Here is a 57,671-nt window from a genome sequence, read left to right as displayed (position 1 = left end):
ACGGGGCGGCCCGGGGTGCGGCGGTGGCCGTTCCCGACAACCGTGGCTTCCTCAACAAGCCGATCAGCCCGACCGGGCTCACCATCGTTGGCGCCCGCGCCTACGACCCGGTCATCGGACGCTTCGCCTCCGTCGACTCGCTTCAGGACACCGGCCAACCACAACAGTGGAACGGCTACTCCTACGCCAACAACACCCCGGTCACGTCCAGCGACCCCACGGGGCTCATCCCGTCGGATTGCCTGGAGTTTGACTGTCGAGGATATGATCCGCGCCCCATCAAGCCAGGTGACAAAAAGCGTGGTGCTGGCGGTTGCGTTGGTGGATGCGGAACGCGGAAGAATATCGACTGGGGAAATCGGAATGGAAGGTCCTCCACGAAGGCAGGACGCAAGAAGGTGATCAAAGCGCCGGATCTTGTGCTTGCTTTCATGGGTGGCAGTGGTGGCAATTACAGATTCACCGATGGTGACTACTTTGCGGAGCAAGTGCGTAAGGATCCCTTCCTTCAGCAGAGCATGTCAGGGGTTACGGGTCAGGTGTATTCCGGGGCGCGTCAGGGTGTGTTCGGCAAGAGTCTTGGAGATTCGGAAAACTTGCCGACGGCTGCCAAGGAGTTCTTCGTCATCGCGGAATATTTGTACTACTGCGCTCAGGCTGGCCAATGTCGTGATAGGGGATCGCAGCCTGGCAACCTGGAAGTTGCCATGCTTGGCTCCTACCGCGTCAAGTGGCAGGCGAGCAATGTGAAGCTCAACGGCGAAGCCGATGTAGAGTTGGTCATTGTCAATCATACGACCGTGGCTTCGATGACCAGGCCGCCATTTATTGGCTACACGGATACCTGGAACAAGATGACGGGCGGCGGTGGGGAGTCTCTTCCGACGCAGACTCAGACGATCGTGCTTCACGCCAAGATTCCTGCGGCCCCGCGCTCGGGTCCTCCGCCGGTCATCTGCCGGAATGCTATTTCGGGTAACGGAAGGTGCTGATTGCTCACTGATGGAAAAATGGCGAGGAGGCGGCCGATGCTTGTTCTCATCGGCACCTCCTTGCTGCTGTTGATCTGTTGTGGCACGTTCGGTCGAACCATGTGGCCGCCAGTGCAAGTCGAGGCCTTGTGCGGAACGTTCGAATCGCAATTCAACGGGTCGATCACTTTTGCCTCAGATGGTTCATTCTCGGCTTCTAACATCACATTCGGCCGGAATGCCGCTGCCGAATTGGAGAGGATTTCTGGTACTGGCGAGCTGGAGCTGGAGCGAAGCCTGACTGCCAGCACCGAGGCAACGCTGGTGATGAAGGAGGCAAGGGCTCGTGTGGGGCTGGAGGTGGAACGCGGTTGGCGGGGTGAGGTCATACTGTGGCAATACGTCGATGATCCCGACAGCGGCGAGCGGGAAACCTTCCGGCGCACGTCTTCCTGCTGACACGTTATGCGTGGGCGGTGGGAGGTGGGTACAGGGATCTACACGAGCGAGGGCTGATGCACCGTCGCGGCGGGTGGAGCAGGTGATGACCATCGGCAAGATCAGTGCCTCACTCATGTTGGTGGCTTGTTTGGCCGTGGGTGCCCTTGTCGGTGCCTGCGGCCAGGCTTCGCCGCCGATCCTGGCGGAGGAGGTGACCGGAGAATGGTGTTCGGGCAGTGGCGATCTTTTGACCGTCGAGGCCGGCGGGAAGTTCGAACTCGTCAGGTTGTCACCTGACTTCTTCGCGGTCCTGCACGAGGATGACGAGTTCGTCGACGGCTACCTCCTCGACCGGGACTATGGGGGCGTGCAACCCGAAGCAGGTAATGGCAGCTGGACCTTCGGCGAAACTGCGACGTCGCCCCGGGTCCGCCTGGAGTTCGACAAGCTTGGATCATCCGTGAACCCGCCGTCCGGTGAGCTGATCGTTCGTAGGACGGATGAAGGGGAGGTCGGGCTCTTCGGGTACGAGAGCGACCCCGACGAGGGCTATACCGTGAGGTTCCTCAAGTGCTGACATCCGGACTGTCAACGTGCGGCGTGTTCGTTCGACGCGATCGGCGGGCGTCCGGGGTGCTGTGCGCTTGATCCGGGCGGTGTTCGACACGAGCTTCTGGAGCGCCGACATCCGTGAACGCGAGCTGCGGATGTGGGCCGGTCTGGCCCTGTCGGGTATCGCGTGCGGAACGTGGTCGTTTCGATCCTGCTGATGATGGCGGCGGTGGGAACGTTCCTGCTGCTGTCCACCCTGGTCAGTCTCTATCCGGGCACCGGGACAGTGGTTCGGGGGCCGGGCGACCGGGCCGTGCAGGCCACGGGCGGGGCGTGCGCGCGGGTCGGCCCGATCAGCGGGTACGGCTTCGGGTACTGGTGGGGACTGCGATTCCATCCTGCGGGACGGTGACGGAGCAACGCGCGTGGTCCGGGTGGGTCCCTCCGTCCTGACCCCTGACGACCTGGGCCGGACTGTGGAGATCAGGGAAAGCTGCCGTGACGGCGACTGCGAGTACGGCAGGGCCACCAACCAGTGGCTGGAGGGCCTGCTGTTGGCCGTCGGCAAGCTGGGCTGGTTGCTGATGATCATCCTTGGCGGGAGCGCCGTCGTTGCCGTCGTCAGGGCTGTCCTTGGTGCGCCCAGGTACCTTCGGCTGCACGGCCGCCTGTTCCCCCGCAAGGCAGACGGGTCCGCCGGGTAGAGCGACGGATGCTCTGTGCCGTGCTCATTCTGACGATCGATGTGGGGACCGGCACCGGAGCCCGCCCCCGTACACGGAGGTGTCATCGTGGGGCGAGCGGTTGTGGCAGTCTCCTTCGGACTGCTCCTGATCGTGACGGGTCTGGCTCTCGCGGCCGACTACCGGGGCATCGCGGCCCGGCACATCGAGCTGGCCCAACGCCTCGTGCGCCCGATCGGTCTCAGCGGAAGGATGAGGCGAGCCGACGAGCGACCTCGGGATCGCTTCATCCTGTTCGACCGGGCCTTCGGGATGTTGATGGTGCTGCTGGGTGTGGTGGCCTTGACCGGCGGCGCGTACCTGCTCGCGTCGCAGGCATGAGCGTGCCCAGTCGGGGGAGGCCGTCCTCGGCGATCACCTGGCTCCTGGCGATTTTCGTCGTGATGTTCATCGACGAAGGCGAGAGCGCGCGGGCAGTCTCGGGGAAGGCGACGGGTCGACCGTCCGCCGGCGGCGGCCGGACAGGGGGACCGTGGTGAGCCGGACCTCTCCCGAGGAGACCGCGGCGATCCAGCGCGAGCAGATCGCCGCGTACGAGCGACGCGGGCCGTTCTGGGGTCGGCTGACGCAGCTCGGGGTGGCGGTCGCCTGCGCCGTGGCCATCGTCGTCTCGTGGCTGGTGTTCAACACGATGACGGGCTTCTATTCGGGCACGGGGATGGTGAAATCCACCCCGGCAGAGCGTCCGGCGCAGGCCACGGTGGGGGAGTGCCGGCGGGTCGGGCCGGTCAGCGGCGACGGCTTCGGCTACTGGTGGCAGTGCGCGGTGACCGTCCGGACCGGCGACGGGCGCGAGGTGCGGATCGTCACCCGCAACTCCGCCGTCACCCCGGCAGACCGGGGCGGGCCGGTCGACTTCCGGGAGGCGTGCTTCGGCAAGGGCAACACCGACTGCCGGTACGGCCGGCCGGTGTCCCGGGTGTGGGCGCTGGCCGTGACGATCCTGGGCATGGTGCGGGTCGCGCTGACCATCATGTTGATCCTCGGCGTCTGGTATTCCCTGCTCCGATCGGTCCTCGGCGTTCCGCGCTACTACGCCCGGCTGAACCGCCGCGAGGCGCGGCGCAACAGGGTCGTGCCGCTGCCCGTCATCCTGACGAAACGCCCCGACCCCTACCCTGGGCCGACGAGCCCGTGCCTGCGGATCACCTTCACCTGTCCCGACGGTCCCTTCGCGGAGTTGTACCGGTCGACCGGGCCGCGGCTGCTGCTCGCCGGTGTCGAGGTGTCTGTGCCCGGCTGGGGCAGCCACGAGTTCGCGGTGCCCGCCGGCCCGAGCAGCGTGCGGGTCGTCGTGCCCTTCGGCGGCACCGACGACTTCGCCGTGGCCGAGCACGAGGTCACGGTCGGCGTGGGCGAGACCGTGGAACTGGAGTACGTGGCCCCGACGGTGCTCGGCCTCTCGGGCAGGATCCGCGTGACGGGGCACACCGGGTAGCGGCCCGGGTCGAGACGAGGCCGGGCCGGCCACCCGCGGCGGGGCAACCGGAAGCACTCCTACACTTACGACGCTGCCGGCAACAGGGGTGGTTACATTGTCGAAGAGGTGGCCCTACGCGGTGGGGTTGGCGTGCCTCCTGGTTCTGGCTTGCTGTTGGGTCAGCGTGGGGCACTTCGTCTGGCCTCCTGTCGGCGAAGAGGCGCTCTGTGGTGCATGGCGTGCATCCACCGGAAGCCGGATTGACGTAAGGCGGGAAGGCTCTTTCTCGGCCGTGGATGTGCCCTTCGCGGATTCGGCGATCTCCGGCAGCGGTTCATGGGAGTTCGGGCAAGGCGCGTCGGTCGAGGGTGTGCTGACACTGCGCTTCGAGCAGGCTCGCGCCAGCCTGGAGGTCAGAACTCGTCGGGACCTGAGCGGAGCCCTGCGCCTGCTGGTGAACGATCCCGAGAGCGACGAAGAGGAGCTGCAGTATCTGAAAGAAGGTGACTGTGGACTCGAATCGCGTTGAGCCGTTCTCAGGCTGGCTTTCATCTAGGGGTGCCGTGCTAAAGCACCTTCCGTGGGTCCCCGTTGCCGTGGTCATGATGGTGGTGTCCGGCTGTCAATGGATCGTCCCGGGTGACTCGGTCTATGCTGTCGGCGTCGCGCGGATCGGTCAACGGATACATGTTCTCGCGCCGCTCTGCGAGGGCGAGCGGATCGAGGGCGTGGAGGTCTATGACAATGATGCGGCCTCGAAGCAGACGGCCGCTGCGATCGCCGAAGCTGGCTTCACGTACTGGGAGGTCGAGCAACCGCGGACCGAAGCGGTGGCGAAGGGAGCCATCATTATCGGTGTGGAGGAGGCGTTCGCACGGGTGATTGTTGCGGCGGGTAGTCGCGGTCCACTACCGGACGTCGCTGGCCTCGAACTTACCGTACGCCGGGGTGATGCCGAGCATGTCGTTTCCGATGTGTTCCGAGCGGCGGCGGTGCCGTCCTATGCGGCGGATGCGGACCCCGGCGGTGTGGAGTTCGTTTACCACCAGGGAGCCCGGTCGGAGAAGATGCTGACCCCTGCTGAGATCGTCAAGGAATCGGGGTGTGCATTCGACAAGGTGGCCTGACGATATTCTGGGGAATTGGCGGTCGCCGTGTGGAAGGTGTCGTGCAAGCGAAATGCAACGAAAGCGGAAGTTCGTTGTTGTTGGCGGCGTGGTCCTGCTGTTGATCTGCTGCGGCACGTTCGGTCGCACTGTCTGGCCGCCAGTCCAGGTCGAAGCCCTGTGCGGCACGTTCGAGTCGCAGTTGAAGGGGTCGATCAGTTTCGCGTCGGACGGTTCGTTCTCGGCTTCTAACATCACATTCGGCCGGAACGCCGCTGCCGAATTGGAGAGGATTTCTGGTACGGGCGAGCTGGAGCTGGAGCGAAGCCTGACCGCCAGCACCGAGGCAACGCTGGTGATGAAGGATGCAAGGGCCCGTGTGGGGCTGGAGGTGGAACGCGGTTGGCGGGGCGAGGTCATACTGTGGCGATACGTCGATGATCCCGACAGTGGCGAGCGGGAAACCTTCCGCCGCACATCGTCCTGCTGACGCTACTGATGCGCTGGATCAAGCCCGTTCTGGCTTGTCGGTCATTTGCGGCGATGGTCTTCGAAAGGCTTCGGAATTGGATAACGCGAACGTCCCGAGCCGGGACTGGGTGTGCAACTACTATTCTATCGGGCTGCCTCTGGGGGAAGGGCAGGGAGACGTGGCTGCGTTGCTGCGCCACGTCGCTGACTCGATCGACGCGCTGCGGGCCGACGGAAGCGTCGAAATCCTCGGCCTGAACTACAGTGCCGGCGAAGTGAACGAGTTCGGCGAGTGGCCGAGAATGGTCGTCTTCTACGCGGTCGAGGGCTGAGGCGCGGTCGGGGTCTGATCGCTCTCCCGGTGCCCGGCCGGCCGACGAGCCGATCCTGAGCATGGGTGCTGCCCACTGGCGATGGATCGGACCCCGCGACTACGGTGGACGGTGCGGCACTCTTCGTGCTCAAGAAGTGACAGCAGGATCCTTTGTGGTGGCGTGCGGAGCCCGTCGTCGTGGCGGTGCCACGACGCAGGGCGGCAGGCTTGACCGCGATGATCGCGTCGCGCTGCCGACCGCACCTGTGGAAAGGAGCGACGGACATGGGCTACGGGATGCGGTTCAGCTACTGCATGCTTCCGGACTATCCGCTCGCCGACGCGTTGGACATGATCAAGGCTGCCGACGAACTGGGGTTCTACGCCTGCTACTCGGTCGACGAGACCTGGCACAAGGACCTCTGGGTGCTGTTCGCGGCGGCAGCCGACAAGACCCGGCGGATCCGGTTCGGACCCAACGTGACCCACGTCTTCCTGCGCGAGCCGACGCTGATCTGCCAGCAGGCCGCGACGCTCGACGAGCTTACCGACGGGCGCGTCGAACTCGTCGTGTCGACCGGAAACTTCGGCCTGCTGGCGCAGTACGGCATCGACTGGGCCAACCAGAAGCCGCTGTCGCGGCTCAAGGAGGCCCTTCACGTGATGCGGACGTTCCTCGCCGACGGCACGATCACGTTCGAGGGCGAGTTCTTCCGCTACAACGGCCTCTACACGTTCGCGCGCCCCGTTCAGGAGCAGATCCCGATCAAGCTTGGCGGAATGAGGGGGCCGCGTTCGTTCGAGGTGGCGGGCGAGCTCGCCGAGGGCCTGCACCATGCGCTGTCGTACTCGCGGGAGGCCTACGACTACATGGCCGAGCACGTCCGCGTCGGTGCCGAGCGCGCGGGCCGCGACTGGCGCGAGCTCGACATCGGCGCGTGGGTCGTGACCGTCGTGTCGGAGGACTCCGCGGCGGCCAAGCGCGCCGCGCGCATCCTGGTCGCCTTCTACGTCTCGTCGATGCCCGAGGAGCAACTCGCCCGCCACGGCATCGACGCGGCGGAGTTGCAGCCGGTGGTGGACGCCCTGAGCGCCGGCGACATCGCCTCGGCGGTCGAGCGCTTCCGCCCGGAGTACGCCGAGAAGCTCTCGATCGCCGGCACGCCGGAGGAGTGCGTCGAGAAGATCAAGGCGGACATCCAACCGTCGGGTGTCAACCACATGATCCTCGCGCTCGCCGACGCGGCGCTCGTGAAGCTGTTCTCCGGGGAGGACGTCCCGAACGTCCCGGACATCAAGGGCCAACTGCGCCTCGTGGCTGAGCGGATGATGCCGGCGTTCGCGCCCGAACTTCCCTGAACGGGGTGCCACCACCGCGCCCCTGGACCGCCGTCCAGGGGCGTCCCTCGCCTGGTCAGTCGCGGCGCAGCCAGAGCACGCCCAGCGGCGGCACCCGCAGCGCCACCGACGCCGGCAGCCCGTGCCACGGCACGCCCTGCGCGTGCACCTCGCCCAGGTTGCCCACCCCCGAGCCGCCGTAGTGGTGGGCGTCGGTGTTGAGCACCTCCGTCCACGTCCCGGCGGCGGGCAGCCCGACCCGGTAGTCCTCCAGCGGCCGCGCCGAGAAGTTCGCCACGCACACCAGCGTCGCGCCGTCGGGGGCGATCCGCACGAACGACACCGTGTTGTGGGTGACGTCGTCGCCGGCGATCCAGCGGAACCCGGCCGGCGTGGTGTCCTGCGCCCACAGCGCCGGGGTGTCCCGGTAGACGCGGTTGAGGTCGCCGACGAGGCGCTGCACGCCGGCCCGCGCGGGGTCGTGCAGCAGGTACCAGTCGAGGCCGCGCTCCTCGCTCCACTCCCGGTCGTCGCCCAGCTCGCAGCCCATGAACAGCAGTTGCTTGCCCGGGTGCGCCCACATGTACGCCAGCAGCGCCCGCGCGTTGGCCAGCTGCTGCCAGGTGTCCCCGGGCATCTTCGCGACGAGGGAGCCCTTGCCGTGCACCACCTCGTCGTGGCTGATCGGCAGCACGTAGTTCTCGCTCCACGCGTACGCCAGCGAGAAGGTGAGCTGATGGTGGTGGTGCTGGCGGTAGATGGGGTCCTTCGACGTGTAGAGCAGGGTGTCGTGCATCCAGCCCATGTTCCACTTGAACCCGAAGCCGAGCCCGCCGTCGGCGGTGGGCCGGGTCACTCCCGGCCACGCCGTCGACTCCTCGGCGATCATCACCACCCCGGCGTGGTGCTTGTAGACAGTGGCGTTGACCTCCTGCATGAAGGCGATCGCCTCCAGGTTCTCCCGGCCGCCGTGCACGTTGGGGGCCCACTGCCCCTCGGGCCGGGAATAGTCGAGATAGAGCATCGACGCCACCGCGTCGACCCGCAACCCGTCGATGTGGAACTCGTCGCACCAGTACAGCGCGTTGGCGACGAGGAAGTTGCGCACCTCGCGGCGGCCGAAGTCGAAGACGTACGTGCCCCAGTCGGGGTGCTCGCCGCGGCGCGGGTCGGGGTGCTCGTAGAGCGGGGTGCCGTCGAAGCGGGCCAGCGCCCACTCGTCCTTGGGGAAGTGTGCGGGCACCCAGTCCAGGATCACCCCGATGCCGGCGTTGTGCAGCGTGTCGACGAGGTGCCGGAAGTCGTCGGGGTTTCCGAACCGGGACGTCGGCGCGTAGTAGCCGGTGACCTGGTAGCCCCAGGAGCCGCCGAACGGGTGCTCCATCACGGGCAGGAACTCCACGTGGGTGAAGCCCAGCTCCGTCACGTACGCGGTGAGCTGTTCGGCCAGCTCCCGGTAGCCGAGGCCGGGCCGCCACGAGCCGAGGTGCACCTCGTACACGCTCATCGGCTCCTGGTGCGGCTGCCGCCGCGCCCGGCGGGCGAGCCAGTCGTCGTCGGTCCACTCGTACGCCGAGCGGTGCACCACCGACGCGGTGGCCGGCGGCACCTCCGCGTACGCGGCGAGGGGGTCGGCCTTGTCCCGCCACCGCCCGTCGGCGCCCAGCACCCGGTACTTGTACTTCGCGCCGGCCGGCACGTCGGGCACCAGGATCTCCCACACGCCGCTGGAGCCCAGCGACCGCATCGGCCAGCCGTCGTCGGGGTTCCAGCCGGTGAAGTCGCCGACGACCCGCACGCCGCGCGCGTTGGGCGCCCACACGGCGAACGCGACGCCCGCGTCGAGCACCCGCGCGCCGAGGGCCTCCCACAGCCGCTCGTGCCGGCCCTCGCCGATCAGGTGCAGGTCCAGCTCGCCGAGGGTGGGCAGGTGCCGGTACGGGTCGTCGCGCAGCGCGCCGTCGACGTCGACCCGGTAGTCCAGCACGGTGCCCGGCAGGACGACCTCGAACACGCCCGCGTCGTGGACCCGGGTCATCGGGTACCGCTGCCCGCCGACGACGGCGCTCACCCGCCGGGCGCCCCGGCGCAGCGTGCGGATCGTGGTGCGCCCGTCGGCGGGGTGCGCGCCGAGCACGGCGTGCGGGTCGTGCGCGGTGCCGGCGATCAGCTCGTCCATCGTGGCTCGTCCTTGTCAGCAGCAGCAACGGCGTCGGTGGTGGGGGCGGTGTCTGCGGTGGCGGGCCGGCGCACGGTGAACACGTGCGCGGGCTGGAGGTACGGGTCGAGCCGCACGGCGTTGCGCTGCCCCCAGTCGTAGACCGCGCCGGTCAGCTCGTCGTGCACGGTGAACCGGTCGGCCCAGTCGAGGCCCAGCGCCGGCATGTCCAGGGTGGTGTTGCCCCACTGCACGGTCTGCGAGTCGAACGAGCAGACCACGAGCACCGTGTTTCCGGTGTCGGGGTCGTGCTTGGACCAGCACAGCAGCGCCGGGTTGTCGATGTCGTGGAAGACGAGGTTGCGCAGCCGGTGCAGGGCCGGGTTGTCGCGCCGGACCCGGTTGAGGGTGGCGATGAACGGGGCCAGTGACCGCCCCTGCGCCTGCGCGCCGGCCCAGTCGCGGGGCCGCAGCTCGTACTTCTCGTTGTCGAGGTACTCCTCCGCGCCGGGGCGGGCCACGTGCTCGAACAGCTCGTAGCCGGCGTACATGCCCCAGGAGGGGCTCAGCAGCGCCGCCAGGACCGCCCGGATCTTGAACATCGGCGGGCCGCCGTGCTGCAACGACTCGTGCAGGATGTCGGGCGTGTTGGGCCAGAAGTTGGGCCGCATGTGGTCGGCGGAGGCGACCAACTCCTCGCAGTACTCCCGCATCTGCGCGGCCGTCGTGCGCCAGGTGAAATAGGTGTACGACTGCGTGAAGCCGATCTTGCCGAGCCCGTTCATGATCGCCGGCCGGGTGAACGCCTCGGCGAGGAACAGCACGTCCGGGTCGACCTTCTTCACCTCGGCGATCAGCCAGTGCCAGAAGTCGAATGGCTTCGTGTGCGGGTTGTCCACCCGGAAGATCCGGATGCCCTCGCCGACCCAGTGCAGCACCACCCGCAGGATCTCCGCCCGGATGCCCTCGGGGTCGTTGTCGAAGTTCAGCGGGTAGATGTCCTGGTACTTCTTCGGCGGGTTCTCCGCGTACGCGATGCTGCCGTCGGCCCGGGTGGTGAACCACTCCGGGTGCTCGGTGACCCACGGGTGGTCCGGCGCGCACTGCAGGGCGAGGTCCAGCGCCACCTCCAGGCCCTGCTCGGCGGCGGCGGCGACGAAGTCGCGGAAGTCCTCCAGCGTGCCCAGATCGGGGTGGATGGCGTCGTGGCCGCCCTCGGCCGCGCCGATCGCCCACGGCGAGCCCACGTCGTCGGGCCCGGCGGTGAGCGCGTTGTTGCGGCCCTTGCGGTTGACCCGGCCGATCGGGTGGATCGGCGGAAGGTAGAGCACGTCGAAGCCCATCGCCGCGACGCCGGGCAGCCGGTCCATCGCGGTGGCGAAGGTGCCGGAGCGGGCCGGGGCGTCCACGGTCGCCGGGATCGCCCCCTCGGAGCGGGGGAAGAACTCGTACCAGGCGGAGAAGAGTGCCCGGGGGCGGTCCACCCACAGCCGGTGCTCGTCGCCGGTGGTGACCAGCTCGCGGACCGGATGCGCCCAGAGCAGGTCGGCCAGGTCGAGGGCCGGGGCGACGCGGGCGGGCAGTTCCCGGCCGTCGTCGTCCAGCGCGGCCACCGCCGCCTTGACCCGCGCCACGTCGCCCGCCGGCACCACGGCCAGGGCGGCGGTCAGCACGCGTACGCCCTCGGCCAGGTCGTTGGCCAGCTCCGCCGCGCCCTGCCCGGCGGCGATCTTCTTGGTGACCGCGTTCTGCCAGGTCAGGTACGGGTCCTGGAACGCCTCGACGGTGAAGGTCCACTCGCCGACGGCGTCGGGGCGGATGGTGGCGTGCCACCGGTCGTGGCCGGGCTCGCCGGGGCGCATCCGGGTGAACGGCCGGGCCCGCCCGTCGGGGCCGAGCCAGACCACGTTGCAGCCCAGCGCGTCGTGCCCCTCCCGGTAGGCGCAGGCGGACACCGGCACCGCCTCGCCGACCACCGCCTTGGCCGGGTAGCGACCGCAGGAGACGGCGGGGGACACGTCTTCGATCGGGAACCGTCCAGTCACCCTGTCAACCTACCTGTGCGAGATCGTCTCGCGCGCGGGCAAGCTCTCCCCGGATCCCGCTACGGCTCGATCAATCCCCGCACGAGCGGGTCGTCCGGGTCGACGACCGGATGCTCCGCGAGGACCGCCCGCGCCTGCGCGTGGTCCTCCGCGGCCAGGGCCGCCGCCGGGTTGCTGCGGCGGCTCGCCCGGGACAGCACGGTGCCCTCCTGCGAGTCGGCCGAGAAGGTCGCGTACGCCGCGTCGACGCCGTCGGCCGGCAGGCCGCAGTGGTCCAGCACGGCGGCGAGGGTCGCCTTCGGGTCGGCGGCGAGCGCCTCGTAGGCCACCGGCAGCAGCGGCACCTCGGCGCGGCGCAGCGCGCGGTAGCGGTCCAGCACCGACAACCAGGTCAACACGTACGCCTCCGTCGGCGTCGGCTGCCGTTCGTGCCGGGCGACGAAGGGCATGATCAACGGGGCCTGGGCCAGCACGTACTTCAGGAACGCCAGTTGCGCCCCCGGGTCGGGCAGGTGCGGCGTGAAGCCCTGGTGCATCGACTCCAGCCACGGGCGCGCGTCGCGGTGCAGGAACACGCCCCGGGCGGCGGGGAACACCTCGTGGAACAGGTCGCCGAGCTGGATGCCGCTGGCCCGGAACTTGACCGCCAGCGTCTCGGCGCCCCCGCTCCCGGTGTCGCTCCCGGCGTTGGCGAGGACGCGGACGCAGCTGCGGATCAGCCGCGCGTACTCCGCGTCGCGGTCCGGGTCCTCGTGCCGCAGCAGCGCGATCTCGGTGAAGACGTCGGGCTCGGAGTAGCTGCGCACCCCGGCCACCTCGCCCAACGCCCTGCTGAGCAGCGTCGACCCGCAGCGCCCGACGGAGTAGACCAGGACCAGCCGGGCCGGGTCGGGCAGGCCGTCGGCGAGCCGGTGCAGGGTCTCGTAGGGCACCGTGACCAGCCGCTGCGCGGCCCGGTACTGGTCGAGGTAGAGGAACGGCCCGCCGGCCAGGTCGACCCCGGGCGGGGCCTGCACGAAGTACGCGAGGCGGTGCTCGTCGTCGAGGCAGTGCAGGCTGACGTCGGGGTCGCCGAGCAGGCTCTCCGCCGGCACCGAGCCCCCCGGTCGTACGACGAAGTTGTGCGGGCTGGCCGGGACGAACTCGGCCGGCGCGACCTTGTCGAGGATGTCCAGCACCTGCGCGGACCCGTTCGTATCCATCGATGCCAGACGCTACGCGGAATCACGGTGCGCGATCAAGCCCTCGCGGAGCGCTGAGCTGGTGGATGCCCCCCGTGGGTGGCGGGCGGGGTGTCGTGCCGGGCTCTGATCCCGTGGTCCCGCGGCTCCATCGCGTGGCCCGCGACCTGCGGCATGTTCACGCTCCGTGGTGTGAGTGCTGCTGGGCTCGAATGGTGCGACGGGTCCTACTGTCGGTGACCCCTGCCCGACCAAGCTCAACCCTTCGCCCTTCCTTTGCTCTGCACCCATCGACGCAGCACCCGGTTCTAGCTGCTTCTATTAAGTATGTGGATGCTTGGAGGGGTGGGAGGGGGTGTTGCGCTGCGTGAGCGTTGCGTATGTGGGTGCAGAGCAAAGGGCGCGTCCATGCTTGGTGCTTGCTCGGCGATGGTGACGTTGGGTGGTCGTTAGTGCCGAGTGGGGGCGGTGGCGAGCGGAAGCGGTGGGAGTGGAGGCGGTGGGAGTGGCGGAGTGGGGCGCAACCCCGGCTGATGGCCGCCCTGCTTGACCGCCTTGCTCCACCCCGGTCGCAGGCGCGTGGATCGCCCGGCGACTCGTGCTCCCCAAGGTGGTAGATCTTGGTATCAAACGGCCCCTCTGGGGGCCGAAACTTACCAAGATCTACCCGGCTGTCGCCGGAGGGCTCTGCGCCACGAACGAGCCCTTGCCCTGGTGCACCTCGATCCAACCCCGCTCGTCGAGGATCCGCAGGGCCAGTCGGATCGGCGTCGCGCTGGCGCGGTACTGCTCGCACAACTCGGTGATGGAGGGCAGTTTGTCGCCGGGCTTGAGCGTGCCGCTTCGGATCGACGCGGTGACATCGTCGATGACCTGCTCGTATACAGGTTGTCTGGGCATGGCAGGGCCACCTCTCGTCAGCCCTCCGAGCATGCCACCCGACACAGCATTCTGTGCATGTTGGGTTGACTCTGTACTCACTGCACTCTAGGTTGCGGATGAGGGCCTCTCGTCAGCAAACGGAGTGCCTCCTACCCGGGCGGGGCGGCCCCCTCGCGCCCCGCCCTCCGACAGCCCCTGACCTCGAAGGAGGCGCAGATGCGTGAGCGCCCGCACGACGGGCCGCTGCCGCCGGCGTACCCGATGCCCGACGGCCGGCCTCCACAACCCGACGGGGACCGGGTGCCCGGTCCGCCCCGGCCCGCCCGCGCGCCGGTCAGCCGGCGGCAGCACGCCTACGGCGCGACGATCGCGGTGGTCGTACTCGTGCTGTTGGTTCTCGGGGTCCTCGGGTGAGCGGGACGGCCCGGCGGGTGAACGAGCTGCCGGTCGGCCGCCGGGTCGCCCACTGGCGGGTGCGGCGCAACATGACGCAGCAGCAGTTCGCCGACCGCCTCGGCAAGTCGAAGAGCTGGGTGGACAAGGTCGAGCGCGGGGTGCGCCGGCTGGAGCGGGTGTCCAGCCTGCGGGAGGTCGCCGAGGCGCTCCGGATCGACCTGGAGATGCTGCTGGCGGATCGAGCCGCGCCGGCGGACCGGGCCGCGGCGGGCGTGGCGCGGGGCGTGGAGGGGGTCCGGGCCGCCCTCGCCCGGTACCACGTGGCGGCCCCGGCCCGGCCGCCCGACGTGGCCCAGGTGCGGGCCCGGCTGGGGCATGCGGAGCAGAGCTACCGGCACGCCCGGTACCCGGAGCTGCTCGCCCTGCTGCCGGGCCTGCTCGACGCCGCCCGCGAGGCGCGTGCCACCTGTCCGGGCCGGGCGGCCGACGGTCTGCTGGCGTCCGGGTACGGGCTGGTCGCGCTGGTGCTCGTGAAGGTCGGCCAGGGGGAGCTGGCGTGGCTGGCCGCCGACCGGGGCCTGGCCGTCGCCACGGCCGCCGCCGACCCGTGGCTGGCCGCCGCCGCGACCGTACCGCTGTGTCAGGCCCTGCGGGCGAGTGGGCGGCTGCGGTCGGCGGTGGAGGCGGCGGTCGTGGCCGCCCACCGCGTCGGGCCCTGCCTGTCCGGTGCCGCGCCCGCCGACGGCCCGGCCGTGCGCGGGGCGCTGCTGATCCAGGCCGCCCTGGCCGCCGCCGGCCGGGGCGACGAGCGGGCCGCCGGCGAGCTGCTCAGCCGGGCCGATGAGGCAGCCCGGGTGGCCGGACCCGGCGGCACTGACGGCGGTGGCTTCGGCGGCGAGGGCTTCGGCGGCGGCGACTCCGGCGGCGAGGGCTTCGGGTGGGCGGCGGTCGAGGCCGCCCGGGTGGTCGCCGGGTCCGCGCTCGGCCAGGTCACGGCGGCGACGGTACGCCACGAGAGGCTGATCGCCGGCGACGGATGGCGGTGGCTGCCGCCCGAGCACCGGGCCGCGTACCTGCTGGACGTGGCCCGCCTGTACGCGTCGGCCGGCGACGGGTTGCGCGCCGGCCGGGCGCTGCTGGACGCGGAGCGCACCGCCCGGGGCGAGGTGCACGACCGGCCGGCGGCGAGGGACCTCGTCGGCGTCGTGGCGCGGTCGGCGGCGGCCCCGGCCGCCCTGACGCGGCTCGCCGCCACCCTCGGCGTCACCTGACCCGCCGCTGCCCCAGGGTGGCGCGCCCCTGGTGTGGCTGGTGAGAAGGGAACCCTTCTCTACCGAAAACGTTAATAGGGGGCCCTTCCTTACGCGCCGACCGCGCGGTAGACCTCGACGGTGCGGGCGGCGATCGCATCCCAGGAGAAGTGCTCGACCGCCCGGACCCGCCCGGCCCTGCCCAGCGTGGCGGCCTTCGCCGGGTCGGCCAGCACCCGGTTGATCGCCGCCGCCAGGTCGGCCACGAACCGCTGCGGGTCCAGTGGCGTGCCCGAGCCGTCGGCGGCCTGCTCGATGGGCACCAGCAGCCCCGTCTCGCCGTCGGCGACGACCTCCGGGATGCCGCCGGTGGCGGTGGCCACCACGGCCGTCTCGCAGGCCATCGCCTCCAGGTTGACGATGCCCATCGGCTCGTAGACCGAGGGGCAGACGAAGACCGTGGCGTGGGTGAGCACCTGGATCACCTCGTGCTTGGGCAGCATCTCCGCCACCCAGATGACCCCGGAGCGCTTCGCCCGCAGCTCGGTCACGAGGCCCTCCACCTCGGCGGCGATCTCCGCCGTGTCGGGGGCGCCGGCGAGCAGCACGAGCTGCGTGTCGTCCGGCAGCTCCCGGGCGGCCCGCAGCAGGTACGGCAGCCCCTTCTGCTTGGTGATCCGCCCGACGTAGGCGACGCTGGGGCGGGCCGGGTCGATGCCGAGCCGGTCCACCACGTCGGTGCCAAGGTCCGGGGCGTACTGGGCGGTGTCGATGCCGTTGTAGACCACCTTCACCCGGTCGGGGTCCACCGCCGGGTACGCCGCCAGCACGTCCGCGCGCATGCCCGCGCTCACCGCGATGATCGCGTCGGCCGCCTCGTACGCGGTGCGCTCGCACCAGGAGGAGAGCGCGTAGCCGCCGCCGAGCTGTTCGGCCTTCCACGGCCGCAGCGGCTCCAGGCTGTGCGCGGTGACCACGTGCGGCACCCCGTGCAGCAGCTTCGCCGTGTGCCCGGCCAGGTTGGCGTACCAGGTGTGGCTGTGCACCACGTCGGTGCCGGCGCACGCGGCGGCCATCTCCAGGTCGACGCCCATGGTGCGCAGCGCGGCGTTCGCGCCGACGAGGCCGGCCGGCTCGGCGTACGCGGTGACGCCCGGCTCGGTGCGCGGCGCGCCGAAGCAGTGCACCCGCACGTCGGCCAGTCGGCGCAGTTCGCGGGCCAGGTACTCGACGTGCACGCCGGCCCCGCCGTACACCTCCGGCGGGTACTCGCGGGTGAGCAGATCGACGCGGAGTGCTCCGGTGGCGGGGGTGGAGGCGGTCATGCCCCGCACCCTAGTGCAGAAGTCCGTCCGTACGAGTGGTGAAGTCGCACGCGGATGGTTAGCGTCTGGGCATGGCTGACAAGGTGCTCGCGATCGTCCTGGCCGGTGGAGAGGGCAAGCGCCTGATGCCGCTCACCGCGGACCGGGCGAAGCCCGCCGTCCCGTTCGGCGGGATGTACCGCATGGTCGACTTCGTCCTGTCCAACCTCGCCAACGCCGGCTTCATCAAGATCGTCGTGCTGACCCAGTACAAGTCCCACTCGCTGGACCGGCACATCACCATGACGTGGCGGATGTCGACGCTGCTCGGCAACTACGTCACGCCGGTGCCGGCGCAGCAGCGCCGCGGCCCCTGGTGGTTCGCCGGCTCCGCCGACGCGATCTACCAGAGCTTCAACCTGATCCACGACGAGCAGCCCGACTACGTGATCGTCTTCGGCGCCGACCACATCTACCGGATGGACCCCCGGCAGATGGTCGACGACCACATCGCCTCCGGCGCCGGGGTGACCGTCGCCGGCATCCGGCAGCCGCTGTCGATGGCCGACCAGTTCGGCGTGATCGAGGTCGGCCCCGACGGCCGGCGGATCCGGGCGTTCCGGGAGAAGCCCACCGACGCCGTCGGCCTGCCCGACGCCCCCGACCAGATCTACGCCTCGATGGGCAACTACGTCTTCACCACGAAGGCGCTCCTGGAGGCCGTCGAGCAGGACGCGGAGGACAAGACCAGCAAGCACGACATGGGCGGCAGCATCATCCCGATGCTGGTCGAGCGCGGCGAGGCCAACGTCTACGACTTCCGCGACAACGAGGTGCCGGGCAGCACCGACCGCGACCGCGGCTACTGGCGGGACGTGGGGACGCTCGACTCGTTCTACGACGCCCACATGGACCTGATCAATGTGCACCCGGTGTTCAACCTCTACAACTTCGAGTGGCCCATCTACACCGAGCAGCCGCCGTACCCGCCGGCGAAGTTCGTCCACCAGTGGGGCGAGCGGGTCGGCCGGGCCGTCGGCTCGATGGTGTCGCCCGGCGCGGTGGTCTCCGGCAGCCTGGTGGAGAACTCGATCGTCTCGCCGAAGGTCAAGGTGCACTCCTGGGCGCACGTCGACGGCTCGGTGCTGATGGAGGGCGTGGACATCGGCCGGCACGCCGTGGTCCGCCGGGCCATCCTCGACAAGAACGTGATCGTCCCCGAGGGGGCCGAGATCGGCGTCGACCTCGAGAAGGACCGGCAGCGCTACACGGTCTCCGACAACGGCATCGTGGTGATCGGCAAGGGGCAGCGGGTCGAGCCCTGAACCACCCACACTTGTCGTGTCGCGTGTGAGCCCGGCCCGCGCCGGGAAGACCCATCGTCCGTAGCGTCCCTGGAGGTTGCAGCAGTGGCCCACCCCCGCGCCGGTCAGCCCGCCGAGCCCACCGACCTGGTCGACGTGCCCCGGCTGGTCACCGCCTACTACGCCGAGCATCCCGACCCGGACGACCCGGCGCAGCAGGTCTCCTTCGGCACCTCCGGGCACCGGGGGTCGAGCCTGCGCCACGCGTTCAACTCCGACCACATCCTCGCCGTCACCCAGGCGCTGTGCGACTACCGCCGCCAGCAGGGCCTCGACGGGCCCCTCTTCCTCGGCCGGGACACCCACGCCCTGTCCGCCCCGGCGGCCGTCGACGCGCTGGAGGTGCTCGCCGCCAACGGGGTCACCGTGCTGCTCGACAGCCGCGACGGCTACACCCCCACCCCCGCGGTGTCGCACGCCATCCTCACCCACAACCGGGGCCGCACCTCGGGGCTCGCCGACGGCATCGTGATCACCCCGTCGCACAACCCGCCCGACGACGGCGGGTTCAAGTACAACCCGACCCACGGCGGCCCCGCCGACGCCGACGTGACCAGGTGGATCCAGGACCGCGCGAACGCGATCCTCGCCGCCGGGCTCAAGGAGGTCAACCGCATCCCGTACGCGCGGGCCCGCGCCGCCGACACCACCGGCACGTACGACTTCCTCGCCCACTACGTCGACGATCTGCCCGCCGCGCTCGACCTCGACGCCGTACGCGCCGCCGGGGTGCGCATCGGCGCGGACCCGCTGGGCGGGGCCAGCGTCGAATACTGGGGGGAGATCGCGCAGCGGCACCGGCTCGACCTCACGGTGATCAACCCGACGGTCGACCCGACGTGGCGGTTCATGACCCTCGACGGCGACGGCAAGATCCGGATGGACTGCTCCTCGCCGAACGCGATGGCGTCGCTGATCGCCGCCCGCGCCGACTACCAGGTCTCCACCGGCAACGACGCCGACGCCGACCGGCACGGCATCGTCACGCCCGACGGGGGCCTGCTCAACCCCAACCACTACCTCGCCGTGGCCATCGGGCACCTGTTCCGCACCCGGCCCGAGTGGGGCCCCGACGCGGCGGTCGGCAAGACCCTCGTGTCGTCCTCGATGATCGACCGGGTCGCCGCCGACCTGGGCCGGACGCTGCTTGAGGTGCCGGTGGGGTTCAAGTGGTTCGTCCCGGGCCTGCTCGACGGGTCGGTCGGCTTCGGCGGCGAGGAGAGCGCGGGGGCGTCGTTCCTGCGCCGCGACGGCAGCACCTGGACCACCGACAAGGACGGCATCCTGCTCTGCCTGCTCGCCGCCGAGATCATCGCGACGACGGGCCGGACGCCCAGCGAGCACTGGGCGGAGCTGGCCGGGCGCTTCGGCGCCCCCGCGTACGCCCGCATCGACGCCCCGGCCGACCGGCGGCAGAAGGCGGTGCTGGCGAAGCTCTCCCCGGAGCAGGTGACGGCGACGGAGCTGGCCGGCGAGCCGATCACGGCGACGCTGACCGCCGCGCCGGGCAACGGGGCGGCGATCGGCGGGCTGAAGGTGACGACGGAGTCGGGCTGGTTCGCCGCCCGCCCGTCGGGCACGGAGGACGTCTACAAGATCTACGCGGAGTCGTTCCAGGGCCCGGAGCACCTGGCCCGGATCCAGGAGGAGGCCAAGGAACTGGTCTCGGAGGTGCTCAAGCGCGCCTGACCTCCCGGTTTCGGGCAACCTCTCCGTCGCACGGTCGTTGGTCCAGGCATCCGAGGTCTGCACGTCGCGGCCCGGGTCAGCTGGTGCCTGTCCGCCGTCGGGAGTGAGACCATATGACGACCGACGGTTCATGGGTCGCCTACGTTGTCCCCTTCTCGTTTCCTTGGGGCAGCGCGGCGGCCCGGAGAGTGTTCGGCATCTCCGCCTCCCTGGCTGCCTCGGGTCACCACGTGGTGGTGCTGACCAGTCAGGCCGGCAAGCCGGTCCTGACCCCGGTTGCCGGGCCGGAAGGGCCGGGGTCGGTCTCGACCGTCGGTTTCGGTCAGGCGGCACCCGCCCAGCCCGGCATGCTGCGTCGGGCTGGGCGGTCACTGGTCTCGGACCATGCTCTTCTGCGATGGCTGGCGGCCCAGCCGGTGCTGCCCTCCCACGTGCTCCTGTACGGGGGCGGTGCTGACAGGACGGCGCGAATGCGGAGGTGGTGCAGGGAGCACCGGGTTCCTCTGATCGCGGACGTCGTCGAGTGGTACGACCCCTGGCACCTTCCAGGTGGGCCGTTCGGGCCGTCATGCCTGAGCAACGAACTCGTCATGCGGTATCACCGTCCCCGGTGCGACGGCGTCATCGCCATCAGCTCCTACCTTGAGGACTACTACCGACGGCGCACGCCCGTGCTCCGGGTCCCGCCCACCCTCGACGTGGCCGGACTGGACGTCGTCGACCGGTGTGATGCCGCCGGGCGATCCGACCTGCGCTTGGTCTACTTCGGCAGCCCGGGGAGGAAGGACCTCGTCGGTGCGGTGATCGAAGCCGTGGATCGGGCCCACCGCGCAGGTGTGGATGTGACGCTGACCGTCTGCGGTCCCTCGACGGACGAGGTGCGGAGCCTGCTCGGCGGTCGGGCTGTGCCACCGAGCGTGTGGCCACGAGGCTCAATTCCACAGCAGGATGTCCCCGGGATCATCCGACAGGCCGACTTCAGCGTCATCCTCCGCCGCGACGCCCGGTACGCACACGCGGGCTTTCCCACGAAGTTCTGCGAGAGCCTCGCCAACGGCACGCCGGTGATCACGAACTTGACCAGCGATCTCGGTAGGTATCTCGCAGATGGGCGGGAGGGCCTCGTGTGTCGGGACGAATCGGTGCACAGCCTGCGCCGCGTCCTGGTCACGGCCGCGCAGCTCGGCGCGGACCGCCGAGCCGCAATGCGCAAGGCCGCCCGGCGGCAGGCACTGGCCTCGTTCGACTATCGCCACTTCGCCGAACCGCTCGCCGAGTTCCTTGACGAGGTGCGGCGGCCAGGTGCCACGGAGGGGCTGAAGCGGGTCCTCGACCGGCGCTGAGGGCTCGTGATCCGGACGAGCTGGTTGGTCAGCGACCCGGGTTCCGAGTAACTCACCCGCGCTTCGCCCGTTGCTTCTAGGACGGACAAACTTGTCCGTTACGCACCGCTGATGGGTGAGTGACGGCATCTGATCGGCTTTGTCCGATTGTCGATGAGGTCTCACCGCGTCGCCCAGCCCGAAGGAGTGGGCCTTGCACCGAAGGATCAACAAGGTCGTGGTGACCGGTGGGGCCGGATTCATCGGCTCGAACCTCGTCCACGACCTGGCTGCCGGCGGCCAGGTCGGCGAGATCGTGGTGGTCGACGATCTGTCCACGGGCACCCTGGACAACGTGGCGGAACTACCCGTGCGGCTCCTGGTCGGCTCCGTCCTGGATTCCGACGTGCTCGATGAGGCGATCCCCGGCGCGACCGCCGTGGTCCACCTCGGGGCTCTCGGCTCGGTCCCGCGCTCCGTCGCGGACCCGCTGACCAGCCACCATGCCAACGCCACCGGCACGCTCACGGTGCTGGAGGCGGCGCGGCGGCACCGTGTGGGGCAGACCATCCTGGCATCCTCGTCGTCCGTCTACGGTGCGAATCCGGTCCTGCCTCGGCGGGAGACCCTGCGGCCGATGCCGATGAGCCCGTACGCGGTCTCCAAGTTGGCGACTGAGGCGTACGCCAACGCGTACGCTGCCTGCTACGGAATGGCGGTGCTGCCGTTTCGTTTCTTCAACGTCTACGGTCCCCGGCAGGCCGCCGACCACGCGTACGCGGCCGTGGTGCCGCGGTTCGTCTCGGCTGCGCTCGACGGCCGTCCGTTGGAGATCTTCGGCGATGGCTTGCAAACCCGCGACTTCACCTACGTCGGCAGTGTCACCTCGGTGATCGTGGATGCAGTCATGCGTGGGGTCTACACGCCGGACACGGTGAACCTCGCGTTCGGCGAGCGGATCTCACTGCTCGATCTGATCGCGGAGCTCGAGGTGGTGCTCGGCCGCGAGTTGGAGACGGTGCACAGGCCGCCGCGGACGGGAGACGTGCGGGACTCGCAGGCGGACTGCTCGCGGCTCAGGGAACTGTTTCCCGCTGTGCGTCGATATCCACTGCGGGCGGGGCTGGAGGCCACGGTCGGCTGGATGGCCCGCCACGTGCTCGCCGACCGCTGATCGTGGCGGCGTCACAGGCGGCGTCCGACACCGCGTCGCCCGCGCCCCAGGCCGACGCGCGGCCCGCGTCCCCGCCCGATGGAGGTGCGAGCCTCGGCCGCAGCCGCCGGCTCGTCACCGGCATCGTGACCGCAGGACTCGCCAAGGGCAGTGGCCTGCTGGCGCCGGTGCTGGTGATTCCGGTCTGCCTGTCCCGCCTGGGATCGGAGCGCTACGGGCTGTGGATGGCAGTGCTGGCGCTCACCGGGATGGCCACCTTCGCCGATCTGGGTCTTGGCACCAGCTTGATGACCAAGCTGGCGCCCTGCTATGCCAGCGGCGACTGGGTGCGGGCGCGGGGGTACGTTTCCACCGCTTACGTGGTGCTGACCACCGTGGCCATGGTGCTGTGCGGGTTGCTCTGGTCGCTGGCCGGGCTGGTGCCCTGGACATCGGTCTTCAACGTGACGGGAGTGGTGGATCCGGCGGAGACCAAAGCCGTGGTCCTGATCTGTTTCACCGCCTTCCTGCTCAACATTCCGCTGTCCTTGATCGTCCGCGTGCAGTATGCCTACCAGCAGGTGGGGGAGAGCAACCTGTGGCAGGGCGCCGGTGCCCTGGTGACGATCCCCCTGGTGCTGCTCGCGGCTCATGGCGACCTGCCGGCCGTCGTGGTCGTCGCCGCGTTCGCGGTCGGGCCGCTGCTGGGCAACGCGGCGAACAGTGTCTGGGTCTACGGCCGGCGGCTGCCCCGACTGCGGCCGCGGCTCGGCGCGGTCGACCATGGGGCCAGCGGTGCGCTGCTGCGGCTCGGCGGGATGTTCCTCCTGGTGACCATCCTGACCGGACTGTCCGGAAACATGGACAATCTGATCATCGCGCACGCCCTCGGGCCGCAGAGCGTCACCGCCTATGCCGTGCCGGCGCGTCTGGCGGGCCTGCTCGGGATGCTCGTCACGGTGCTCAACCTTCCATTGTGGTCCGCCAACGGCGATGCCCTGGCCCGAGGTGATCTGGCCTGGGTTCGTCGGACGGTCCGTCGGATGATCGTTCTCTCCCTGCTGGTGACCGTGGGGCCTGCGGTCGGCCTGGTCGTGGCGGGCGATTGGATCTTCGGCCTCTGGCTTCCGGTGCCGCTGGACGCTGGCAGGTGGCTACTGGCCGGTCTCGCGCTCTGGTTTCTGCTGCTCGGCTCGTTCTCGGCGTTGATGATGGTCCAGAACGCCGCTGGCGTGGTCCGCCCGCAGGTGGTCGGGCTGGTCGCGTATCTCGTGATCGCCGGGGCGGCCAAGTGGCACGCCGCCGAGGCGTACGGTCTCGCCGCGGTTCCCTTCGTCGGCGCCGTCGTCTACGCGCTGACGGTGCTTCCGGCCGGGGTCTACGGCTACCGGCGGACGCTGGCCCGGTACGGACAGCAGCGCGACCGGCCGGCCGGGGGCGCCGGTGGCCGACCCGCGCCCGGCGGCGCGGCCGAGTGGGCCGGCATGGAGAACTCTCCGGCTGGAGGCGGAATGCGTGATACGCCCTAATTGCGCGTCCTTTGTCGGGAGTGAGTCGTTGGCCTGGATGTCGCGCCGAAGCGCCTGGCATCGGAAGATGGGAGTCGCCAATGACCTTCACGGCAGTGGGGCGCCGAGTGCTGATCACCGGAGGGACCGGTTCGTTCGGGCGCACCATGACCCGCCGGCTTCTGGACGGCGGTGCGAGCGAGGTGCGTGTGCTCAGCCGGGACGAGGCCAAGCAGGACGAGATGCGCCGCCGCCTCGGCGACGAGCGCGTGCGCTACCACGTTGGCGACGTGCGGGACTACGACACCGTGGCCAGCGCCGCCCGGGAGGTCGACTTCGTTTTCCACGCCGCCGCGCTCAAGCAGGTGCCGTCGTGTGAGTTCTTTCCGCTGGAGGCCGTCCGCACCAACATTCTGGGCAGCGCCAACGTCATCGAGGCCGCCGCCCGCACCGGCGTCGGCTCGGTGGTGGTGCTCAGCACCGACAAGGCCGTCTACCCGATCAACGCCATGGGCATGAGCAAGGCGTTGATGGAGAAGGTCGCGCAGGCGCACGCCCGCAACAACCCGCGCAGCGGCACCGTCGTCTCCTGTGTGCGATACGGAAACGTCATGTGCTCCCGCGGATCGGTGATCCCGCTGATCATCGAGCAGCTCAAGGCCGGCGTGGTGCCGACCGTGACGGATCCCGGAATGACCCGTTTCCTGATGTCCCTGGCCGACTCGGTGGAGCTGGTGGAGCACGCCTTCCAGCACGCCCGCGCCGGTGACGTCTTCATTCGCAAGGCTGCGGCCTGCACCATCGGCGACCTGGTCACCGCCCTGTGCCAGCTGTTCGACGCGCCGGTCAAGTACAACGTGATCGGGGTGCGGCACGGCGAGAAGCAGCACGAGACGCTGGCCAGCCGCGACGAGCTGGCCAAGGCGGACGACTTCGGCAGTTTCTACCGGGTGCCGACGGACGCGCGGGATCTCAACTACGCGTTGTACGTCACCGAGGGAAGCCTCAGCGAGCGGCCGGACGAGGACTTCAACTCCGCCAACGCACAACGGCTGGCCGTGCCGGAGATCGTCGCGCTGTTGCGCGCGCTGCCGGAGGTCCGCGCGGAGTTGGCACTGCGCGAGCCGGTGCTGACCTCGTGAAGGTGGCAATCACCGGTGGCGGCGGCTTTCTCGGCTGGCACACCCGGGTGCTCATTCGCGCGCTCGGCTGGCCTGAGCCGGTCCTGCTCGACCGGGCCACACTCGCAGAACCGGCCGTCCTGGCCGATCGGCTGTGTGGCGTCGACCGGGTGCTGCACCTGGCCGGCGTCAATCGGGGCGAGCCTGCCGAGGTGGCGGCGGGCAACGTGGCCGCTGCGGAGGCACTCGTCCGCGGCCTGCGTCGCTGCGCGCAGCCGCCGAAGACCCTGGTCTACGCCAACAGCACCCAGGCCGGCAACGGCACCCCCTATGGCGATTCCAAGGCGCACGCGGCCGCGGTCCTGGCCGACGCTGCGATCGGCTGCCAGTTCGTCGACCACCGTCTGCCGCACCTCTACGGCGAGCACGGACGGCCGTTCTACAACTCGGTCACCGCGACGTTCTGTCGTCTGATCGCCGACGGCGGGCAACCCGAGGTGCGCGAGGACCGCGAGTTGCAGCTCGTCCACGCCACCGATGCCGCCGCCGCGATGCTCGACGCCCCGCCCACCGGGTCCTGGGACGCCTCGATGCCGGTGCTGCGGATCGGCGTGCAGGCCCTTGCGGATCGACTGCTCTCGCTGGCGGCCAGCTATCGGGACGCGGAGATCCCCCCACTGCCGGACCGGCACGAGGTGCGGTTGTTCAACAGCTACCGGTCACACCTGTTCCCGGCGCGTTACCCGATGCCGCTCGTCCGGCGGATCGACCAGCGCGGTGAACTGGTCGAGACCGTCAAGGCACGCGGCGGTGCGGGGCAGACGTTCTGCTCGACCACCCATGCTGGCGCCACTCGTGGCGAGCACTTCCATCTGGCCAAGGTGGAACGGTTCGTGGTGTTTCGCGGACGAGCCGAGATCCGGCTTCGCCGGGTCGGCCATCACCAGGTGATCCGGTTCTCCGTCGACGGGATCGAGCCGGTCGTGGTGGACATGCCGACGATGTGGGCGCACGCGATCACCAACACGGGCCCCGGCGAACTGGTCACGCTGTTCTGGACGAACGACCTGTTCGACCCGTACCGACCGGACACCTACGCAGAGCCGGTCGCCGAGGTGGCGGCTGCGGCGGTCTGATCGGCTGGCCGCCCGACTCGAGATGAACAACGGAGGTGGCCCTGGTGACCAGGGTGATGACCGTGGTCGGCACCCGGCCGGAGATCATCCGGTTGTCGCGGGTGCTCGATCAACTGGACCGGACCGTGGATCACGTCCTGGTGCACACGGGGCAGAACTGGGACCCGGCCCTGTCCGACATTTTCTTCAGCGAGCTGAGGCTTCGTCAGCCCGACCGCTTCCTGCGGGTGGACACCTCCTCCCTCGGTCGGGTGCTTGGTGGCGTCCTGGCCGGCGTCGAGGCGGCGATCGAGGAGTGCCGCCCGGACGCGCTGCTGGTGCTGGGCGACACGAACAGCTGCATCGCCGCCCTGATCGCCCGCCGGATGCGGGTGCCCGTCTATCACATGGAGGCCGGCAACCGCTGCTTCGACCTCAACGTGCCTGAGGAGACCAACCGACGCCTGGTCGACCACGTCGCGGACTTCAACCTCGTCTACACCGAGCACGCCCGGCGCAACCTGCTCGCCGAAGGGCTGCATCCGCGCCGGATCCTGCACACCGGGTCACCCATGCGCGAGGTGCTGGAGCACTACCGCGCCGCCATCGACGCCTCGTCCGTGCTCGACCGGCTCGAACTGGAACCGGGCGGCTACTTCGTGGTCAGTGCCCACCGCGAGGAGAACGTTGACGACCCGGCGCGGCTGCGTCGCCTGCTGGACTGCCTGGCCGCCGTACGGGACGCCTGGCGGCTGCCGGTGCTGGTCTCCACCCACCCGCGCACCCGCAAGCGGCTGGAGGCGGTCGTCGCCGACGACAGCGCGCTCGACGGGATCGCCTTCCACGAGCCGTTCGGGTTCCTCGACTACGTACGCCTACAGAGCCAGGCGCGGTGCACCCTGTCGGACAGCGGCACGGTCAGTGAGGAGTCCGCCATCCTGGGCTTCCCGGCCGTTACGCTCCGCGAATCCATCGAGCGCCCGGAGGCACTCGACGAGGGCGGCATCATGATGACCGGCCTGGATCCGTCGGGCGTGGTCGAGGCGGTCGCCGTCACGGTCGGGCAGGTGGCTGCGCACGGCGTGCCGTGCCCGAGGGACTACCGGATCGGGGACACCTCTCGCCGGGTGGTGAACTTCATTCTGTCGACCGTCCGTCGGCACCACGACTGGGCGGGAATTCGCCCTCGCGGGTAGTCCTCGCGCTGTGGCCGAGGTGATCGGACTGATGGCATTCGGAACAGGCGAGCGTCAACGCGGGATCCGGAGGAGCCGCGGGGGCTGGGCTGAGCCGGTGGGTGCTTCGGGGCGACCGAACTGGCGGGCCAGGAACACCAGCAGGAGCACCGGCATGGTGTACTTGCACAACGAGAAGAGGGTGTTGTCGAGGTCTGCGCCCTGCGCATTGATCACCACCCAGATCATGGGAGCAATCAACTTGGGTGCAAGTTCCGGTGACTGGACGGCCGAGGTCCAATAGATCTGGACAGCCCGGACAGCAAGACCGAATGCGACAAAGGAGAGTACGCCGCCGACCAGGCCGAAGTTGATGATTCCTTCGCCCGTCATGCCGTAGATCTTGCTTGAGTCGCCCTGTCCGTCCTCGTACCCCGGGCTGTAGAGGAGCCGGGATCCTACGTCGACCTTGCTGGTGGGCACGCTGGAAAAGAGGGAGTCTGGGATGAACATGAAGAGCGAGTTGACGTAGGTGGCTCCCATGACCGGTTCGAATCTTCCTTCGAGATAGCGATCGAGGACGACGCTCTGGATGTCGGCCCGGCCCAGGTCGGCGGTGAGTAGCAACGGCAGGTCCCGTCCCGTGTCGGACTCGGCGCCCTGGACCGTGCCGGTCCGGCGAACTTCATCGATGGCCTTGACGCCGCCTGCCTTGTAGAAGGCGTATATGTAGAGATACGCGAACATGACGACGGCCACCAGGACGATGACCTTTCGTGAGATGCGGCGTACCAGGACGTGTACCAGCACCAGTGCCAGCAGCAGGGGCCAGAGGGTGCTGCTCCGGCTGCCCTTGAGGCCGCCAACGAAGAACTGGGTCACGGCGAGTGCCAGCACGAGGGCGGCCAGCGGAAGGACGTGCTTGGCGAACGTGCTTCGCCAACGCACCAGAACGAGGGTGAAGATCAAGCTGGGAAACGCCTCCGACAGGAGGATGAGCGCGCCCATCCCGCGCATGTTCTTGACCCTGTTGATCTCGTCGGCCATGGCGGCGACGAAGCCGTCGATCCCGCCGAAGATGGCGATCTCGTAGCGCATGGCGATGAGGCTCAGCACGACCGCGATCACGCCGGCCGCATAGAAGGTGGGCATGTGCATCGGCCGGCTTCGGCGTGGCTGGCGGCGTCCCCGGGAGGGGATGGTGACCGTCGCCCGGTAGAGGCTGGTTCCGATGACGTTCAGAATGGCGAGCGTGCCGAGCGCCTCGCGCCACGGAGGCGGGTCGTAGATGTGTGTGACCCATTCGTCAAGCGCGACCTGGAGTATCGGTGCTACGTAAAGGAACTGAAAGCCCAGGAGGCCCGCGCAGGCCCGCGGATCGAAGACGTCGGTTCCGCGGCGGAACCACCGTACGGCCTCGGATCCAATGAGAATCCCGGTCAGGGTCGTTGGAATCATGAACCAGTGGCGCAGGGGTGGAAGGCATACCGCGAGCGCGATGCTTGTCGCGGACACGACGATCGCGGCGACCAGGAGATCGCCCCGGGGTTTCGGTCCGGTCTTGTCTCTCGTGCCGGTGGCTCGTGCGGGGGTGACTCCGGCCAGGGTCGTCATGCGAATCTCCTCGTGTGGGTGCCAGGGGCTCGCGCTGTGGGCTCGACGCCTTGTCGTGCCATGCCGTCTCGGCACCTGTCGGGCGGTGTGGCGGAGGTGCTGACCTGCGTCTGGGCTGTGCGACGTCGCGTCGCTGTAGGGGTGTCAGCATTCCGTTAACCACGTCGAGCCCCGAAGCGTTACGAGGGGTGATCCGGCCGGTCCCCTGCCCCCTGCTGGAAGGCGTTCGGGTGTTCGGTCAAGCGACGAGGCCGGTTTTGCCCAACTATAGGGCGTTTCCAGGCTTTTAAGTGGTCGTTGACCTGAATATCGGGGGCCTAAACCCCGCGTGTCGGCATCTCCAGGAGTGATCGCTGACTCGCAGGTCCCAGCGGATGAGGGTGGCGGACGGATCGGATGACGAGATGCATGTAGTGATCATGGCCGGCGGCAAGGGAACGCGGCTCAAGCCGTACACGACCTCGCTGCCGAAGCCGTTGGTGCCGATCGGGGACAGCCACGCGATCCTGGAGATCGTCCTGCATCAGCTCGCGAGCTGCGGCTTCACCGATGTCACCCTGGCGATCAACCACCTCGGCTCGCTGATCCGGGCCTTCGTCGGCGACGGCTCCCGGTTCGGGCTGCGCGTGCGGTACGTCGAGGAGAGCGTTCCCCTGTCGACGATCGGCCCGTTGTTCGGCATCCGCGACCGGCTGCCCGAGCACTTCCTGGTGATGAACGGCGACGTGCTCACCGACCTGGACTACGGCGACCTGCTGCGCACCCACGCCGCCTCCGAGGCCCCGCTGACCGTGGCGACCTTCCACCGCACCGTGAAGATCGACTTCGGCGTGCTCTCGGTCGAGGACGGCCGGGTGGTCGAGTTCAGCGAGAAGCCCGTCCTCGACTACCACGTCAGCATGGGTGTCTACGGCCTCTCCGCGCGCACCATCGCCGCGTACCCGGCCGGGCTCGCCTTCGGCTTCGACCAGCTCATGCTGGACCTGCTCGAGCGCGGGGAGCCGCCGGCGAGCTACCCGTTCGACGGGTACTGGCTCGACATCGGCCGGCCCGAGGACTACGACGAGGCCAACCGGGCGTTCGAACGGCTCCGGCCGATCCTGCTGTCCCCGCGCACCCCGGAGCCGGTGTGACCACCGTCCTGGTCCTCGGGGGCTCCGGCTTCATCGGCGGGCACGTCCGCGCCGCCCTGCGCCCGCACGCGGCGCTGGTCTGCCCCGGCCGGCGCGACGTCGACCTCGTCGCCTGCGACGTCGACGAGCTGGCCGCGCTGCTGCGCGCCGCCCGACCCGACGCGGTGGTGGCCTGCACCGGTCGGCTCGACGGGCGGGCCGACGAACTCGTGGCGGCGAACGTGTCGGTCACCGCGAAGCTCGTCGAGGCCGTCGCGGCCGAGGCCCCCGGCGCGCGGCTGGTGCGGATCGGCTCCGCCGGTGAGTACGGGCCGGTGCCGCACGGGCACGCAGCCGCCGAGAGCGACGACGCGCGCCCGGTGAGCGAGTACGGCCTGACCCACCTGACCGCCACCCGGCTGGTCGAACTGGCCGCCGCCGCGGGCCGGGTCGACGGCGTCACCCTGCGGGTGTTCAACCCGATCGGCCCCGGCCTGTCCGCCGACACCGTGCTCGGCCGGGTCGCGACGCTGCTGCGTCGCGCGACGCCCGGTGGCCGGATCACCGTCGGCCCCCTCTCGGCACACCGGGACTTCGTCGACGTCCGGGACGTGGCCGCCGCCGTGGCCGCCGCCGTCCGGGCGCCCTGGCTGCCGCAGCGGGTCTACAACGTCGCCAGTGGCCGGGCGGTGCCGGTGCGGGAGGCGGTCCGGCTGATGGCGGAGGCGGCCGGCTTCACCGGCGCGGTACGCGAGGACCAGCCGGCCCCGGGCCGCTCGGCGGCGGTCGACTGGATGTGCGGCGACATCTCCCGGGCCGCGCGCGACCTGGGCTGGGCGCCCTCCTACGACCTCGCCGAGTCGGTCAAGGCGAGCTGGGCCGCGATGGGCGCCTGACCGGTCCGCCCGCGCGGGCGCGCCGGTGCACCGAGCACGACAAACGAGGGGAAGAAGACAACGTGTATCGCAGGATTGGGATCGTCGGCCTCGGCTACGTCGGGCTGACGCTGGCCGCCGCGCTGGCGCGCAAGGGGTTCGAGGTGCACGGGGTGGACGCGAACCCGGCGGTGCGGGCGGCGTTGCGCGGCGGCCGCCCGCACATCTTCGAGCCGGGCATCGCCGACGTGTTCGCCACGCACGCGGGCCGTTCGGTGTTCGTCGACGACGAGCTGCCGACGGACCTCGACGCGGTGGTGCTCAGCGTCTCCACGCCGGTCGACGAGCGGTCCCGGCGGCCCGACCTGTCCAACCTCGCGGCGGCCGCCGAGCAGGTGGCCCGCTGGTGCGGCCCGCAGACGCTGGTGGTCGTCCGCAGCACCGTCCCCGTCGGGACGAGCCGGCGGGTGGTCCTGCCGGCGCTGACCGCGGCGTGGGGGCGGGCGCTGTTGGTGATGGCGCCGGAACGGACCATCCAGGGGCAGGCGCTGCGGGAACTGGTCGAGCTGCCCCAGGTCGTCGGCGGCGTGGACGACGAGAGCCTCCACGCCGGGTTGGAGCTGTTCGGCGGGCTCGCCCGGCAGACGGTGCCGGTGTCCAGCCTGGAGGCCGCCGAGCTGGTCAAGCTCTCCAACAACTGCCACACCGACCTGATCTACTCGTTCGGCAACGAGGTGGCGCTGATCGCCGAGCGGCACGGCCTCGACCCGCTGGAGGTGATCCGGGCCGCCAACCTCGACTACCCCCGGCCGGACCTGAGCCGGCCCGGGTACGTCGGCGGCGGCTGCCTGTCGAAGGATCCGTACCTGATGGTGGCCAGCGCCGGAGACGACGGCGCGTTCCTGGTCGGTGCGGCCCGGCGGCTCAACGAGCAGCTGCCGGTGCACGTCGCCGAGACCGTCGTGGGGCTGATCCGGCAGCGGCGTGGCGACACCGTCGGCGCCCGGCTGTCCGTGCTGGGCTGGGCGTACAAGGGCTGGCCGCCCACCGACGACATGCGCGGCACGCCCATCGCCGCGATGATGCCGGTCTTCCGGGCGGCCGGGCTGGTCGTGCTCGGGCACGACCCGATGGTGCCTGACCAGGTGATCCGGGCCTACGGCGGAGAGCCGACCAGCCTGGACAAGGCGTTCGGCGACAGCGACGCGGTGCTCGTGGTCAACGACCACCCCGACTACCGGGCGCTGGAGATCGGCGGCCTGCTCGCGGCCGGCGGGGCGGGCGTCGTCTACGACTCCTGGCGGATCCTCGACGAGGCGACGGTGACCGCCGCCGGGGCGCGGTACGCCGGCATCGGCTACCTCCCCGCGCCGCGCGCCGCCGCCCCCACCGGCCGGGTGACGACGTGAGGCGGGCACTCGTCCTCGGCGGCGCGGGCTTCATCGGCCTGCACCTGACCGAGCGGCTGCTCGCCGAAGGCCACCGGGTGGTCGTCGTCGACGACTTCTCCCGGGGCCGCGACGACGAACGGCTCGGCGTGCTGCGCAGCGACCCGGCCGTCGAGGTCGTCTCGGCGGACCTGACCCGGCCGCAGGCGTGGGCCGCGCTGCCCCGCGGCTGCGACGAGATCTACCTGCTCGCCGCCGTGGTCGGAGTGCGCAACGTCGAGGCCGATCCGACGCGGGTGATCCGGGTCAACACCCTGACCGCCCTGCATCTGCTGGACTGGGTCGAGCCCGGCGACCGGGTCTTCTTCAGCTCCACCAGCGAGGTGTACGCCGGCGGCGTCGACGCCCGCGTCGTGCCGGTGCCGACGGCCGAGGACGTCCCCGTCATGATCACCGACGTCACGTCGCCCCGGTTCTCGTACGCGATCAGCAAGCTGCTCGGCGAGGCCGCCTTCGTGCACGCCGCCCGCGCCCGACGCTGCGCCGCCACGGTCGGGCGCTTCCACAACGTGTACGGCCCCAGGATGGGCACGGACCACGTCATCCCGGAGATGTCGCTGCGCGCCCTCGACGGGGAGGATCCGTTCCGGGTGTGGGGCGCCGACCAGTACCGCGCGTTCTGCCACGTCGACGACGCGGTCGAGGCGGTGCTGCGGCTGATGCGCTGCCCGGCTGCGGCCGGCGAGATCGTGCACATCGGCAACGACGCCGAGCAGACCAACATCTGCGACCTGGCCAAGCTGGTGCTGCGGGTCGCCGACGCGGCCCCGGTCCTGCAACCGATGCCCGCGCCGCCCGGGTCGGTGCACCGCCGCTGCCCCGACCTGGCGACGCTGCGGCGGCTGACCGGCTTCGAGCCGGTGGTGCCGCTGGAGGACGGGGTACGTCGGACCTTCGATTGGTACCGCGCCTGGCGCGCCGGCACGGAGGACGCCCGCGGCCGGTGACGGGCGGGTGGAAGGCGGGTGGCGGGAGAGCGGTCGGCTCCCGCCACCGTCGTGCGTGGTGGCCGTGGCGTCGGCCGGGCCGCACCTGGCGGCCCGGCCGCGAGCGGGCGGCCACCGGTGGGCGCACCGCTCACCGCCGGGCCGTGGCCTCGCGTACCGACTGGTAGAAGGCGTGCCGCCGGGGCTCCAGGGAGTCGCGGGAGTAGCGCCGGGCGTGGGCGAGGTTGCGGGCCGAGGCGAGCGCCATCCGGTCCGGGTCGGCCAGCATCCGGGCGATCGCCTCCGCCAGCGCCGCCGGGTCGTCGGGGCCCACCAGGTCCTCGGGCGCCAGCAGCTCCGGGATCCCGCCGACGGCGGTGCCGATCGCCGGCAGCGCGCGGGCCATGGCCTCGATCAGCGCGCGGGGCAGCCCTTCGGTCCGCGACGGGACGACCGCCAGGTCGGCCGCGTCGAGGTGGGCGTACAACGGTGCGCCCGGGGCCACCCAGCCGGCGAACGTCACCCGGTCGGCGACGCCCCGCGCCTCGGCCAGGGCCGCCAGGTGCCCGGCGAACCGCCCGGTGCCGGCGTGGACGAGCCGGACGTCGACCCCGCGCGACACCAGCCGGGCCACCGCCTCGATGAGCGTGTCGACGCCCTTGTAGAGCTGGTCCAGCGTCCCGATCGAGATGAGCGTGCGGTCGCCCCCGGCATCGGCCCGGACGGCACGCGGTGCGGCGGCGAACGCCTCGGGCGGCAGGTCGATGCTCGACACGTTGACCGTCGGCGCGTGGGGGGCGGCCGGGTAGCGGGCCTGGAGATAGTCCGCCGTCACGTAGGAGACGGCGACCGCCGAGCCGCATTCGCGGCGCAGCCGGGTCGCGAAGCGCTGGCGCAGCAGGGGCCGTAGCGGATGCCGGACCACCCCCGGCGCGAGCACGTCGTACGGGTCGCCCACGACCTCCAGCGCGTAGGGCAGGCCGTGTCGGCGGCGGACGCCGGCCAGCAGGGATCCCAGCGCGGAGGGCACCCGCAGGATCACCGCGTCGTCGTCTCCGGCGGCGGTCGCCATGGCGCGGCCGATGGGCACCCGCTGGCGCAGGTACTGCTGCGGCCCGACATAGTGCGGCACCGGGTGCACCGTGACCCCGGGACCGTCGACCCGCAGCGCGTTCTCCGGCACCTGGGGCTGCGCGGCCACCCGGGCCACGACGCGCACCTCGTCGAAGGCCGTGAGGTAGCGCCGCCAGATGTCGTAGCCGTGCGCGTGCGTAGTCCAGACCCGACCGTCGGGCGTGGCGGCGTAGCGGTACTCGGTGGTGACGACGACCCTCACCTCGCCGGCACCCCCTTCACCACCACGCCGGCCGGCACGTCACGCACCACGCAGGCCGCCGCACCCACGGTCGCGCCCGCGCCCACCCGGAGTCCCTGCAGGACCACCGCGCCCGCCCCGATCAGCACGTCCGAGTCGAGCCGGCAGTCGCCGGAGACGGCGGCGAGCGGATTGACCGAGACGTGGTCGCCGAACACGCAGTCGTGGCCGACCGCCGCGTTCTGGTTCAGGTGCACGTGCCGGCCCAGCGTCACGTTGGTGGTCACCCGGGCACCGGCGAACAGCACCGTCCCCTCGCCGACGCGGGCGTCCGCGCCGAGGGTGGCGTCCGGGTGGACCAGCACCGCCGCCGGCAGCCCGTACGAGTCGACCCGGCGGGCGACCCGCCCGCGCGCCCGGGGATCGCCGACGCCGATCACCACGTGCGCGCCCCCGGCGTCGGCCAGGGACGACACCGGGCCGAGCCACGGCACGCCGAGCCGCTGCACCCGCTTGCGGTTCACCTCGGTCGGGTCGTCGTCGACGAACCCCCGCACGTGCCAGACCGGGCCGCCGCGGGCCGCCTCGTTGATGGCCCGGACGATGCCGAGGATCTCCCGGCCGTGGCCGCCGCACCCGACGATCACCAGCTCCGGGCTCACCGGGCGGGCTCCCGCGTGCGGTCGGGCACCGGGACGCCCCGGTACTCGTGGGCGGTCGCGCTGCCGGGCGCCGTGATGCCGTCGCGGCGCAGCACGGTGACCACCGTCCAGGCGAGAATGCGCAGGTCCAGCAGGAGGCTGCGGTGCTCGACGTACCAGACGTCGAGCACGAAACGCTCCTCCCAGGCGAGGGCGTTGCGTCCGCGTACCTGTTGCAGGCCGGTGACCCCCGGGCGGACCTCGTGGCGGCGGAACTGCTCGGCGGTGTAGCGCGGCACGTACTGCGGCAGCAGGGGACGCGGCCCGACGAGGCTCATGTCGCCCCGCAGCACGTTCCACAGGGAGGGCAGCTCGTCCAGGCTCGTGGCCCGCAGCCAACGGCCCAGCGGGGTGATCCGCCCGGCGTCCTGGATGGGGGACAGTGGGTCGCCGTCGGTCCGCATGGACCGGAACTTGACCAGCTCGAACAGCTCGCCGTGCAGCCCGGGGCGGGCCTGGCGGAACAGGACCGGCCGACCCATCGTCAGGGCGATGGCCAGGGCCGTCGCCCCCATCACCGGGGCGGCCAGGACGAGCACCAGGGCCGCCACGGTCACGTCCAGGACGCGCTTTATCCGCTCGTAGCGATGTCGGTTCATCCGCGTTCCTCCAGGAATTCTTCGAGCACCTCGACGAGCCGGTCGGTGTCGGCGTCGGTCAGGCTCGATCCGCTGGGCAGCGAGATGCTGCGCGCGAAGAGCCGGTCGGCGACGCCGGTGACCACGGCGTCGTGGCCGGCGAAGACCGGCTGGCGGTGCATCGGCTTCCACATCGGCCGCGTCTCGATGCCCCGCTGGGCCAGGCGGCGGCCCAGGTGCTCCGCCCCCCAGCCGGCCACCTCCGGGTCCACCACCACCGACGTCAGCCAGCAGTTGGCCCCGGGGTCGCCGTCGCCGACGATCCGGGTGCCGGGGACGGCGGCGAACAGCTTCGCGTACCGCTCCCGTAGCCGGCGGCGGCGCTCGATCATCTCGTCGAGCCGGCGCAACTGCGCCCGGCCGACGGCGGCGAGCAGGTTGCTCAGCCGGTAGTTGTAGCCCACGTCCCGGTGCTCGTAGTGCGTCACCGGCTCGCGGGCCTGGGTCGACAGGTGCCGGCAGCGGGCCGCGAGCGCCGCGTCGTCCGTCACCACCATCCCGCCCGCCGAGGTGGTGATGACCTTGTTCCAGCTGAAGGAGAACGTGCCGAGCTCGCCGAAGGACCCGGCCGGCTCGCCCTGCCGGGTCGACCCGAGGGCCTGGGCGGCGTCCTCCACCAGGGGCACTCCGGCTGCCCGGCAGATCGGGCGCAGCCGTGAGTAGTCCGCACAGGTGCCGTTGAGGTCGACCGACATCACGGCGGCGACCCGGGTGCCGGCGGCGGCCAGGCGGTCGAGCAGGTCGGCCAGCAGGTCCGGGTCGACGTTGCCGGTGGCGGGGTCGCTGTCGATGAAGACGGGCCGGGCCCCGGTGTAGACGGCCGCGTTGGCCGTCGCGGCGAAGGTGAGCGTCGGCACCACGACGACCGTGCCGGGTCCCGCGCCGCAGGCGAGCAGCGCCAGGTGCAGCGCGGCCGTCCCCGAGTTGACCCCGACGGCGTGCCGGACCCCCGCCCGCCCGGCGATCTCGGCCTCGAACGCCTCCGTCTCGGGGCCTGCCGGCCCCGGCCAGCCGGAACGGAAGGCGCGCAGCAGGAAGGACTCCTCGAGCGGGCCGACATCGGGCTGGAACAGCGCGATCCGGCCCGTCACGTCGGCTCACTCGGGGACGTGGCACGAGGCCGGAATGCGGGGCGGCGAGCGTTCATGGTGGACTCCTGTGACGATTAATGCGATATACCACTTTTATCAGTTTTGATCACAATAGAAGCGACCAATGGCCAAAGTGGCCGCACCGACCGCGTCTCGGCGAGCAGGTGTCGGACGCACGCCCCGCCCCGCCCGGCGGCGTGCCCCGCGCCCGGACATCCTCGGGCGGGGCGTGCTCCCGGGTCCCTCAGCGGCCGGCGGGCCTGCCCGCCCGCGCGGCGTGGGCGGCCCCGAGGTGGCGCAGGGAGCGGTAGAAGGTGGTACGCCGGGCGGCCAGCACGTCCGCCCCGAACGCGCGGGCGGCGGCGAGGTTGCGCGCCGACGCCTCGGTCAGCCGCCGCGGGTCGGACAGCATCCCCCGCAGGGCCTCCGCCAGCGCGGCGGGGTCGCCCGACCGCACCAGGCAGTCGGGCGGCAGCAGTTCGGGGATCCCACCGACGGCCGAGCCGATCGCGGGCAGACCCCGGGCCATGGCCTCGATCAGGGCCCGGGGCAGCCCTTCGGTGCGCGACGGCATGACGAAGAGGTCGGCCTGGTCGAGCCGCTGCCTGAGATCGTCGGAGGTGGGCAGCCAGCCGGCGAACTCGACCCGGTCGGCGACGCCCCGCTCCTCGGCGAGCCGGCGCAGCGTCGGGAGGTACCGGCCCCGGCCGACGTGCACGAGCCGGTGCGTCGTCGCGCCGTCGCGGAGGAGGGCCAGCGCCTCGATGAGGGTGTCGATGCCCTTGTACAACTGGTCGAGCGTGCCGACCGAGATCAGGACCGCCCGCTCCGGCGGGGCGTCGTGCGTCCGGGGAGCGGCCGCGAAGGCGGCGCGAGGCAGTTCGACGGAGGAGATGCCCTCGCTGAGAGATCCGTCCCGCGCCGGGTACCGCGCCTGGAGGGTGTGCCCGGTCTCGTACACGGCCGCCGCCGCCAGCCGGCACTGCCGCCGCATCGCGGCGGTGGCCCAGCGGCGCAGGACGGGACGCAGCGGGTGGTCGACGACTCCGCGCGACAACACGGCGTCGGGGTCGCCGACGACCTCCAGGCAGTAGGGCCGTCGTTGCCGGTCGAAGTGGCCGCTGATCGTGTTGGCGATGGGGGAGGGGACCCGGAGCATGACGACGTCGGCGTCCCTGGTGCCCTCCAGCGCCGTACGCCGGATCCGCGGTGCCCGGGTGAGGAACCCGCCCGCCCCCACGTAGTACGGCAGCGGCCACACCTCGACGCCCGGGCCGTCGACCCGGGCTACCCCCGCCGGCCGTTCCTGGACGTCCTGCACCCGGGCGATCACCCGGACCCGGTCGAAGGCCGCGAGGTAGCGGGTCCAGATGTCGTACTCCGGGCCGACCCCGATCCACACCCGCTTGTCGGGAGTGCGGATGAATCGGTACTCCGTGACGATGGCGAGGCAGGTCATCGGTAGCTCACTGTCCAGAATGTCGATTACGTGGTCAAGTGGTGACTTTCGGTACGGTACTTCGTTCCGGTGCCACCGGTCCTGCGGATGGCAGGTCCGGTGGCTCCTCGTCGCGCGGCACGCCGGACCCGCCTATCGCCCCGACCAGCGCGTGGCGCAGCAGCAGCGCCTTGGTGACGGCCTCCACCACCAGCGCCAGGACGACGGCTGACGCCGCGCCGATCAGCCCGTGCCGGGGGACCAGCAGCAGGCTCGCCACCGCGACGAGCCCGAGCGTGGGCAGGGTCGCCGTCAGGTGGTGCTGGAAGCGGTGCAGTGCCAGCAGCGCGGCGTTGACGAAGTACAGCGCGCCGCTGGCCCCGATGCCCAACGCGAGGACGACCAGCACGGGCCAGTGCCGGGAGTAGTCGCGCCCGTAGAGCAGCCCCAGCACCGCCTCGCCGGCCACCCGGGCGACCAACGCGCCCGCCAGCCCGAACAGCAGCGAGCCCAGCACGAGCCGGGCGACCAGGACGCGCAGCGCCCGCAGCTGCCCCGCGCCCGACAGTTCGGCCATCCGGTGCAGGAGCACCTGGTACATCGCGGCGTAGAGGAGGTTCGCCGCCATCGTCGCGTAGCTCAGCGCGGCGAACACCCCCAGGGCCTGCGTGCCCAACTCGTGCTGCACGACGTACATCGGCACGTTGCTCGTGAACGAGGTGAGGCTGTAGGCGAAGCCGACGGGCAGGGCGGTGGCGAACAGCCGCCGCTGTCGGCGCAGCCCCTGACTCCCGCCCGCTCCGCCGGCCCGCCGTAGGTCCGGACGGACCACCCACCGGGGGTAGGCGACGGAGCCGAGCGCCGAACCGGCGACCGAGCCGAGGGCCGCGACGGCGACGCTGCCGGTCGCCAGGAGCAGGCCCGTGGTGACGACGACCGAGAGCGCGGCGTTGAGGGCCATCGACAACCCGACGGTACGCATCGCGCGACGGCGTTGCAGGATGCCGAAGTAGATCTCGCCGACGGCGTCGAGCGCCTTCGCCACGCCGACGAGGAAGACGACAGGCCCACCCCCCGAGCCCATCGAGTACGCGACGACGCCGATCGCGAGGAGCGCCACCGCCATCCCGGCCAGCCGCAGCCGCAGGTATTCGTGGAACGTGAACCGGCTGGCCACGTCGGTGACCAGGACCGGCTGCAGTCCGAGCCCGCAGACCAGGACGACCGGCGCGCCGACGGCGAGACCGAGGGCGTACTGGCCCACCAGGCCGGGGCTGCCGGCCCGGGCGAGCACCGTGACGATCGTCCACTGCGCGAGCGAGGTCATGGCCAGGCCGGCGAGGAACCAGCTCACCTTCGACAGGCCGGACCACCGGCCGCCCGGCGCTGGGTTGGCCAACGTCGACCCCTTCGTCTCCGGTCGGACCGACGACGCAACCCCGCCCGCTCGCGGTCCTCATCCCACTAACCCCGGGGCCACGTGTCGCGTTACGGCCACGGCCGGCGGCGCGCGGAACGCCGGACGGGTATGGTGCTGCGCGGGGCGTAGGGCCCGGCCCATCTCCTGGGGAGCGAGCTGTGCTGCATCTGCGGGTGATCGTGCCCCGGGACCAGTCGTCGGCCGTGGTGGACCTGCTCGGCGCGGACCCGGGCGTGACCCACCTGGCGGTCCTGCCCGGCGCGGCCCGCCGGCCCCCGGGTGACCTCGTCTTGTGCGACGTGGTCCGCGAGCGGGCCGACGTCGTCCTGCACGACCTGCAACGACTCGGCGTCGAGGCGCGCGGCGGCATCGCCGCCGACGACGTGGAGCTGACGCTGTCCGCCGCCGCGGACCGGGCCGCCGAGGAGGCCCCGGGCAGCGGTACGGACGCGGTCGTCTGGGACGAGATCGCCGCGAAGACCGGCGAGCAGACCGAACTCTCCGCGACGTTCCTGGTGCTGATCGTGGTGGCCACCATGATCGCCGGCATCGGTGTGCTGCTCGACCAGCCGATCCTGATCGTCGGTGCGATGGTGGTCGGCCCCGAGTTCGGCCCGCTCGCCGCCCTCTGCGTGGCGTTGCTGCGTCGCCGGCCCGCCGTCGTCGGCCGTTCGGTGCAGGCCCTCGTGGTGGGCTTTCTCGCTGCCATGCTGGCCACCGTGCTGAGCACCTGGGCGCTGACCGCCGCCGGGCTGGTGGACCGGGGGATGCTGCTGGCCGACCGGCCGCTGACCGACTTCATCTGGCGGCCCGACGCGCTGTCCTGGGTGGTCGGCCTGCTGGCCGGCGTGGCCGGGATGCTCTCGCTGACCTCGAAGAAGTCCGGCTCGCTCGTCGGCGTGCTGATCTCGGTCACCACCGTGCCGGCCGCCGCGAACGTCGCGGTCGCCGCCGCCTACGGGGTGTGGCGGGAGGCGGCGGGCTCCGCCCTCCAACTCGTGATCAACCTGACCGCCATCGTGCTGGCCGGCCTGCTCACCCTGGTCGTGCAGCTCTGCTGGTGGCGCTGGGTGCAACGGCGGTTCGCAGGCAGCGTGCCCCGGCCGCGGTCCGGCCGCGCGGCGCGGCTCACCGCCAGTCGTCGCCCGCCTCGAGACGCAGGCTGAGCAGGGTCGCCAGGGGCACCGACTCGCCGTCCCGGCCGCCGCGCCCGACCACCAGCGGCGGCGGGGTGGGCTCCGGCTCCGCCCCGAACAACCGCGCCCGCAGGCTGCGCGGCACGGCGAGCAGATAGAAGCGACCCTCGGTGTCCACGGCGCGGGTGCGGGCCCGGTCCACGTACCAGCCGGTGATCCGGGTGCGGTAGTGGCCGCGACCGTCGTAGCCGACCGCCCGCAGCGGCTCGCTGCGCAGCCCGCGCCGCAGCGCCTCGGCGGCGAACCGGGCCACCAGCTCCGCGGCCTCCGCCTGCTCCGCGGCGCGCTGTTCGGCGTCGGCCGCCGCATGCGCCCGCACCGCGTGCCGCTGCCGCTCCCGCCACCGAAGGTCGTCGTCCTCACCCACGCCGCCGACGGTACGCGCGCGGTCACGCGCCCGTGTCATGGGCCCGCGTCCCCGGTCACGCCGCCGAGCCGAGTCGGTCACGACACCAGCTCGGCGGCGCCTCCGCAACCTCAGGCCAGGCCGGCGCGGCGCAGCGCGTCCGCCATGGCGTCGTTGGCCGGTGCCGGGGCTCTGCCGCCCCCGCGCCCCTGCCGCTGCGGCTGCCCGCCGCGCGAGCCGCCCCGGTCGCCGCGCGGGCCGTCCTGCCCGCCGCCGCGCTGTCCGCCGCCGCCCTGTCCTCCACCGCCCTGTCCGCCGCGCTGTCCTCCGCCGCGTTGCCCGCCGCCTTGTCCTGCGCTGCCGCGTTGCCCGCCGCCTTGTCCTGCGCTGCCGCGTTGCCCGCCGCCCTGCCCGTCGCCGCCCTGCCCGCCGGCGGGCGTCTCGTCGTCGAGCCGCAGCGTCAGGGAGATCCGCTTGCGCGGCACGTCGACGTCGAGCACCTTCACCCGGACCACGTCGCCGGACTTCACCACGTCGCGCGGGTCCTTGACGAACGTGCGGGACATCGCCGAGACGTGCACCAGGCCGTCCTGGTGCACGCCGACGTCGACGAACGCGCCGAACGCCGCCACGTTGGTGACCACGCCCTCCAGGATCATGCCGGGGGTCAGGTCGGAGATCTTCTCCACGCCGTCGACGAACGTGGCGGTGCGGAACTCCGGGCGCGGATCCCGGCCGGGCTTCTCCAGCTCCGTCAGGATGTCGGTGACGGTCGGCAGGCCGAACGTGTCGTCGACGAAGTCGGTGGCCCGCAGCCCGCGCAGGATGGCGCTCTGCCCGATCAGGGAGCGCAGGTCCTGGCCGGTGCGGGCCAGGATCCGGCGGACCACCGGGTACGCCTCCGGGTGCACGCTGGAGGAGTCGAGCGGGTCGTCGCCGCCGGGGATGCGCAGGAAGCCCGCGCACTGCTCGAACGCCTTCGGGCCGAGCCGGGACACCTTCTTCAGCTCGGCCCGGGACCGGAACGGGCCGTTGGCGTCCCGGTGCAGCACGATGTTCTCCGCGAGCCCCGCCCCGATGCCGGAGACCCGGGTGAGCAGCGGCGCGGAGGCGGTGTTGACGTCGACGCCGACGGCGTTCACGCAGTCCTCCACCACCGCGTCGAGGGAGCGGGAGAGCTTCACCTCGGACAGGTCGTGCTGGTATTGGCCCACGCCGATCGAGCGGGGGTCGATCTTGACCAGCTCGGCGAGCGGGTCCTGCAACCGGCGGGCGATGGAGACCGCGCCGCGCAGCGACACGTCCAGCCCCGGCAGCTCCTGCGAGGCGTACGCCGACGCCGAGTAGACCGACGCGCCCGCCTCCGAGACGACCACCTTGGTCAGCGTCAGCTCCGGGTGCCGCTTGATCAGCTCGCCGGCGAGCTTGTCGGTCTCCCGGCTGGCGGTGCCGTTGCCGATGGCGACCAGCTCCACGCCGTGCGCCCCGGCCAGCCGCGCGAGGGTGTCGATCGAGGCGTCCCACTGCCGGCGCGGCTCGTGCGGGTAGATCGTGTCCGTGGCGACCACCTTCCCGGTGGCGTCGACCACCGCCACCTTGACCCCGGTGCGCAGGCCCGGGTCGAGGCCCATCGTCGGCCGGGTGCCGGCCGGCGCGGCGAGCAGCAGGTCGCGCAGGTTGGTGGCGAAGACCCGCACGGCCTCCTCCTCGGCCGCCTGCCACAGCCGCATCCGCAGGTCCGCCCCGAGGTGGATGAGGATCCGGGTGCGCCAGGCCCAGCGCACCGTGTCGGTCAGCCACCTGTCGCCGGGCCGCCCCTGGTCACTCACCCCGAACCGGCCGGCGATCGCCGCCTCGTAGCGGGTCGGGCCGGTGACCGGGGCGTCGGAGTCGCCCTCGGCCTCCGGGTCCATCGTCAGGTCGAGCACGCCCTCCTTCTCGCCCCGGAACATCGCCAGGATCCGGTGCGAGGGCAGCTTCGCGTACGGCTCGGCGAAGTCGAAGTAGTCGGAGAACTTCGCGCCGGCGGACTCCTGGCCGTCGCGTACGCGGGAGACCAGCCGGCCCCGCGACCACATCTGCTCGCGCAGCGTGCCGATCAGGTCGGCGTCCTCGGCGAAGCGCTCCACCAGGATGGCCCGCGCGCCGTCCAGCGCGGCGGCGGCGTCGGCCACCCCCCTGTCGGCGTCGACGAAGCCGGCGGCCCGCTCCCGCGGCTCCTGGCCCGGGTCGGCCAGCAGCGCGTCGGCGAGGGGCTCCAGCCCGGCCTCGCGGGCGATCTGCGCCCGGGTACGCCGCTTCGGCTTGAACGGCAGGTAGATGTCCTCCAGCCGGGACTTCGAGTCGGCCGCCATGATCTGCGCTTCCAGGGCCTCGTCGAGCTTGCCCTGGCCGCGGATGGACTCCAGCACCGCGGCGCGGCGCTCGTCCAGCTCGCGCAGGTAGCGCAGCCGCTCCTCCAGGGTGCGCAGCTGGGCGTCGTCGAGCAGGCCGGTGGCCTCCTTGCGGTAGCGGGCGATGAACGGCACGGTGGCGCCGCCGTCGAGCAGCTCCACGGCCGCCCGGACCTGACGTTCGGCGACGCCGAGCTCGTCGGCGATCCGCTGGTGCACAGACTGGGTCACGATCTTCATCCGCCTTCGTGTGGGTTCCGCCCTGCATTGTGCCGCCCGCCCCCGACGCCGCGCGGCACCCCCGCCGGGGCCGAGCCGACGTGCGGTGCCACCGGCTGCGCTAGCGTGGCGATCATGGAACATCCCGCTGACCCGCGGGCGCGGCGGCTCTTCGGCGGCAGCGCGCGGGCCCTCGGCGACCTCGCCGCCAGCCCGTTCCGGGCCGACCGGGACCGGATCGTGGCCTCGCCCTTCTTCGCCCGGCTGGCCGGGGTCACCCAGGTGATCAGCCCCGGCGGCTCCGGCCTGCTGGTGCACAACCGGCTCACCCACAGCCTCAAGGTGGCCCAGGTCGCCCGCGCCATCGCCGAGCGGCTCACCGCCGACGAGCGGTGGCGGGACCTGCTGGACTCCCTCGGCGGCTGCGACCCCGACGTGGTGGAGGCCGCCGCCCTCGCCCACGACCTCGGGCACCCGCCGTTCGGGCACCTCGGGGAGCGGGTGCTCGACCGGCTGGCCCGCCAGCGGCTCGGCCTCGCCGACGGCTTCGAGGGCAACGCCCAGTCGTACCGGATCGTCACCAGCACCGAGATCCGCGGCGCGGCGACCACCGGCCTGGACCTGACGGCGGCGGTCCGGGCGGCCCTGCTGAAGTACCCGTGGACCCGGCTGGACCACCCGGACCCGCACCCCCGGCACCTCGTCCCGCCGCCCCGGGGCGCCGCCGTGCCCGCCGACGACCCGGACAGCGGGTCGGCGAAGTTCGGCGCGTACCGCACGGAGCTGGCCGACCTGCGCCAGGCCCGGGAGCCGTTCGCCGGGCGGATCGCCGACTGGCAGCAGACCGTCGAGGCGTCGGTGATGGACACCGCCGACGACATCGCGTACGCCATCCACGACGTGGAGGACTTCTACCGGGTCGGGGTGCTCCAGCAGGGCGCCGTCGCCGCCGAGCTGATGGCCTGGCAGCGGGAGGGCGATCACCTGCGGGCGGTCACCGGCCCCGCCCTGGACGGGGTGGGCCGCCGGCCCGGGGCCGCCATCGAGCGGCTGCGCCGGCAACTGCACCGCAAGGACGGCTGGATCGCCGACGACGAGGCGTTCGCCGCCGCCGTCGAGCACGTCCGGCAGGAGCTGGTCGAGGGGCTGCTCGCGCTGCCGTTCGACGGCTCGATCGAGGCGGAACAGTACGTGGCCCGGTTCTCCGCCCGGTGGACCACCCGGTTCGTCGACGCGATCACCGTGACCGAGGCACCCTCGGTGCGTTCCGGGCACGTGCTGCTCGCCCCGGCCCAGTGGCACGAGGTGCAGGTGCTCAAGTTCGTCCACCACCGGTTCGTGCTGGCCCGCCCCGACCTGGCCCTGCACCAGCGGGGCCAGGCGCGGCTGCTCGGCACCCTCGTCGAGGCGCTGTGGGAGTGGCTGCTCGACCCGGAGGAGGAGTCCCGACTGCCCCGCCGGCTGCACGACCTGGTCGAGCTGGCCGAGGCGGAGCTGCACCCGCGTACGCCGGACCGGATCGGCCGGGCCCGGGGCCGGGCCATCATCGACTTCGTCGCGCAGCTCACCGACGGACAGGCGGTCGCGATGCTCGACGCGCTGTCGGGCCGCTCCGGCGCGCTCTGGACCGACGCCTTCGTGCTCTGACCGCCCGCCGTCGGCGCGGCCGGGTGCCGTCGCGCCCCGCGGCCCGGCGGCGGAGGGACCCGGTGGCTAGCGTCCGCCGGTGGCCACGACGGATTCGAGGACGTCCGCGACGGCGACGGCCGAGCGCCGGTTGTCGAACCGTCGCACCATCAGGCTGCGGGCCGCCCGGCCGCGCCGGGGCAGCCGTCCGGCATCGAATTCCCGGTACGCGAGGCGGAGCGCGTCGGTCAGGGCCGGCACGTCGTCGGCCGGAACGATCCACCCGCTGTGCTCGTCGACCGTCTCGGGCAGGCCACCGGCATCGCTGACGATGCTCGGCACGGCCATCGCACCGGCCTCCACCGCCGCGCCGTGGCTCTCGCCGAGGGAGGGGCTGACGCTGACGTCGGCCGCCGCGTACCAGGGGCGTACGTCGTCTACGCCGGTGAGCCAGGTGATCCCGGGGTCCTCCGCGACGTCGAACCGGTCGAGCAGCCGGCGGCGGTAGGTCTCGCCCGCGTCGCCCCAGCCGTCACCGATGATCAACAGGTGCGCCTTCGGGTGGGTCGACCGGAACCGCCGCCACGCGGGCAGGAGCACGTCGTGCCCCTTGATCCCCCGTCCCCTGTTGACCAGCCGCCTCGGCGGGTAGACGTAGGCGACCATGACGGCCAGGAAGACGTCGTCGGCGATGCCCAGTTCGGCCCGGGCCTTGGCCCGCGCCTCGGCGTACGCCGGACCGCCGTGGCCGTCGGACCCGGGGTCCGGGTGGTCGTCAGGGCGCGGACCGGCCGACCAGTCCGGCCGGAACCGCTCGGTGTTCACCCCGTAGGAGGCCACCGGACGGCGGTGGGGCGGGCAGCCCATCGCCCCGTACCGGTTCGAGGCGTGCTGGCAGCCGCAGACGATGGCGTCGTCGAGCCGCCACAGCAGCCGCTCGACGAGGCGGATGGGGCGGGACTCCAGGTACGCCGGTCCGGCCACCATGTGCACGCGGCGCAGGGCCAGGCCCACGGTGGCGGCCCGGGCGGCGAAGGCGGAGGCGAGCAGGTGGTAGTGGAGCACGTCCGGGTCCAGCCGGCGGATCAACCGCCGCAGGCCGAGCAGGCCGGCGGGGGCGCCGGGGCCGACCCGGAAGTCGAACGGCGACTCGGCGACGCGTACGCCCCGTCGCCGTAGTTCCCCGGTGAGCGGCCCGTCCCCGGCGGGCAGGATCACCACGACCTCGTGTCCGCGCCCGCGCAGCTCGTCCACCTGCGGCAGGATCCACCTGCCGCCGGTGTTCGTCTTGAGCAGCACCGCGACGCGTAGCCGGTGCGACCTGCTGGGTGGACTCATGGCGGAGGTCCTTCTCCGGGCGGTGGGCGGGCGGGACGGTGGCGGAGGCGTCCCTGCTGGCGGCGAAGGGGCTCCCCTCCCGGTGAACGACCGGACCGCCCCCTTGGCCACGGCCGAAACACCGGGGGCGGTGGCCGGCAGGTCGCGCGGTCGACCACCGGCGACGAAGCGGACAATATGCACCTTTCTGGCGTTTCCCTGTACTCTGACCCTTCGTTGAACCGGGTGCCGTGCAGCTCGGCGGCCCGTGACCGTCCGCAGTGGCTGCTGCGCGGAGCCAGGAAGGCCGGCGCCGCTCCAAGAAATGGGAGAACTTGGATGACTTGCTCGACTGTTGGTCGCCGTGTGCTGATCACCGGAGGGACCGGCTCGTTCGGCCAGACGATGGTGCGGCGGCTGCTGGACCGCGATGTCGCGGAGGTGCGCGTCCTCAGCCGGGACGAGGCCAAGCAGGACGTCATGCGCCGAACCCTCGCCGACGACCGGGTCTCCTACCACCTCGGTGACGTCCGAGACCTCGACAGCGTCCTGCGCGCCACCCGGGGGGTCGACTTCGTCTTCCACGCCGCGGCGCTCAAGCAGGTCCCCTCCTGCGAGTTCTTCCCGCTGGAGGCGTTCCGGACCAACGTCGTGGGCAGCGCGAACGTGATCGAGGCTGCGGATCGGCACGGAGTCGGCTCCGTGGTGATGCTGAGCACCGACAAGGCGGTCCACCCGGTCAGCGCGATGGGCATGAGCAAGGGGATGATGGAGAAGCTGGCGCAGGCCCACGCCCGGGGCAGCTCGGGCGGCGCGACGGTCGTTTCCTGCGTCCGGTACGGCAACGTCATGTACTCGCGGGGATCGGTGATTCCGATCTTCATCGAGCAGATCAAGGCCGGGGTCGTGCCCACCGTCACCGATCCCGACATGACCCGGTTCATGATGTCGCTGGCCGACTCCGTGGAGTTGGTCGAGCACGCGTTCCAGCACGCCCACGCCGGCGACATCTTCGTCCGCAAGGCCGGCGCCTGCACGGTCGGGGACCTCGTCGTCGCCCTGTGCCAGCTTTTCGACGTGCCCCCGAAGTACGACGTGATCGGCGTCCGCCACGGCGAGAAGCAGTTCGAGACGATGGCCAGCCGCGAGGAGCTGGCCCGCGCCGAGGACTTCGGCGACTTCTACCGGCTGCCGGTCGACGCCAGGCGGCTCAGCTACGCGTCCTACGTCACCGAGGGCCGGATCGGACTGCCGGCGCTGCCCGAGCTCAGTTCCGCCACCGCCCGGCGGCTGGACGTGCCGGAGATCATGGAACTGCTGCTCACCCTCCCGCAGGTCCGGGCGGAACTGGCCCTGTGCGACCCGGCGCTGGCGGGATGACCGGCGCGTTCTGACCGGGACCCGGCCGTACTGACCGGACCCGGCCGGGCCGGGGATGCGGCGTTGCCCGCCTGCCCCACGCTGCCGCCCGGCCGGGTGCCGGGTGGGTCACCGGTGCCGGACGAGGAACTCCTCGACCAGCCCGAGGACGCGGTCGGCGTCGACGCCGGGGAGAGTGGACCCGCTGGGCAGCGAGATGCTGCCGGCGAAGAGTTGGTCCGCCGCCCCGGTCACCACCGCCCACCGGTCGAGGTGGGCCGGCTGCCGGTGCATCGGCTTGAACATGGGCCGGGTCTCGATGTCGTGCGCCGCCAGGTGTTCACCGAGGTCGCGGGCCCGCCAACCGGCCGTCGCCGGATCCACCACGAGCGAGGTCAGCCAGCAGTTCGAGCCGGCGTCGCCGTCGCCGAGGATGCGCGTACCCGGCACCGAGGCGAAGACCTTGGCGTAGTGTTCCCGCATCGCGCGCCGCCGTTCGATCATCCCGTCGAGGCGGCGCAACTGGGCCCGGCCGAGGGCTGCGAGCACGTTGCTCAGCCGGTAGTTGTAGCCGACATCGCGGTGCTCGTAGTGCGCCACCGGCTCGCGGGCCTGCGTCGAGAGCCGCCGGGCGCGGCTGATCAGCCCGGAGTCCTCGGAGACCAGCATGCCGCCGCTCGACGTCGTCATGATCTTGTTGCCGTTGAACGAGAAGATGCCCACCCGCCCGAAACTCCCGGCGTACCGCCCCTGGTACGTGGAGCCGAGGGCCTGGGCCGAGTCCTCGACCACCGGCACGCCCGCCGCCGCGCAGACCGGCAGCAGCCGGGCGTAGTCGGCGCAGGCGCCGTTGATGTCCACCGCCACCACGGCGGCGATCCGCCGGCCCCGGCGGCGCAGGTCGTCGAGCAGGTCGGGCAGCAGGTCGACGTCCAGGTTCCCGGTCGCCGGGTCACAGTCGACGAAGACCGGCTCCGCGCCGGTGTACGTCACCGCGTTGGCCGTCGCCACGAACGTCAGCGTCGGCACCACCACGACCGTCCCGGGCCCCGCGCCGACCGCGAGCAGGGCGAGATGCAGCGCGGCCGTCCCGCTACTGACCCCCACCGCGTGCCCGCAGCCCACCCGCTCGGCCACCTCACGCTCGAAGGCGTCCAGGTCGGGACCGGCCGGTGCCACCCAACCCGACCGCATCGCCGCGACGACGAGGGCCTCCTCGGCAGGACCGACGTCGGGCGGGGAGAGGTGGATCCGCCGGCTGGCAGGTCGGCCTTCGCAGTACTGGTCCACCATCAGGGCCTCCGGGCGACAGGTACGTGGTGATCCGTGGCGCTTACACCCAGTTAACCGAGATCGCGCGTGGACGTTACGGAACCGGCACGTCGGCGGCGCGGTCCCGGGGACGACGGCGCGTCATCATGTCGGCCACGGCCTCCGCCGCCGCCGTGCGGTCGAACGCCCGCAGCGCGTGCTCCCGCGCGCGACGACCCATGGCGGCAAGATCCCCGGCGGCGAAGGCGCGGTGGGCGGCCGAGAGCGCCTCCCGCAGGGCGGCCGGGTCGCCCCGCGGCACGATCCAGGCGAAGCTGTCGTCCACCGCCTCGGGCAGCCCTCCGGCGTCACTGACGACGCTGGGACAGCCCATGGCGGACGCCTCGCGCACTACCCCGTTGCTGCCCTCCGACAGCGACGGTGTCACGTTGACGTCGGCGGCCAGGAAGTAGGGGCGCAGGTCGGGCAGGCGGCCCAACCACACCACGCTCCGGTCGTCGGCGAACATGTCCATCAGCCGTCTGCGGTGCGCCTCGCCGGCCTCGGTGAAGCCCACCCCCACCATCAGCAGCCGCGACCGTGGATGCGCGGCGTGGAAGTCGCGCCACGCCTCCAGCAGGACGTCGTGGCCCTTGATGTTCTGGCCGGGGAACGCGATCCGCTTCGGCGTGTACGTGTTCGCCACCATGAGCGCGACGAACACGTCGTCGTCGAGGCCGAGTTCCGCCCGGGCCGAGGCGCGGGCCGAGGCGGCGGGGCCCGACGCCACCCGGGCGGGGTCGAAGTGGCCCAGGTCGACCCCGTACTGGGCCACCGGCCGCCGCTCGGCCGGGCAGCCGAGGGCCTGGTAGTGCGTGGAGATGTGCTGCGTGCAGCAGATGATGAGGTCGTCCAGCCGCCACAGCAGGCGCTCCACGGGACGGACCACCGGCGACTCCAGGTAGAGCGGCCCGGCGACCATGTGCACCCGGCGCAGCGGAAGCCGGAACGCCGCTACCCGGGCGGCCAGGGCCGCCGCGTACAGGTGGTAGTTCAGGACGTCCGGCCGTAGCCCGCGCAGCAGCCGGCGCAGTCGCCACAGCCCTCGCACCGTCCCCGGCGTGGGGCGGAACCGGAAGTCGAACGGGGAGTCCAGCGTCTCGACGCCGCGCGCCCGCAACTGATCCCGCAACGCGCCCGGCCCCGCCGGGAGGATCGCGATCACCTCGTGGTCCCGCCGCCGTAGCTCGTCGATCTGGGGAAGCGTCCAGAGGCAGCCCTCGGCGGTGCGCAGCAGGATGGCGATGCGAAGGTTGCCCACGACCGTGTCCTTGTCGTCTCCTCTGCGAACGGCGCTGCCCGGTGCGGGCGACGCCCGTTCGCGACGGGTGCCGATAACGGCGACTAGGTCTGGTCCAACGAGGCGAGACGCCCCGGGTTACGAGCCGGGCGGCAGGCCGGGGCGGGCCGCGACGGGCGGCGGTCGCTCAGGCGATCGACTGCCACCAGCCGTCGACCGCCGGCGGGTCGTCGACGACCACCCGCTCGCCCGGCCGGGGCACCGCGAGCCGCACGTCGCGGGCCTTCGCCTCCGCCCACAGCCGGTCCACCGGCTCCGACCAGTCGTGCAGCGCCAGGTTGAACGTCGCCCAGTGCACCGGCAGGAGCAGCCCACCGCGCAGGTCGAGGTGGGCGGCGACGGCCTCCTCCGGGAACATGTGGATGCTCGGCCACGCCCGGTCGTACGCGCCGATCTGCATCAGCGTCACGTCGAACGGGCCGTGCTCGGCGCCGATCTCGGCGTACCCGTCGAAGTAGCCGGAGTCGCCGGTGTAGAAGACCCGGCGGTGCGCACCGGCCACCACCCACGAGCTCCACAGCGTGCCGTCGCGGCGCAGCCCCCGGCCGGAGAAGTGCTGGGCGGCGGTCGCGGTGATCGTCAGCCCGCCCACCCGGCGGCTCTCCGCCCAGTCCAGTTCGACGATCCGGTCCTCCGGTACGCCCCACCGCTCCAGGTGCGCCCCGACCCCCAGCGGCACCACGAACGGCGCCGACTGGCCGGCGGTCAGCGCCCGCACGGTGGACATGTCGAGGTGGTCGTAGTGGTCGTGGGAGATCAGGATCGCGTCCACGGCGGGCAGCTCGTGCAGGCCCACTGGGGGCTCGTGCAGCCGGCGCGGCCCGACCAGCGCCGACGGCGAGCACCGGTCGCTCCACACCGGGTCGACCAGCACCCGGTGGCCCTCGATCTCGATCAGCGCGGAGGCGTGGCCATACCAGACGACGCCCAGTTCGCGCTCGTCGGCGGCGGCGGCCGCCGGGTCGGCCGGGCGTACCAGCGGCACGGCGGCGGTCGGCCTGCGCTTCTGCTTGCCGAAGATCAGCTCGCGGACCAGGTTGCGGTCGGGGGCACCGGCCATCGTCCGGGTGCTCGCCCGGTTGCGGAAGGCGCCGTCGCGGAACTGCGGGGAGCGGGCCGCCCGCTCGGCGCGGGCCCCGCTGAGCCGCCCGCCGAGGGCGGCCGGCACGTCCCGGGCCACCCAGGCCAGGCCGGCCAGGGCGGCGAGCCCGGCCGCGCCGCGCAGCCGCCGCGCCAACGCCCGCTGGGCGACCTGTTCCGCTGGTGCCCCCATCGTGTCCCGCCCCCTCCGCCGAGTCCCGCAGTACACCGTAGTCCGCCACCGCACCCGCGCGCCCGGCAGCCGGCCGCGCGGGTGCCGCCCGGCCGCCGGGTGGTGCGGGTCAGCCGCCGTTGCTGGGCCGCCAGGCGGCCGCCCGGTGGGTGGGGCCGGCGCCGGCCAGCCCCGCCACGGCGGCCAGGAAGACGCGGCCCATCCGGGCCCGGGCCTGCACCGCCGGGTGGGTCGCGCCGAAGTCGTCCGCGCCGGCCTGCCCGTCAGCGAACAGGGCGTACGTCAGCACCGGCGCCCCGACGGCGTCGAAGACGATCCCGGCCTCGTGCCGGGCGGTGTCGAACCAGCCCGCCTTGGTGGCGACCCGGGCCCGGTCGGCCGAGGACATCTCGCGCCGCACCCCGTCGGTGAACGCGATGGGGGAGCGCAGCAGGCCGAGCAGGAACGCCGTCGAGGACGCCGACAGCAGCGTGCCGCCCACCAGCGCCCGCAGCAGGTCGTGCGTCTCCCGTGGCGTGCTGGTGCCGAGGTAGAACCGGTTCGGGTTGGCCACCGGCTGCACCTGCGTGTTCGGGAAGCCCTTCGCGACCAGGATCTGGTTCAGCTCGGCGGCCGGGCAGACCAGGCCGCAGAGCCGCACGGCGGTGTCGTCGGAGACCGTCAGCAGGGCCGCCAGGGCGTGCCCCAGGGTGACGCTGCTCGGGTACGCGCCGTCGAGGCTGAAGATCCCGTCCCCGCCGGGGATCACGATGGACGCGGTCACGTCGACCCGCTGGGCGAGCGTGAGCAGCCCCCGGTCGACCTTGTCCAGCACCGCCACGGCCACGGCGATCTTGTTTACGCTGTACGCCTCGATGCGCCGGTCCGCCTCGTCCGCGACGGCCACCAGCGGCGCGGCGGCGCCGTCGGCGACGCTCACGTACGCCTGCCAGTTGCCCCCGGCCCGCGCGGTCTGCTGCGCATAGCTCGCGGCGACCTGGGCGGCGGCCCGGGCCGGGGTGGCGGCCACCCGGGGCCGACCGGCGGCGGACGCGGGCGCGGCGGCGCCGAGCACCGTGCCGGCGGTGGCCACCGTGCCGATGCCCAGCGCGGCCCTGCGGTTCACTCTGATCGTCACTCGTCTCTCCCCGTGGGTGGTAACGGATCTTCCGTCCCGCCACCCTAGGCGAAGTCGTCGCTCCCCGTGCCTCCTGCTGTTGCTCATCGTGACCGGCGCGTCATGCGGGCGGTCGCCGCGCGCCGCGAACTCCCGGGCCGCCGCCCGGCCGATCCCGCTGGTAGCGCCGATGACGACGACCGCGCGGGTCACGGCGCGAGCACGACCTTGACGCAGCCGTCCTCCTTCTTCTGGAACATCTCGTACGCCTGCGGCGCGCGCGCCAGCGGCACCCGGTGGGTCCGCAGGTCCGCCACGCCCAGCGGGTCGTCGTCGCCGGCGAGCAGCGGGACGATCTCGTCGGTCCACCGGCGCACGTGGCACTGTCCCATCCGCAGTTGGACGCCCCGGTCGAACATCTCCATCAGCGGCAGCGGGTCGACCTCGCCGCCGTAGACGCCGGAGATCGAGACGGTGCCGCCCCGGCGGACCGCCCTGAGGGCGGCCTTGAGCACGGTCAGTCGGTCCACGCCGGCACGGTCGATCATCGCGTCGGCCAGCCGGTCCGGCAGCAGGCCGGCGGCGGTCTGGGCGAGCTTGCCCGAGGGGGAGCCGTGCGCCTCCATGCCGACGGCGTCGATCACGGCGTCGGGGCCGCGCCCGTCGACCAGGTCGATCAGCGCGCCCGGCACGTCGTCGAGCCGGCTGACGTCGAGCGTCTCGACGCCGTGCCGGCGGGCCATCTCCAGCCGCTCCGGCACCAGGTCCAGGCCGATCACCCGGCCCGCGCCGAGGTGCCGGCCGATCCGGGCGCAGAACTGCCCGACCGGGCCGAGCCCGAACACGGCGAGGGTGCCGCCGGGCGGGGTGTCGGCGTACTTCACCGCCTGCCAGGCGGTGGGCAGGATGTCGGACAGGTATAGCCACCGCTCGTCCGGGCCGGTCTGCGGGACCTTGATCGGGCCGAACTGGGCGTGCGGCACCCGCAGGTACTCGGCCTGCCCGCCGGGCACCGACCCGTACAGCGAGGTGTAGCCGAACAGCGCCGCGCCCTTGCCCTCGGCGGTGACCTGGGTGGTCTCGCACTGGGCGTAGAGCTGCCGGTCGCACATCCAGCAGGACCCGCAGGCGATGTTGAAGGGGACCACCACCCGGTCGCCTGGCTTCAACCGGGTCACCCCGGTCCCGACCTCCTCGACGATGCCCATCGGCTCGTGGCCGAGGACGTCGCCGGGCTTGAGGTACGGCCCGAGCACCTCGTACAGGTGCAGGTCGGATCCGCAGATCGCGGTGGAGGTGATCCGGACGATCGCGTCCGTCGGTTCCTCGATGCGCGGGTCCGGGACGTCCTCGACCCGGACGTCCCGCCTACCCTGCCAGGTCAGTGCCTTCATGCCCGCGTGTCCCCTCTTCGGCGTGCCGTCCCCCGGACTGCTACCCGGCTCCCGGGGCTTGAACCGCTCCGATGGACTGCGGACCTGACGCGGGCGCGCTCGGGTGCGCTCGGGCAGGGCAGGGCGGGGAGGCCGGGGAGGCCGGAGGCCGGGACGGTCGGGGCCTAAGGAGCTGAGGTCGTGGTGACTTCGGAGGCTAGGGAGCTGATGTCGTAGATGACTCGCGGCACGTCAGCGCGCCGGCAGGCGGCGTGCGGCGTCCGGCACGCCGCACGCGGCATCTGGCACGCGGCATCCGGCGGTCCGGCGTCCGGCATTTGGCGCCCGGCAGGCGGCATCCGGCACGCAATGTGTGGTATGCGGCGCGGCGGGATCCGGGCACGCGGCGGGTCGCGGGTGTGATGTCGTAGATGACTCAGCTCCCTAGGGTCCGCGACAGGTGACGCTCCCCGCGGACTGCGGCAGCCGGGAACCGAGCCGGCCGCCGGCCCGGAGCAGAGGCGGCGGCCGGGGCACCGGCGTGACGGGGTGCTGGCGCGACGGCGTGTCGGCGTGACGGGGCGGGCGGCGGGGTCAGGAGCCGGGGGTGCCGCCCCGCTTGGCGGTGGCCGCCAGGTAGTCGCGGTTGAGCCGGCCGATGGTGTTCAGCGGGATGCCCTTCGGGCACACCGCGGTGCACTCGCCGGTGTTGGTGCAGCCGCCGAAGCCCGCCTCGTCGTGCGCGTCGACCATGCCGACGACCCGGGTGTACCGCTCCGGCTGGCCCTGCGGCAGCAGCGAGAGCTGAGTGACCTTGGCGGCGGTGAACAACATGCCCGAGCCGTTCGGGCAGGCCGCCACGCAGGCGCCGCAGCCGATGCAGGCGGCCGACGAGAACGCGGCGTCGGCGTCGGCCTTGGCGACCGGCACCGAGTGGGCCTCGGGGGCGCTGCCCGTCGGCGCGGTGATGTACCCACCGGCGGCGATGATCTTGTCGAAGGCGCTCCGGTTGACCACCAGGTCCTTGATGACCGGGAAGGCCCGGGCCCGCCACGGCTCGATGTCGATCGTGTCGCCGTCGGAGAACTGCCGCATGTGCAGCTGGCAGGCGGTGGTGCCGCGCTGCGGGCCGTGCGCGTCACCGTTGATCATGAGACCGCACATGCCGCAGATGCCCTCGCGGCAGTCGTGGTCGAACGCCACCGGCTCCTCGCCGGAGAGGATCAGCCGCTCGTTGAGCACGTCGAGCATCTCCAGGAACGACATGTCGGGGGAGACGTCGTCGACCTGGTAGGTCACCATCCGGCCCTTGTCGGCGGGGCCGGACTGGCGCCAGATGCGCAGGGTCAGGTTCACTTGTAGCTCCGCTGCGTCGGGTGCACGTACTCGAACTTGAGGTCTTCCTTGTGCAGCACGGCCGGCTCATCGCCGCCGGTGTACTCCCAGGCCGCCACGTACGCGAACCGGTCGTCGTCGCGCTGCGCCTCGCCGTCGGGGGTCTGGTGCTCGGCCCGGAAGTGGCCGCCGCAGGACTCCTCGCGGTGCAGGGCGTCGACGCACATCAGCTCGGCCAGTTCGAAGAAGTCGGCCACCCGGCCGGCCTTCTCCAGCGACTGGTTGAGCCCGTCGCCGTCGCCGGGGACGCGGACCCGCTTCCAGAACTCCTCGCGCAGCGCCCGGATCTCGTCGATGGCCTTGCGCAGCCCGGCCTCGCTGCGTTCCATGCCGCAGTGCTCCCACATGATCTGGCCCAGCTCGCGGTGGAACGAGTCAACCGTCCGGTCGCCGTCGACCGCGAGCAGCCGCCGGATCCGGTCCTCGACGTCGCGTCGCGCCGCCACGGCCTCCGGGTGGCTGGCGTCGACCCGCTCGAACGGGCCGGCCGCCAGGTAGTTGGCGATCGTGTTGGGCAGCACGAAGTAGCCGTCGGCGAGGCCTTGCATCAACGCGGACGCGCCGAGCCGGTTCGCCCCGTGGTCGGAGAAGTTCGCCTCGCCGATGACGAACAGGCCGGGGATGGTCGACTGGAGGTCGTAGTCGACCCAGAGGCCGCCCATCGTGTAGTGCACGGCGGGGTAGATCCGCATCGGCACCTCGTACGGGTCCTCGCCGGTGATCCGCTCGTACATCTCGAAGAGGTTGCCGTACTTGGCCTCGATGGCCCTGCGGCCGAGGCGGTCGATGGCGTCGGCGAAATCGAGGTAGACGCCGAGCCCGCCGGGGCCCACGCCGCGCCCGGCGTCGCAGACGTTCTTCGCCGCTCGCGAGGCGATGTCCCGGGGCACCAGGTTGCCGAAGGACGGGTAGATCCGTTCGAGGTAGTAGTCCCGTTCTTCCTCAGGGATGTCCTTCGGGGCGCGGTCGTCGCCCTTGGCCTTCGGCACCCACACCCGGCCGTCGTTGCGCAGCGACTCGCTCATCAGCGTCAGCTTCGACTGGTGGTCGCCCGACACGGGGATGCAGGTCGGGTGGATCTGCGTGTAGCAGGGGTTGGCGAAGTACGCGCCCCTGCGGTGCGCCCGCCAGGTGGCGGTGACGTTGCAGCCCTTGGCGTTGGTGGAGAGGTAGAAGACGTTGCCGTAGCCGCCGGAGGCCAGCACCACCGCGTCGGCGAACTCGCTGGTGATCTCGCCGGTGACCAGGTCCCGCACCACGATGCCCCGGGCCCGGCCGTCGACGACGATCAGCTCCAGCATCTCGTGACGGGCGTTCATCTCCACGTTGCCCAGCCCGATCTGCCGCTCCAGGGCCTGGTACGCCCCGAGCAGGAGCTGCTGGCCCGTCTGGCCTCGCGCGTAGAAGGTGCGCTGCACCTGCGCGCCGCCGAAGGAGCGGGTGTCGAGCAGTCCGCCGTACTCGCGGGCGAACGGCACGCCCTGGGCGACGCACTGGTCGATGATGTTGACCGAGACCTCGGCCAGCCGGTGCACGTTGGACTCGCGGGAGCGGAAGTCGCCGCCCTTGACGGTGTCGTAGAACAACCGGTGCACCGAGTCGCCGTCGTTGCGGTAGTTCTTGGCGGCGTTGATGCCGCCCTGCGCGGCGATCGAGTGGGCCCGGCGCGGGCTGTCCTGGTAGCAGTACGACCGGACCCGGTAGCCCTGCTCGGCGAGCGTGGCGGCAGCCGAGCCGCCGGCCAGGCCGGTGCCGACCACGATCACCGTCAGCTTGCGCCGGTTGGCCGGGTTGACCAGCTTCGCCTCGAAGCGGCGGCGGTCCCAGCGGGTCTCAATCGGGCCCTGCGGGGCCCGGGCGTCGGCGATCGG

The 57,671-nt window shown here is 71.8% G+C and carries 51 protein-coding genes (2 of these 51 only partly in view); 29 read left to right on the top strand and 22 right to left on the bottom strand.

The window, feature by feature from the left end; translation table 11 throughout:
* The 12 genes from LPA42_RS04325 to LPA42_RS04275 all read left to right on the top strand — a co-directional run.
* A protein-coding gene (locus tag LPA42_RS04325) for an RHS repeat-associated core domain-containing protein (protein WP_228986336.1) crosses the window boundary here: on the top strand, positions 1 to 992 show its final stretch. Its footprint begins 5,449 nt before the window's first position; only the last 992 of its 6,441 coding nucleotides appear in the window; its start codon lies beyond the left edge, outside the window; the stop codon is at positions 990 to 992.
* Positions 993 to 1,028: 36 nt separating this feature from the next.
* On the top strand, positions 1,029 to 1,430 hold the full coding sequence (locus tag LPA42_RS04320) for a hypothetical protein (RefSeq protein ID WP_077937100.1): 402 nt from the start codon (positions 1,029 to 1,031) through the stop codon (positions 1,428 to 1,430).
* A 73-nt stretch (positions 1,431 to 1,503) separates the two neighbouring features.
* Entirely contained in the window at positions 1,504 to 1,989 is a 486-nt protein-coding gene (locus tag LPA42_RS04315) for a hypothetical protein (RefSeq protein ID WP_077937101.1), read from the top strand.
* 171 nt (positions 1,990 to 2,160) lie between these two features.
* On the top strand, positions 2,161 to 2,376 hold the full coding sequence (locus LPA42_RS04310; protein ID WP_144082604.1) for a DUF6346 domain-containing protein: 216 nt from the start codon (positions 2,161 to 2,163) through the stop codon (positions 2,374 to 2,376).
* A 13-nt stretch (positions 2,377 to 2,389) separates the two neighbouring features.
* Positions 2,390 to 2,668, top strand: a complete 279-nt coding sequence (locus LPA42_RS34705) for a hypothetical protein (RefSeq protein WP_077937103.1) — start codon at positions 2,390 to 2,392, stop codon at positions 2,666 to 2,668.
* A gap of 102 nt (positions 2,669 to 2,770) precedes the next feature.
* On the top strand, positions 2,771 to 3,028 hold the full coding sequence (locus LPA42_RS04305; protein ID WP_077937104.1) for a hypothetical protein: 258 nt from the start codon (positions 2,771 to 2,773) through the stop codon (positions 3,026 to 3,028).
* A gap of 154 nt (positions 3,029 to 3,182) precedes the next feature.
* Entirely contained in the window at positions 3,183 to 4,145 is a 963-nt protein-coding gene (locus tag LPA42_RS04300; RefSeq protein WP_077937105.1) for a DUF6346 domain-containing protein, read from the top strand.
* Positions 4,146 to 4,419: 274 nt separating this feature from the next.
* Positions 4,420 to 4,656, top strand: coding sequence for a hypothetical protein (locus LPA42_RS04295; protein WP_144082605.1), 237 nt, complete (start codon positions 4,420 to 4,422; stop codon positions 4,654 to 4,656).
* 67 nt (positions 4,657 to 4,723) lie between these two features.
* Positions 4,724 to 5,254: a hypothetical protein gene (locus LPA42_RS04290; protein ID WP_077937107.1), complete on the top strand. Its 531-nt coding sequence runs from the start codon at positions 4,724 to 4,726 to the stop codon at positions 5,252 to 5,254.
* A 52-nt stretch (positions 5,255 to 5,306) separates the two neighbouring features.
* Positions 5,307 to 5,723, top strand: a complete 417-nt coding sequence (locus tag LPA42_RS04285; protein WP_144082606.1) for a hypothetical protein — start codon at positions 5,307 to 5,309, stop codon at positions 5,721 to 5,723.
* Positions 5,724 to 5,883: 160 nt separating this feature from the next.
* Positions 5,884 to 6,036, top strand: a complete 153-nt coding sequence (locus LPA42_RS04280; protein WP_158229402.1) for a hypothetical protein — start codon at positions 5,884 to 5,886, stop codon at positions 6,034 to 6,036.
* A 266-nt stretch (positions 6,037 to 6,302) separates the two neighbouring features.
* Positions 6,303 to 7,376, top strand: a complete 1,074-nt coding sequence (locus LPA42_RS04275) for an LLM class flavin-dependent oxidoreductase (RefSeq protein ID WP_198956508.1) — start codon at positions 6,303 to 6,305, stop codon at positions 7,374 to 7,376.
* A 55-nt stretch (positions 7,377 to 7,431) separates the two neighbouring features.
* On the opposite strand, the gene glgB is transcribed toward LPA42_RS04275, so the two are convergent.
* The 4 genes from glgB to LPA42_RS04255 all read right to left on the bottom strand — a co-directional run bounded on the left by glgB (position 7,432) and on the right by LPA42_RS04255 (position 13,639).
* Positions 7,432 to 9,534: a 1,4-alpha-glucan branching protein GlgB gene (gene glgB / locus LPA42_RS04270; RefSeq protein WP_077937110.1), complete on the bottom strand. Its 2,103-nt coding sequence runs from the start codon at positions 9,532 to 9,534 to the stop codon at positions 7,432 to 7,434.
* Positions 9,522 to 11,558: an alpha-1,4-glucan--maltose-1-phosphate maltosyltransferase gene (locus LPA42_RS04265; RefSeq protein WP_077937111.1), complete on the bottom strand. Its 2,037-nt coding sequence runs from the start codon at positions 11,556 to 11,558 to the stop codon at positions 9,522 to 9,524. The genes glgB and LPA42_RS04265 overlap by 13 nt, the downstream gene beginning before the upstream one ends.
* 59 nt (positions 11,559 to 11,617) lie before the next feature.
* Positions 11,618 to 12,760 (bottom strand): sulfotransferase, encoded by a 1,143-nt coding sequence (locus LPA42_RS04260; RefSeq protein ID WP_077937112.1) that lies wholly within the window; start codon positions 12,758 to 12,760, stop codon positions 11,618 to 11,620.
* A gap of 642 nt (positions 12,761 to 13,402) precedes the next feature.
* Positions 13,403 to 13,639 carry a winged helix-turn-helix domain-containing protein gene (locus LPA42_RS04255; RefSeq protein ID WP_077937113.1) on the bottom strand — a complete coding sequence of 79 codons (237 nt, stop codon included), beginning with the start codon at positions 13,637 to 13,639 and terminating at the stop codon, positions 13,403 to 13,405.
* Positions 13,640 to 13,837: 198 nt separating this feature from the next.
* Here LPA42_RS04255 and LPA42_RS04250 point away from each other — a divergent pair, with 198 nt between their 5' ends.
* Positions 13,838 to 14,035 carry a hypothetical protein gene (locus LPA42_RS04250; RefSeq protein WP_077937114.1) on the top strand — a complete coding sequence of 66 codons (198 nt, stop codon included), beginning with the start codon at positions 13,838 to 13,840 and terminating at the stop codon, positions 14,033 to 14,035.
* Positions 14,032 to 15,288 carry a helix-turn-helix domain-containing protein gene (locus LPA42_RS04245; RefSeq protein WP_228986335.1) on the top strand — a complete coding sequence of 419 codons (1,257 nt, stop codon included), beginning with the start codon at positions 14,032 to 14,034 and terminating at the stop codon, positions 15,286 to 15,288. Before LPA42_RS04250 ends, LPA42_RS04245 begins: the two co-directional genes overlap by 4 nt.
* An 89-nt stretch (positions 15,289 to 15,377) precedes the next feature.
* On the opposite strand, the gene glgA is transcribed toward LPA42_RS04245, so the two are convergent.
* Positions 15,378 to 16,592, bottom strand: a complete 1,215-nt coding sequence (glgA, locus tag LPA42_RS04240) for a glycogen synthase (RefSeq protein WP_077937115.1) — start codon at positions 16,590 to 16,592, stop codon at positions 15,378 to 15,380.
* A gap of 71 nt (positions 16,593 to 16,663) precedes the next feature.
* Between glgA and glgC the strand changes: the two genes are divergently transcribed.
* The 8 genes from glgC (at position 16,664) to wecB (ending at position 27,039) form a co-directional block, all read left to right on the top strand.
* Positions 16,664 to 17,896 (top strand): glucose-1-phosphate adenylyltransferase, encoded by a 1,233-nt coding sequence (gene glgC, locus LPA42_RS04235; protein ID WP_077937116.1) that lies wholly within the window; start codon positions 16,664 to 16,666, stop codon positions 17,894 to 17,896.
* A gap of 84 nt (positions 17,897 to 17,980) precedes the next feature.
* Positions 17,981 to 19,624 (top strand): phosphoglucomutase (alpha-D-glucose-1,6-bisphosphate-dependent), encoded by a 1,644-nt coding sequence (gene pgm, locus LPA42_RS04230; protein WP_077937117.1) that lies wholly within the window; start codon positions 17,981 to 17,983, stop codon positions 19,622 to 19,624.
* 230 nt (positions 19,625 to 19,854) lie between these two features.
* Positions 19,855 to 20,967, top strand: coding sequence for a glycosyltransferase (locus tag LPA42_RS04225; protein ID WP_228986334.1), 1,113 nt, complete (start codon positions 19,855 to 19,857; stop codon positions 20,965 to 20,967).
* Positions 20,968 to 21,160: 193 nt separating this feature from the next.
* Complete coding sequence (locus LPA42_RS04220; protein ID WP_228986333.1) at positions 21,161 to 22,120, top strand: NAD-dependent epimerase/dehydratase family protein; 960 nt, start codon at positions 21,161 to 21,163, stop codon at positions 22,118 to 22,120.
* A 125-nt stretch (positions 22,121 to 22,245) separates the two neighbouring features.
* Positions 22,246 to 23,628, top strand: coding sequence for a lipopolysaccharide biosynthesis protein (locus tag LPA42_RS04215; protein ID WP_228986332.1), 1,383 nt, complete (start codon positions 22,246 to 22,248; stop codon positions 23,626 to 23,628).
* Between the two features lie 80 nt (positions 23,629 to 23,708).
* Positions 23,709 to 24,749 (top strand): SDR family NAD(P)-dependent oxidoreductase, encoded by a 1,041-nt coding sequence (locus LPA42_RS04210; protein ID WP_077937120.1) that lies wholly within the window; start codon positions 23,709 to 23,711, stop codon positions 24,747 to 24,749.
* Between the two features lie 2 nt (positions 24,750 to 24,751).
* A complete protein-coding gene (locus LPA42_RS04205) occupies positions 24,752 to 25,864 on the top strand; it encodes an NAD-dependent epimerase/dehydratase family protein (protein ID WP_228986331.1) in 1,113 nt (370 codons plus the stop codon).
* Between the two features lie 44 nt (positions 25,865 to 25,908).
* Entirely contained in the window at positions 25,909 to 27,039 is a 1,131-nt protein-coding gene (wecB, locus tag LPA42_RS04200; RefSeq protein WP_077937142.1) for a non-hydrolyzing UDP-N-acetylglucosamine 2-epimerase, read from the top strand.
* 54 nt (positions 27,040 to 27,093) lie between these two features.
* On the opposite strand, the gene LPA42_RS04195 is transcribed toward wecB, so the two are convergent.
* Positions 27,094 to 28,632 carry a hypothetical protein gene (locus LPA42_RS04195; protein ID WP_077937122.1) on the bottom strand — a complete coding sequence of 513 codons (1,539 nt, stop codon included), beginning with the start codon at positions 28,630 to 28,632 and terminating at the stop codon, positions 27,094 to 27,096.
* Between the two features lie 404 nt (positions 28,633 to 29,036).
* Here LPA42_RS04195 and LPA42_RS04190 point away from each other — a divergent pair, with 404 nt between their 5' ends.
* From LPA42_RS04190 to LPA42_RS04175, 4 genes are all read left to right on the top strand, one after another.
* Complete coding sequence (locus tag LPA42_RS04190; RefSeq protein ID WP_077937123.1) at positions 29,037 to 29,765, top strand: sugar phosphate nucleotidyltransferase; 729 nt, start codon at positions 29,037 to 29,039, stop codon at positions 29,763 to 29,765.
* Positions 29,762 to 30,640 carry an NAD(P)-dependent oxidoreductase gene (locus LPA42_RS04185; RefSeq protein WP_228986330.1) on the top strand — a complete coding sequence of 293 codons (879 nt, stop codon included), beginning with the start codon at positions 29,762 to 29,764 and terminating at the stop codon, positions 30,638 to 30,640. The genes LPA42_RS04190 and LPA42_RS04185 overlap by 4 nt, the downstream gene beginning before the upstream one ends.
* 62 nt (positions 30,641 to 30,702) lie before the next feature.
* Positions 30,703 to 32,028, top strand: coding sequence for a nucleotide sugar dehydrogenase (locus LPA42_RS04180; RefSeq protein WP_228986329.1), 1,326 nt, complete (start codon positions 30,703 to 30,705; stop codon positions 32,026 to 32,028).
* The gene (locus tag LPA42_RS04175; RefSeq protein WP_077937126.1) at positions 32,025 to 33,014 is read left to right on the top strand and encodes an NAD(P)-dependent oxidoreductase; all 990 of its coding nucleotides are present in this window, start codon (positions 32,025 to 32,027) and stop codon (positions 33,012 to 33,014) included. The genes LPA42_RS04180 and LPA42_RS04175 overlap by 4 nt, the downstream gene beginning before the upstream one ends.
* A 130-nt stretch (positions 33,015 to 33,144) precedes the next feature.
* Here the strand turns inward: LPA42_RS04175 and LPA42_RS04170 are convergent, their stop codons facing one another.
* The 6 genes from LPA42_RS04170 to LPA42_RS04145 all read right to left on the bottom strand — a co-directional run bounded on the left by LPA42_RS04170 (position 33,145) and on the right by LPA42_RS04145 (position 39,575).
* Entirely contained in the window at positions 33,145 to 34,329 is a 1,185-nt protein-coding gene (locus LPA42_RS04170; RefSeq protein WP_077937127.1) for a glycosyltransferase, read from the bottom strand.
* Positions 34,326 to 34,970, bottom strand: a complete 645-nt coding sequence (locus tag LPA42_RS04165; RefSeq protein ID WP_077937128.1) for a NeuD/PglB/VioB family sugar acetyltransferase — start codon at positions 34,968 to 34,970, stop codon at positions 34,326 to 34,328. The genes LPA42_RS04170 and LPA42_RS04165 overlap by 4 nt, the downstream gene beginning before the upstream one ends.
* Positions 34,967 to 35,608, bottom strand: a complete 642-nt coding sequence (locus tag LPA42_RS04160) for a sugar transferase (protein ID WP_077937129.1) — start codon at positions 35,606 to 35,608, stop codon at positions 34,967 to 34,969. Before LPA42_RS04160 ends, LPA42_RS04165 begins: the two co-directional genes overlap by 4 nt.
* Positions 35,605 to 36,738, bottom strand: a complete 1,134-nt coding sequence (locus LPA42_RS04155) for a DegT/DnrJ/EryC1/StrS aminotransferase family protein (protein ID WP_077937130.1) — start codon at positions 36,736 to 36,738, stop codon at positions 35,605 to 35,607. Before LPA42_RS04155 ends, LPA42_RS04160 begins: the two co-directional genes overlap by 4 nt.
* 244 nt (positions 36,739 to 36,982) lie before the next feature.
* A complete protein-coding gene (locus tag LPA42_RS34125) occupies positions 36,983 to 38,197 on the bottom strand; it encodes a glycosyltransferase (protein ID WP_077937131.1) in 1,215 nt (404 codons plus the stop codon).
* Between the two features lie 34 nt (positions 38,198 to 38,231).
* Positions 38,232 to 39,575 carry a lipopolysaccharide biosynthesis protein gene (locus tag LPA42_RS04145; protein ID WP_077937132.1) on the bottom strand — a complete coding sequence of 448 codons (1,344 nt, stop codon included), beginning with the start codon at positions 39,573 to 39,575 and terminating at the stop codon, positions 38,232 to 38,234.
* Between the two features lie 179 nt (positions 39,576 to 39,754).
* Between LPA42_RS04145 and LPA42_RS04140 the strand changes: the two genes are divergently transcribed.
* Positions 39,755 to 40,762 (top strand): DUF389 domain-containing protein, encoded by a 1,008-nt coding sequence (locus tag LPA42_RS04140; RefSeq protein WP_077937133.1) that lies wholly within the window; start codon positions 39,755 to 39,757, stop codon positions 40,760 to 40,762.
* On the opposite strand, the gene LPA42_RS04135 is transcribed toward LPA42_RS04140, so the two are convergent.
* Together LPA42_RS04135 and LPA42_RS04130 are read right to left on the bottom strand one after the other, a co-directional pair.
* On the bottom strand, positions 40,725 to 41,159 hold the full coding sequence (locus LPA42_RS04135; RefSeq protein WP_198956509.1) for a hypothetical protein: 435 nt from the start codon (positions 41,157 to 41,159) through the stop codon (positions 40,725 to 40,727). The genes LPA42_RS04140 and LPA42_RS04135 overlap by 38 nt on opposite strands.
* Positions 41,160 to 41,269: 110 nt before the next feature.
* Positions 41,270 to 43,762: a Tex family protein gene (locus LPA42_RS04130; RefSeq protein ID WP_077937143.1), complete on the bottom strand. Its 2,493-nt coding sequence runs from the start codon at positions 43,760 to 43,762 to the stop codon at positions 41,270 to 41,272.
* 123 nt (positions 43,763 to 43,885) lie between these two features.
* Between LPA42_RS04130 and LPA42_RS04125 the strand changes: the two genes are divergently transcribed.
* A complete protein-coding gene (locus tag LPA42_RS04125) occupies positions 43,886 to 45,397 on the top strand; it encodes a deoxyguanosinetriphosphate triphosphohydrolase family protein (protein WP_077937144.1) in 1,512 nt (503 codons plus the stop codon).
* 66 nt (positions 45,398 to 45,463) lie between these two features.
* Here LPA42_RS04125 and LPA42_RS04120 read toward each other — a convergent pair whose 3' ends face one another.
* Complete coding sequence (locus LPA42_RS04120) at positions 45,464 to 46,714, bottom strand: glycosyltransferase family 4 protein (RefSeq protein ID WP_077937135.1); 1,251 nt, start codon at positions 46,712 to 46,714, stop codon at positions 45,464 to 45,466.
* A gap of 345 nt (positions 46,715 to 47,059) precedes the next feature.
* Between LPA42_RS04120 and LPA42_RS04115 the strand changes: the two genes are divergently transcribed.
* Positions 47,060 to 48,073, top strand: coding sequence for a polysaccharide biosynthesis protein (locus LPA42_RS04115; protein WP_308291144.1), 1,014 nt, complete (start codon positions 47,060 to 47,062; stop codon positions 48,071 to 48,073).
* A 108-nt stretch (positions 48,074 to 48,181) separates the two neighbouring features.
* Here the strand turns inward: LPA42_RS04115 and LPA42_RS04110 are convergent, their stop codons facing one another.
* The 7 genes from LPA42_RS04110 to LPA42_RS04080 form a co-directional block, all read right to left on the bottom strand.
* Positions 48,182 to 49,345: a DegT/DnrJ/EryC1/StrS aminotransferase family protein gene (locus LPA42_RS04110; protein ID WP_077937146.1), complete on the bottom strand. Its 1,164-nt coding sequence runs from the start codon at positions 49,343 to 49,345 to the stop codon at positions 48,182 to 48,184.
* 73 nt (positions 49,346 to 49,418) lie between these two features.
* A complete protein-coding gene (locus LPA42_RS04105; protein WP_077937147.1) occupies positions 49,419 to 50,624 on the bottom strand; it encodes a glycosyltransferase family 4 protein in 1,206 nt (401 codons plus the stop codon).
* 166 nt (positions 50,625 to 50,790) lie between these two features.
* Positions 50,791 to 51,936 (bottom strand): MBL fold metallo-hydrolase, encoded by a 1,146-nt coding sequence (locus LPA42_RS04100; RefSeq protein WP_077937148.1) that lies wholly within the window; start codon positions 51,934 to 51,936, stop codon positions 50,791 to 50,793.
* Positions 51,937 to 52,045: 109 nt separating this feature from the next.
* Positions 52,046 to 53,053 carry a serine hydrolase gene (locus LPA42_RS04095; RefSeq protein ID WP_228986326.1) on the bottom strand — a complete coding sequence of 336 codons (1,008 nt, stop codon included), beginning with the start codon at positions 53,051 to 53,053 and terminating at the stop codon, positions 52,046 to 52,048.
* A gap of 188 nt (positions 53,054 to 53,241) precedes the next feature.
* Entirely contained in the window at positions 53,242 to 54,426 is a 1,185-nt protein-coding gene (locus LPA42_RS04090) for a zinc-dependent alcohol dehydrogenase (protein ID WP_077937149.1), read from the bottom strand.
* Between the two features lie 573 nt (positions 54,427 to 54,999).
* Complete coding sequence (locus tag LPA42_RS04085) at positions 55,000 to 55,761, bottom strand: succinate dehydrogenase/fumarate reductase iron-sulfur subunit (protein ID WP_077937150.1); 762 nt, start codon at positions 55,759 to 55,761, stop codon at positions 55,000 to 55,002.
* Positions 55,758 to 57,671, bottom strand: the 3' portion of a protein-coding gene (locus tag LPA42_RS04080; RefSeq protein ID WP_077937151.1) for a fumarate reductase/succinate dehydrogenase flavoprotein subunit. The gene runs 24 nt beyond the window's last position; the window shows 1,914 of its 1,938 coding nt (coding positions 25–1,938); the start codon falls outside the window, past its right edge; its stop codon occupies positions 55,758 to 55,760. Before LPA42_RS04080 ends, LPA42_RS04085 begins: the two co-directional genes overlap by 4 nt.

The sequence above is a fragment of the Micromonospora sp. DH13 genome, assembly GCF_020873825.1.
Lineage (GTDB): Bacteria > Actinomycetota > Actinomycetes > Mycobacteriales > Micromonosporaceae > Micromonospora > Micromonospora haikouensis.
The sequence above is the reverse complement of the archived record's forward strand: the minus strand, read 5'-3'. Positions and strand labels throughout refer to the sequence as shown.

Bases quoted from the DNA above. Each gene is read 5' to 3' on its own strand.
- LPA42_RS04160 (WP_077937129.1), bottom strand. From the start codon at position 35,608: ATGAACCGACATCGCTACGAGCGGATAAAGCGCGTCCTGGACGTGACC.
- LPA42_RS04250 (WP_077937114.1), top strand. From the start codon at position 13,838: ATGCGTGAGCGCCCGCACGACGGGCCGCTGCCGCCGGCGTACCCGATG.
- LPA42_RS04125 (WP_077937144.1), top strand. From the start codon at position 43,886: ATGGAACATCCCGCTGACCCGCGGGCGCGGCGGCTCTTCGGCGGCAGC.
- LPA42_RS34125 (WP_077937131.1), bottom strand. From the start codon at position 38,197: ATGACCTGCCTCGCCATCGTCACGGAGTACCGATTCATCCGCACTCCC.
- glgB (WP_077937110.1), bottom strand. From the start codon at position 9,534: ATGGACGAGCTGATCGCCGGCACCGCGCACGACCCGCACGCCGTGCTC.
- glgC (WP_077937116.1), top strand. From the start codon at position 16,664: ATGGCTGACAAGGTGCTCGCGATCGTCCTGGCCGGTGGAGAGGGCAAG.
- LPA42_RS04120 (WP_077937135.1), bottom strand. From the start codon at position 46,714: ATGAGTCCACCCAGCAGGTCGCACCGGCTACGCGTCGCGGTGCTGCTC.
- LPA42_RS04100 (WP_077937148.1), bottom strand. From the start codon at position 51,936: ATGGGGGCACCAGCGGAACAGGTCGCCCAGCGGGCGTTGGCGCGGCGG.
- glgA (WP_077937115.1), bottom strand. From the start codon at position 16,592: ATGACCGCCTCCACCCCCGCCACCGGAGCACTCCGCGTCGATCTGCTC.
- LPA42_RS04275 (WP_198956508.1), top strand. From the start codon at position 6,303: ATGGGCTACGGGATGCGGTTCAGCTACTGCATGCTTCCGGACTATCCG.
- LPA42_RS04255 (WP_077937113.1), bottom strand. From the start codon at position 13,639: ATGCCCAGACAACCTGTATACGAGCAGGTCATCGACGATGTCACCGCG.
- LPA42_RS04195 (WP_077937122.1), bottom strand. From the start codon at position 28,632: ATGACGACCCTGGCCGGAGTCACCCCCGCACGAGCCACCGGCACGAGA.
- LPA42_RS04210 (WP_077937120.1), top strand. From the start codon at position 23,709: ATGACCTTCACGGCAGTGGGGCGCCGAGTGCTGATCACCGGAGGGACC.
- LPA42_RS04285 (WP_144082606.1), top strand. From the start codon at position 5,307: ATGCAACGAAAGCGGAAGTTCGTTGTTGTTGGCGGCGTGGTCCTGCTG.
- LPA42_RS04320 (WP_077937100.1), top strand. From the start codon at position 1,029: ATGCTTGTTCTCATCGGCACCTCCTTGCTGCTGTTGATCTGTTGTGGC.
- LPA42_RS04190 (WP_077937123.1), top strand. From the start codon at position 29,037: ATGCATGTAGTGATCATGGCCGGCGGCAAGGGAACGCGGCTCAAGCCG.
- LPA42_RS04090 (WP_077937149.1), bottom strand. From the start codon at position 54,426: ATGAAGGCACTGACCTGGCAGGGTAGGCGGGACGTCCGGGTCGAGGAC.
- LPA42_RS04260 (WP_077937112.1), bottom strand. From the start codon at position 12,760: ATGGATACGAACGGGTCCGCGCAGGTGCTGGACATCCTCGACAAGGTC.
- LPA42_RS04110 (WP_077937146.1), bottom strand. From the start codon at position 49,345: ATGGTGGACCAGTACTGCGAAGGCCGACCTGCCAGCCGGCGGATCCAC.